This window comes from Aeromonas aquatica, from assembly GCF_000764655.1.
Lineage (GTDB): Bacteria > Pseudomonadota > Gammaproteobacteria > Enterobacterales > Aeromonadaceae > Aeromonas > Aeromonas aquatica.
In genome coordinates this window covers 1-54,722 of record NZ_JRGL01000014.1, presented here as the reverse complement: position 1 = coordinate 54,722, position 54,722 = coordinate 1, and the positions used below count along the sequence as shown (strand labels likewise).

Here is a 54,722-nt window from a genome sequence, read left to right as displayed (position 1 = left end):
TCCGTTGGCGCAGCGCCTGGGCCGACTCCCGGATCTGCCCCAGCCCCTCCCTGACCGCCTGATAGAGCCGGTCGCCCGCCTCGGTCAGGAAGACCCGGCGCTGGCGCCGCTCGAACAGCCTGACGCCCAGATCTTCCTCCAGCAGGCGCACCGCCCGGCTGATGGCGCCATGGGTGAGGTGCAGCTCGTCGGCGGCGCGACCGAAGTGCTCGGTGCGGGCCGCCACCTCGAAGCAGCGCAGGGCCGTGAGGGAGGGCAGCGACAGGCTTTTCTGTGAATTTTTCTCACCGTTCATGTCAGAAGTTATCGTTCTTCATTGGGATTAATGCGAAATAAAATAGCCGATATCCCATGTGATCAGGACTATTTTCATGACCGAATTGTTAGCCGTAGTCGCCATTACCTTCTTTGCCGTCATCAGCCCGGGCCCCGATTTTGCCATGGTGTCGCGCAACAGCCTGCTGCTCTCCCGTCGCACCGGCGTGCTGACGGCGCTCGGCATAGCGGCCGGGGTCTGCATCCACGTGAGCTACACCCTGCTGGGGGTGGGCCTCTTGATCCAGCAGTCCCTCTGGCTGTTCAACCTCATCAAGCTGGCGGGGGCGGCCTACCTCATCTTCCTCGGCATCAAGATGCTGCGGGCCCAGCCCGCGACCGGTGAGGCGATGGCCAGTCAGCCAGCCCTCTCCAGCCTGGGGGCACTGCGCACCGGGTTTCTGACCAATGTGCTCAACCCCAAGACCACCATCTTCATCGTCAGCCTCTTCATGCAGGTAGTGCAGCCGCAGACGCCGCTGGCGGTCCAGCTCGGCTATGGCGCCTTCATAGTGCTGGCCCATGCCCTCTGGTTCAGCGCGGTGGCGCTCTTCTTCTCCAGCGAGTCGGTGCGGGCTCGTCTGCTGGCGGTGCGCCACTGGATCGACCGGATCTTTGGCGGTCTGCTGGTGGGATTCGGCATGCTGCTGGCACTGACCCAGCAATCACGCTGAGGGGAAGGGGGCTGGTCCCCCTTATCTACCCTCGACTGTAGGGGCTTGTTTTTCATGCCTTGGCGCTCGCTTTTCGGTAGAATTGCCGCTCATTTTGAAGTCAGATGAGGCGCGGTATGACGGTCAGGTTCCAGGCATTTCACAGCATCAAGGCGATTGGCAATCGGGAGGTGCTGTTCAACTGGTCCAGGACCAACCCCCTCGGCGCCCTGGATCAGGTGTGGCGTCCGAAGAATCGCGACGAGCTGCAGGCGCTGCTGCGGGAGTACCCGGCGCGCAAGCTGCGGCTGATCGGCTCCGGCCTCTCCTTCGAACCCATTCACAGCGTCTATGCCGAGGGCAGTCAGGCGCTGCTGGTGGATTTGCACCATCTGCGCGGCCAGCTGGCGAAAACCGCCGATACCGTCACCTACCAGGCGGGCACGCCCCTCGATACCGTCTATGGGGATCTTATCGCCATGGATAGGATGCTGCCCGCGTCCCCCGGCGTCATCGGCATCCAGACCCTGGGGGGCGCGCTCAGCACCGGCACCCACGGTCAGGGGCTGCACCAGTCCTCCTTGTGCGATGCGGTGGAAGCCCTGACGGTGATGCTGGCCAATGGGGACATCATTGAAGTGGATCGCACCGATCCGCGCTTCGGCGCCTTCGTGATGGGCATGGGCATGCTCGGCGTGCTGCTCGACGTGCGCCTTCGCACTGTGCCAAACCGCATCATGCGCTGCACCAAGTTCACCACCGACTACCCCTTCCTGCTGGAACACAACGAGCGGCTCAACCGCGAACACGGCTTCGTGAAGAGCTGGTGGTTCGCCTGGACCAGCGAGAGCCACATCTGGCTGGTGGATCCCGCCTCCGAGGAGGAGGTGGTCCGCTACCGCGACGGGGGCAGCGAGCCACTGCTGCTGGAGGAGGACGTTGGCAGCGCCATGAACGCCGCTCTCAATGACACCATAGACGCCACCCTGCAGAAGATGGCGCGGGACACCAAGGACGAGGCGCGCCGCGGCGAGCACTTCGAGACGGTGCGCCGCTTCAAGGACGCCTCTGACCTGGTGGGCAACGTCTACCAGATCCTCTGCAAGGGGATACCGGCGCCCCAGATCAACTGCGAGGTGGCTGTGCCCCTCGAGCGGATGCAGGAGGCGCTCGAGATCCTGCAGCACTGGCAGGAGCGCAACCCGGGAGCGCTGCATTACCCCTTCATATTGCGCTGCACCGGCCCCTCCGAGGCCTGGCTTAGCGCCGCCTATGGCAAGTCGGTGTGCTGGATAGGGTTCCTGGTCTATCTGGCTGCGGACGGCACCTTCGTGGGCGGCTCCATGGAGCAGATGCGCGAGCTGCAGCAACTGCTGGTGCCGCTCGGCGGTACGCCGCATTTTGGCAAGCACCTGGCGATGGATCTCTACGACTTCCCGGCCCTGCTGCCGCGCTGGCACGACTTCCTGGCCTTGAAGCGCGAACTCGATCCCCATGGCCGCTTCGAAAACCGCTGGCTCGGCGAGCTGTTCGCCAACCGGTGAGGATGGCCCCTTGGAAAGGGGCGATATTTTTTGCTCCCTTCTCCCCTGGTGGGAGAAGGGTTGGGGAGGAGGGGAAGAGACAGCCTCTTCAAGCCCCATGACGACAGGCGCTAAGGATGTGACATGACAGACCCACAAGACACCAGAATCCCCGTGACCCTGCTGACCGGCTTCCTCGGCAGCGGCAAGACCACCTTGCTCAACCACTGGGTCAAGCAGCCAGAGCTCGGCGAGTGCGCCGTGCTGATCAACGAGTTCGGCTCTGTGGGGCTGGATCATCACCTGGTGCAACAGGTGGACGAGCAGGTGGTGCTGCTCGATTCCGGCTGCATCTGCTGCTCGGTGCAGGGCTCCCTGGTGGAGGCGCTGCAGGGGCTCTTTATGAAGGCCATCCAGCGGAAAATTAAGCCTTTTAAACGACTCATCATCGAGACCACAGGACTCGCAGATCCCGCCCCCGTGCTGTTCACCCTGAAGGAAGAGGGCTTCATCGCCCAGCGTTACCGCTTCGACGGCACAGTGACAGTGGTGGACGCCGGCCATATCGAGCAGCAGCTGGCGGCTCAGTATGAAGCGGTGAAACAGGTGGCGCTGGCGGATCTGTTGGTGGTGAGCAAGGGGGACCTGGTGGAGGAAGAGACCCTGATGCGGGTCGAAAGCCAGCTGGCAACCCTCAATCCGGCGGCCCCCATCGAGCGGGTCAGCAACGGCGTGCTCTCACCCTCCGTGCTGGAGAAGCTCGGCGCCTACAACGAGGCGGCGGGGCGCGACCTGCGCCAGCTGCTGGCCTGGCTGCGCACCGAGTCACCCCGGCAGGGGCTGGCATCTCCCATGCAGCCGAAGATGCAGCCGTTTGCCGCCAAGGTGGGCACGGCCGCACCGACTCATTTCGAGCATGGCAACATAGAGAGCTTCTCCCTGCGCATCGGCGAGCCGCTCAAGCCGTCCCGTCTGCTGGCCGCCATCGATGCGGTGCAGGGGCAGTATGGCGACGCCCTGCTGCGCCTCAAGGGGATCTTGCAGCTGGAGGGCGAGAGCCAGCCCGTGGTGATCCACGGGGTGCACGGCCAGCTCTATCCGTTGCAGGCCCTGGGGGAGTGGCCCGAGGGCAAGGCCCAGTCCCGGCTGGTGTTTATCGTCAAGTGCCAGGATAGAAGCGGGATAGAGTCCCTGTTCCTCGAGACCCTCAAGGCCCCCGAGCCCAGTCTGGAAGAACAGCTCAGGGCCATGCTCGGCCAGCCGGATGCCTGATATCCTGATATGACCCGCTCTGATGCGGGTCTCTTTTTAGGTCAAGAGGAGGTGGTTGCTTATGTCCGATAGTTCACCGATGGTTACCCCGGCCCAGCGCAAGTGGCTGCCCTTGCTGACCGCGGTCGGCTTCTTCATGCAGACCCTCGATGGCACCATACTCAACACCGCACTGCCCAGCATGGCGGCGGCGCTGGGAGAGAGCCCGCTGCAGATGCAGTCGGTGGTCATCGCCTACATGCTGACGGTGGCGCTGCTGATCCCGGCCTCCGGCTGGCTGGCGGACAGATTCGGCACCCGCCGCATCTATCTGGCCGCGATCCTGCTGTTCACTCTGGGGTCCCTGGCCTGCGCCGCCGCCAGCACCCTGCCCATGCTGGTGGTCGCCCGGGTGCTGCAAGGGGTGGGCGGTGCACTGCTGATGCCTGTCGGACGGCTCGCCGTGCTACGGGTCTACAGCAAGCACGACCTGCTGCGGGTGATGTCGTTTGTCACCATCCCGGGCCTGCTGGGGCCGCTGCTCGGTCCGGCACTCGGGGGCTGGCTGGTGGAGGTGGCGAGCTGGCACTGGGTATTTCTCATCAACCTGCCGGTGGGTTTGATCGGTTTCATCGCCAGCTGGAGTTTCATGCCGGACCTGCGACAACACACCGCCAAGTTCGACTGGCAGGGTTTCGTGCTATTCAGTGCCGGTATGGTGTTGGTGTCCGTCGGTTTGCAGGGGTTGGGAGAGCATAGTATATCGACTGGCTGGGCCTTGTTTGCCGTCTTGTTCGGTCTCGCCGCCATGGCGAGCTACTGGCTCTATGCCGCCAATGCCGAGCAACCCCTGTTCAGTCTGGCCCTGTTCAAGACCTCGACCTTCGCCATCGGCATCTGGGGCAACCTGTTTGCGCGCCTCGGCAGCGGCGCCATGCCCTTCCTGACTCCGCTATTCCTGCAGCTGGGGCTGGGCTTCTCCCCGAGCAAGGCGGGGATGACCATGATCCCGACCGTGATCGGCGCCATGCTGACCAAGACGCTGGTGAACAAGCTGATCCCGCGCATCGGCTATCGCCGCATCCTGATCGGCAATACCCTGGCGCTGGGGGTCATGATCGCCAGCTTCTACTTCATCGACAACCAGGTGCCCCACGGAGTGCTGCTGGTCTGGCTGGCGGTATTTGGCGCCATCAACTCCCTGCAATTCTCCGCCATGAATACCCTCACCTTGCAGGATCTGAGCTCGGAGCATGCCAGCAGCGGTAACGGCCTGCTGTCGGTGGTGATGCAGCTCTCCATGAGCCTGGGGGTGGCCATCGCCGCCAGCCTGCTCGGGCTCTTCTCCGCCGGTCAGCCGATGGAGGAGAGCGAGCGCTGGCTCGGCGGTTTCCACCTCACCTACCTGTGCATCGGACTGATGTCCATGCTGGCGGCGCTGATCTTCGCCCAGTTGGCCAAGCAGGATAAGAGGAACGCCTAGGCTCCTCGACTCGGGTCAGGCAGGACAAGGGCAGTCTGCCGATCAGGGCTGTGCGCCCGGCAGGTAGCTGACCTGGCAGGGCAGTTGCGCCAGCACCTCGGCCAGATGAGCGGTGCTCAGCAGGAAGGTCTGCTCCGGGTGGCCCGGCGTCCAGGTGAAGGCCGCATGCGCCAGCAGGGCAGGGTCCACCAGCAGCGGTATGTCGGCGCGGGGGAGGAAGGGGCAGACGGCGCCCGGCAGGCAGCCAATCTCGGCCTGCATCTCCTCGGGAGTGCAGATGGAGGGTTTGGCGCCGAGGCTGGCCTTGACCGCCTTGTTGTCCAGCCGCCCGTCCCTGTGGGTCAGCAGCAGGGCGAAGCGGCCATCCTTGAACCTGAGAAACAGGGTCTTGCTGAACTCGGCCTGCCAGCCGAGGCGGGCCTTGACCTTCTCGTCGGTGGCGTAATCCAGAATGGGTTCGTGTTGATAACGCTGGTGGGGCAGCTCGGCCAGCAGCCGGCAGTTGAAGTCGTGGATGGTATCGAGTGGCATTGTGCTCTCCTGTGTCAGGCCCATATTGCCAGCCGCGTTGACTCGGGCCCAATCACCATTTCTGATGGCGGATAAGCGGACGGCAGATAAACAACGAGGGCCCCTGTGGGCCCTCGTCGATCAATGATGCTGCAACTCGCAGGCTTTCCACTGGAAGGGTATGGGGCAAAGCTGCTGGGAGGCCTTGTCATAACACCGCCACAGCTCGCCCAGGGTGCGGCCATCGGTGGGATGGCGAAGCTCAGGCGCCAGCTCCGCCAGCGGCCAGAGCACGAAGGCGTTGCTGAGGATCTCGCCACGGGGCAGGGCGACCGGGCGCTCGCAGACCAGATCCCCGTAGAGCAGCAGATCCAGGTCCAGGGTGCGCGGGGCGAACTTCTTGGCATCCGGCTCACGGCCGTGGGCGAACTCCATGGCCCGCAGCCGTTGGCACAGGGTCGAGAGCGGCAGCGTCGTGTCGGCGCCCACCACCAGGTTGTAGAAGGGGCGGCCGGCAAAGCCCACCGCCTCGCTCTCGAACACCCGGGAGACCTCAAGCTCGCCGAATTCGGCCTGCAGGGCATCGAGCCCGGCCCGGATGTGGCGCTCCCGCTCGATATTGGATCCCAGGCTGATGTAGATGCGGATCATGCCATTACCTCCGAGACCCAGCCACCGTGGGTATGAATGCCCATCACTGGGCGCTCGCGACCGGCGTGCGATGACGCAGGATCTCGACGCCGACACCGGCGGCGTTGGGCACGGCGCCCGGCTTGGTCAGCACCACCCTGACCCATTGCACTCGCTCGTCGGCCAGCACCAGGGCCGCGACCTGTTCGGCCATGGTCTCGACCAGCTCGACTATGGTACTGGCTGCGTGATCACAGATCTTGCGTGAGAGAGTGGCGTAATCCAGCGCCAGATTGATATCGTCGGTTGCGGCGGCGGGGCGGTTGTCAAAGCCCATCTCGAGATCGAAACAGAGCTTCTGGCGAATGCCTTTCTCCCACTCATATACCCCTATGGTGGTCAAAACCTCGAGTCCGCGAATAAACACCTTGTCCATGACAGTACTTCTTCTTTACTCTTGATGGGCTGTTAACACAGCGCAGGGATGCAGGTCTGGCAAGCAGATTGCCGCTGGCAACCGGGTTGGGTGACACGTTTTCGGGCAATCCCAAGCCGGAGAATGTGGCCCGCATCATACCCCATTCATATCGTGGTAAAAACGACCAAGATGACGGCCCTGACGATTTTGATGATTATTCTGGCCTATCTGGGCGGCTCGCTGTCCAGTGCCGTGCTGGTTTCCCGCATCACGGGCCTGCCGGATCCCCGTGACCACGGCTCCCACAATCCGGGGGCGACCAATGTGCTGCGCCTCGGTGGCCGGATGGCGGCGCTGATCGTCCTGCTGCTTGACGTGCTCAAGGGCATGGCCCCCGTCTATCTCGCCTGGTTTTTGCAGATCAAACCCGTTTACCTCGGCTTCATCGGGGTGGCCGCCTGCCTCGGTCACATGTATCCCCTCTTCTTCCACTTCCGGGGCGGCAAGGGCGTCGCCACGGCGCTCGGCACCATGCTGCCCATCGGCTTCGCCATGGGGGGCGCGGTGATCGCGACCTGGTTGCTGGTGCTGCTGGTGAGCGGCTATTCGTCGCTGGCCTCCATCGTTACCGTGCTGCTGACGCCACTCTTCACCTATCTGCTCAAGCCGGAATACACCCTGCCGGTGTCGTTGCTCTCCTGCCTCATTCTGATCCGCCATCACGAGAACATTACCCGCTTGCTGAAGGGGGAAGAGTCCCGGGTCTGGGGCCGGCGGAGGGCGGCTTCTGCGACGGAAGTGCCCAAAATGAGTGATGCTGCGCAAAAAAGAGACGAACGAGACGAAAAGTAAAATTTCCCGTTGACCACCTGCCTTAAAATCCGTTTAATAGCGCCCACGCCCAGATAGCTCAGTCGGTAGAGCAGGGGATTGAAAATCCCCGTGTCGGCGGTTCGATTCCGTCTCTGGGCACCAAGTTTTGGTGCCATGAAATAAAAGTTTGTTCATGCACAGTAGGTTAAAGTGTGCCGGCTTAGCTCAGTAGGTAGAGCAACTGACTTGTAATCAGTAGGTCACCAGTTCGATTCCGGTAGCCGGCACCATTAGCCCAGATAGCTCAGTCGGTAGAGCAGGGGATTGAAAATCCCCGTGTCGGCGGTTCGATTCCGTCTCTGGGCACCAAATAAAGGATGATGAGATAGCGATATCTGGTCTCCGAAGTACAATTCCTCCTTAGTTCAGTCGGTAGAACGGCGGACTGTTAATCCGTATGTCACTGGTTCAAGTCCAGTAGGAGGAGCCAATATAAAAGCCCAGCTGCAAAGCTGGGCTTTTTCTTTGTCTGTTTTTCACTGTCATGTGATCCGGATACCAGTCTATCGGGCGTGATGGCGATATATCCTGCCCCATCCCCGGTGGCAGCTGTCGGCTGTCGAGGCGTTCAGTGGCATGTTTCTGACTGTGCTCTTACTCGCGGGATATATGTCAAAGACCAGGCAATATTCATTGCCGTCATTGCCGTTCAAGTGCTCGCCGAGCCCCGGAACAGGTCTCTTTTTGCTGAATACCAGCATCGAAAGCCGACGCCTCACCGGTCGGGCAAGATCTTCCGGCCATCCTCTGTTGTGCTTCTATCGGGTGCCGTCAGGTCGCCGGAGTGATGCCCTGTATCTTGAGCCAGAACCTCTCCTGACAGGGGTTGTGGAACAGCTTGCGTGGCGGTGTGATGGGCATCGGGCTGGTGATGACCCGATAGCTGATCCAGCATTCGGCACACAGTTGCCGGGAAGGGGCATCGTCCTGCTCGGTCTGGCGAGAGATGATGACCCCATTGGCAAACCAATAGGTCGTTTGCTGGTGCCGGATCAGGGTGCCGCTCTCATCGTTCTCGTTATATTGCTCACGCTGCTGGCGGGTGATGGTGATTGGCACCGGCTGTTGATGAATGGCCTTGATATAGGTAATGAGCTGGTTCATGGCTGCTGCTTCGAATGCGGGCCTGTGAATACGCGAGCTTAGCGCGCGCAGCCGGGGGCAGCAATCCCGAGAGGGGACGGGAAGATGGGTTGGGGATCGAATCGGGCAATGGACTCTGGAATAGCTACCGGGATGATGGTGTCCCGGGAATTCAGTATTAATGGTATGTCTCCTCCTTGGTTCAGTCGGCAGCACGGCGGGCCGTTAATCCGTATATCACGGGTTTCAATCCAGCAGGAGGTGTCATAAAAAGGACCCTGGCCGCAAGACAAGGGTCCTTTTTATTGGGGCGAATATCAGATGGCTATTCACGCAGTTGCCACCATCAATATGGCAGAGCATAAGAAGCCCACTATCGAGCAAAAACGTTTGCTTGTTCGAAGCAGAGAAATGCATGAAAAAACAACAGTAAAATGAATGGAAAATAGTTCTTTGCTTAAGCTCCCGTACATGATTTCGCCTATAGAATGACGGCCATTCATAACAAGGGCGAGATGCCCACAATGCTATCGACGAGGCTATAACGATGAACTTAAGACTGAAACCTGTTTGGATTGCACTGGCACTGGCAAGCACCGCGGCTCAGGCTGCCGACGACATCTATTTCGGTGCCGGTATCGGTGCGACTCACTTCAACGGCCTGAACAAGATCGAAGGCGTAGAGAGCGGTACCGAAGACGCGTTTGCCGGTAATCTGTTCATGGGTTACAACTTCAACGAAACTTTCGGTGCCGAACTGGGTTATCAGTACGCCGGTCGTGGCAACACCAATAGTGGTATCAACAACAACGCTTACGAGAGCCAGGGTGGCACCCTGTCCGGTATCGCTCGTCTGCCGCTGGGTGAAGATTTCTCCCTGTTCGGTGAAGCCGGCGCCTACTGGGGTCATACCCATGGTCTGGGCGTAAGCGATTCCCGCGTATCCCCGATGGCAGGTGTGGGTTTGACCTACAAGCTGAACGATGCTTGGGATCTGCAGGCGCGCTACCGCTACATGTGGGACGTGGCCGATCTGACCAGCGACACCGGTATGCAGTACGAAGGCGACCAGAGCGTTGCTACCCTGGAAGCGGTATACCACCCGTTCCGCACCTCCTACGTGGCCCCGGTTGCCGCTCCGGTTGTTGAAGAAGCCCCGGCTCCTGTGGTTGTTGAGAAGAACTTTGCCCTGAACTCCGACGTGCTGTTTGCCTTTGGCAAGGCGGATCTGAAGCCGGAAGGGGTTGAAGCCCTGAACGGAATGTATCAGCAAATCGTTGAATTCCAGCCCAAAGATGGCAGCGCTGTCGTCGTCGGTTACACCGATCGCATCGGTTCTGAGGCTTACAACCAGCAACTGTCCGAGGCGCGTGCTCGCACCGTCGCCGACTTCCTGGTGAGCAAGGGTCTGGCTGCCAGCAAGATCTCCATCGAAGGTCGTGGCGAAGCCAACCCGGTGACCGGTAGCCAGTGCGATGGCATCACTGCCAAGGATCAGCTGGTCTCCTGCCTGTCCCCGGATCGTCGTGTCGAAGTCCGCGTCTCTGGCGTACAGGAAGTGCAGCAATAATCTGACTCTGTTCAGATGATGCAAAGAGGGGATGCCATGGCATCCCCTCTTGCTTTTTCGCCTTTCCGATCCGGGTCTGGTACAGGGGCTGGAATGGTACTTGCCTGGGCTGGGTTACCCAAACGACCGGAGGTTTTGGCCCTGGTCATCTGGTGTTCATTCTCTGCCCTTTCGGCGCCAAACAGTCGCTGTTCTCCCTTTTATATATTCCCTGTCAGTGACTTAGCTTATGCTTCTCGCCTAGTATGGTGGCGTGACGGACGTCCACAGTACCGTTTCCCCTGCATCAGGCCAGCCAAACAGGCCAAGGCTTTCAGCACCATGACCCTCTCTTTGACCATGCCTGGCAGGACCTATTTGCTATCGAGGTAATGTATGAATGCAACCGAGCTTTGGCAGCTTTCCCCCGAGCAGTTCAATGCGTGGCGCCGGGAGAATGACTACCCGCATATCTGGGAGCTGCTGGTGACTTCGTTGCCCCATTTCGACGACTGGATGGCCGAGCAAAAAGTCGACAGGCAGGTGATCTTCCAGATAGGGATCGCTCGCTTCATCAGTTCACGTTGCGTGCTCAGCCTCTGCGTCTACATGAGCGATGACAAGACAAGGTTGTACGAGACCGCCTCAAGTGCGCTGGAGTCCCTGCGCAAGAGCGGCCTTATCCGCTCCGAATCGCGCTTCGAGCCTTACCTCATGTGGCTGACCGGCAAGTATGGGAAGGAAGCCGCCAAGCGGGTGCAGAGCCTGTTGTCAGTCTCCGAAAACAACAAGGGAGAGGCGCAGGTGCTCGGCAAGCACCGCCTGCTCAATATCGGTGGCATCGAGCTCAAGAGCCCCATCATCTCCGGCCGCCTGCTCGATTTCACCTGCCTCGACGAACTCTCCCTGGATGGCGCCATCAACAACTCCAAGGTCTATCTGTGGCACTGCTCGGCCAAGGGCGTGCGGATAAACGGCGGTGTGATTGGTCTGGATCTGTTCGATTCCCTGCTGTGGGATCACAGGGCCTGGGCCAAGAAGCGGGAGCTGGCGCTGGAAGACGGGGTGTTCCAGGACTTCACCATAGAGTGCGAGGAGATACGATTTCACTCCTCCCGGGCGGTGCTGCAGAACTTCAATGTGAGTGCCAAGAGCTTCGATGCCACCATGGAGCACACCAATCTGGACAAGGTACAGGTCGTCTATAACGAGAATGGCCGGATCGATCACAGTGAAGCCAGCAAGCTGTACCGCAACGCCAAGCGCATCTTCTCCAGCGTGGGGGATACCGTCGATGCCGGTGAGTGTTACTACAAAGAGAAGCTGCATGAGATGAAGTCGCTGGCGAGCCCGCGGGAGCTGTTCAAGGAGCGCTGGCTGCGGGGCGGCATCTTGCGAAAAGGCGTGCTCTCCCTGCTGTGCTATCTCAAGTGTGGCTCCAAGTTCATCAGCTTCATCACCTGGGGCTTTGGCGAGCGGCCGATCAGAAGCCTGCTGCTGTCGATGCTGGTGATCATGCTGGCGACCCTGACCTATTTTCTGACGCCGGAGTCGGTCACCCATGGCCATCTCGGTCGCTCCCTCTACTTCAGCATCGTGACCTTCGTGACGCTCGGCTATGGGGATATCTCCCAGACCTCGTCGCCACTTCAACTGTTGTCGGCCATCGAAGCGTTTTGCGGCATGTTCCTGACCGGTCTCTTCCTGGCGGGCTTTGCCTCAAAGACCAAGCAGTATTGATGAGCACGCCGACTCTGCTGGTGTCCGCAAGGCGCCGGCCCTGAGGCGGGTGGGGCATAGCCCTGAGCCGGCGAAGGTAGGAGAAGATAATGGACGTTTGGTTCCACCATGGGGGGAAGCCCGGCGTACGACAATAGTTCCAAAGCCCGGCCTGCCGGGCTTTGTTGTTTCTGCGCTTCCCACACCCTTCCTTGACGCATGGGGTCTGGTGCGACTTTATTTAAAGCTATCAGCCAGGGGCGATGGATGGCCTGCCGGGCGATGCAAGAGAACAGACAAAAGAGAACAGACAGAGGAGCGAGAGCGGTACAGGAAGATCCACAATTCAAGCTGAGAAGGAATAACGCTATGATATTAAATCACTTATGGGGATTGTATGCCCATCCTCACACCGAATGGCATACCATAGACGAGAGACACGACAGTTTTAGAAACAGTCTGACTCATATCCTGATCGTGGCCCTTATCCCATCCGTCTGTGCCTACTACTCCGCCGTGCATATCGGCTGGAGCATTGGCGTCGGCGAGCCCATCACCCTGACCGCCAACAGCGCCTTCGTGTTGTCGGTGGCCATGTATCTCGCCCTCATCGTCGGCGTGTTCGCCCTCTCTTATCTGGTGCACTGGATGGGTCATACCTTCGGCTCGGATCCCAGCTACACGACGGCGCTGGAGCTCGCGGCCTATACCTCGACCCCGCTGTTCATGGTCGGCTTCTCCGCTTTCTTCCCGCACCTCTGGTTCGTGATGATCATCGGCCTCATCGGGCTCAGCTATTCGGTCTATCTGCTCTATATAGGTGTGCCTATCCTGATGCACATCCCCAAGGAGCAGGGCTTCATCTATGCGAGCTCTGTGGTCACGGTCGGCCTGGTGCTGCTGGTCTGCGTGCTGGCGACCACGGCCGTCTTGTGGGGCTCGGGTTTTGGCCCGGTGTTTACCTAGGCCGCCGGGATCCCTGCTCCATTCGGACTGATTAGCAGAAACAACAAAGGCGCCTCGATGGCGCCTTCTTTTATTCCTGTATTTCACCATTTTATGGTTGATTAATCTATTGCGTGCCCGCCAGTTCCTCGGCGGTCATGGGTCGCAGGACCTTGCAGGGGTTGCCGACGGCGACCACGTTGGCCGGAATGTCCCTGGTCACCACAGAGCCTGCGCCGATCACGCTGTTATCCCCTATGGTGACGCCCGGGCAGATGACGGTGCTGCCGCCAATCCAGACGTTGTTGCCGATGCGCACCGGCTGGCCAAACTCGACCCCGGCCACGCGCGGGACCACCGCCACCGGGTGGGCGGCGGTGTAGATCTGCACCCCGGGCGCCAGCAGCACATTGTCGCCGATATGCACCTCGCACACGTCGAGGATGGTGCAGTTGACGTTGGCGTAGAAGTTTTCCCCCAGATGGATGTTGGCGCCGTAGTCGCAGAAGAAGGGCGGGTTGATGGCGCAGCAGGTGCCACGGCTGCCAAGCAATTCTCGCAGCAGGGCATCGCGCTCTGGCTTCTCCTGCCACTGGGTGTTGAAGCTGTGGTAGAGGGAGCGGCAGCGCTCCCGCGCCGCCCTGAGCTCGGGATCGGCCGCGTCATAGGGCTGGCCCGCCACCATCTTGTGCCACTCGACCCCGCGCTCTTTCTTCTGCGCCGTGGCGCTCTGCTGGCGGGTCGCTGCGTTTGTCGTTGCTTCAGTCATCTATTCCACCAACCAGATCAGGGATTCGTAGGGACGCAATATGCAAGAGCGCGGTTGGGCCGGGCCGTCCGGGTAGTTGCCAAGCAACAGGCGTCCCTTACCTGCCTGCATGCCGGCGGGCAGGGCAAAGTCCACTTTCTCGCCGTAGACGTTGCTCACTACCAGCAGGGTCTGACCGTCGGCACGGCGGGCATAGGCCCAGATCTGCTCATGCCCCGCCAGCAGCTCCTGATAATCCCCTTGCGTGAAAATGGGGTAATCCTTGCGCAGGCGAATCAAATCCCGATAGTGCCAGAACACCGAGTTCGGGTCGGCCAGCGCCGCCTCGGCATTGATCGCCGGGTAGTTGGCGGCAGGCTTGAGCCAGGGGGTGCCTGTCGTGAACCCGGCGTTGGGGGCCGCACTCCACTGCATGGGAGTGCGGGAGTTGTCCCGCGACTTGGCGGCCAGGATGGCGAGGATCTCGGCCTCGCTCATGCCCTCGCGCTGTTTGATGGCGAAGATGTTGCGGCTCTCCACATCCTGGTAGTCGTCGATGCTGCCATAGCCCGGGTTGGTCATGCCGATCTCTTCCCCCTGATAGATGTAGGGGGTGCCTTGCAGGCCGTGCAGCGTGCTGGCCAGCATCTTGGCGGCAACAACCCTGTGCTCGCCCTCGTCACCGAAGCGGGAGACGATGCGCGGCTGATCGTGGTTGCACCAGAACAGCGCGGACCAGGCCTTGCTGTGCATGCCGCTCTGCCAGTGGTCGAAGATGCGCTTGAGCTCGAGGAAATCAAACGGTGCCTTGGTCCACTTGTCGCCGTTCGGGTAGTCGACCTTGAGGTGATGAAAGTTGAACACCATGGAGAGCTCGGAGCCATCGAGAGCGCCATAGCGCTGGCAGTTTTCCAGCGAGGTGGAGGACATCTCCCCCACCGTCATGGCACCCACCGGGGCGAACACGTCGCGGCTGATGTCCTGCAGGAACTCGTGGATGCGGGGCCCGTCGGTATAGAAACGGCGGCCATCGCCCCTGTCATCGTTCGGGAAGCGCTGATCCTTGGAGATGAGGTTGATGACGTCGAGGCGGAAACCGTCGACGCCCTTCTTCGCCCAGAAGTGGACCACCTGCTTCACTTCTGCCCGCACCGCCGGGTTCTCCCAGTTCAGATCCGCCTGTTCGCGGGCGAACAGATGCAGATAGTACTGGCCGGTCGCGGTATCCAGTTCCCAGGCGCTGCCGCCGAATTTGGAGATCCAGTTGTTCGGCACACCGCCATCCACCGGATCCTTCCAGATGTAGTAGTCGCGGTAGGGGCTGTTTTTATCCCCGAGGGCGGACTGGAACCAGGCGTGCTCGGTGGAGGTGTGGTTGACGACTATGTCCATCACGATGCGGATGCCGCGCTCGTGGGCGGCCGCCAGCAGCGCCTCGAAATCGGCCATGGTGCCGTAGGCGGGATCGATGGCCAGGTAGTCGGCGATGTCGTAGCCGTTGTCCACCTGGGGGGACACATACACTGGGGTCAGCCAGAGGGCATCGACCCCCAGGGTCTTGAGATAGTCGAGGCGGGCCATGATCCCCTTGAGATCGCCGGTGCCACGGGCGCCGGAGTCCTGAAAGCTTTTGGGGTAGATCTGGTAAATCACGGCGCTCTGCCACCAGGGGGTCTGTTTCATGGTCGGGTCGCTCATCTTGTTGAAACAGGCCTTGGGTTGAACAAGGCCAATAAAAAGAGCGGAGCCTGGGCTCCGCCTAAGTACTTTTGGAACTGTCAGGCGGCGGTCAGCTCCAGCTTGCCAGCGGCCTGTTGACGCTTGTAGAGCACCAGGGTCAGCACCATGGGCACGACGATGGCCACCAGCATGGCGATGGAGTAGATGCCCCAGAATTCCGGCTTGATGGTGAGGATGCCCGGCAGGCCACCCACCCCGATACCGTTTGACATGACATGGGCGAAGCCACAGATGAGGGCCGCACAGCTCGAGCCGATCATGGCGCACAGCATGGGGAACTTGTACTTGAGGTTGACGCCGTACATGGCCGGCTCGGTCACGCCGAGATAGGCGGAGATGGCGGCCGGGATGGAGATCTCGCGCTCGTTCTCCTTGCGGCTGATCAGGATGATGCCGAGCACGGCAGACGCCTGGGCGATGTTGGACAGTGCGATCAGCGGCCAGATCGGGGTGCCACCGATGTCCTTCATCAACTGCAGATCCACGGCATTCGTCGTGTGGTGGATGCCGGTGATGACCAGGGGCGCGTAGAAGAAGCCGAAGATAGCGGAACCAATGGGGGCGAAATCGCCGGTCATGGCGGCTCTGGCTGCATAACCCACGCCTTCACCAATCCAGCGACCGAACGGGCCAATCAGGGTGTGAGCCAGGATGACGGTCACTATGAGGGCAACAAACGGCACTATGACCATGTAGAGATAGGCCGGGATGATGCGTCTGAGGTTGGTTTCGAGCCAGGCCAGCACCACACCCGCGAGGATGGAGGGAATGACCTGAGCCTGGTAACCCACCTTCTGGATGGTAAAGAGCCCGAAGTCCCAGACATCGGGTACGGCGCCGCCGATGCCATAAGCATTCATCAACTGCGGCGACACCAGGGTGATCCCCAGCACTATCCCCAGGATCTCGGAACCGCCCATCTTCTTCACGGTAGACCAGCAGACGCCGACCGGCAGGAAGTGGAAGATGGCCTCACCGATCAGCCAGAGGAAGGAGTGAACTCCCGCCCAGAATTGGCTGATCTCGACGAGGGTGTGGGTACCATCATCGAACATCTTGATGTCGCCGATGACGTTACGGAAACCCAGGAGCAGACCACCGGTGATGATGGCGGGCAGCAGCGGGACGAAGATCTCCGCCATGTGGGAGATGGCGCGCTCCAGCGGGTTCATGTTCTTGCGGGCGGCCTGCTTGGCGGCATCTTTGCTCGCACCGCTGACACCGATCTCCTCGGTGAGCGCCTTGTACCACTGATCGACCTCGTTGCCGATGACCACCTGGAACTGGCCGCCCTGGGTGAAGCTTCCCTTCACCGCCGGTATGGCCTCGATGGCCTTGGGGTCTGCCTTGGCCGGGTCATTGAGCACGAAGCGCAGCCGGGTCAGGCAGTGGCTGACGGTCGCGATGTTCTCCTTGCCACCGATCTTGTCGATAAGTTGGGCCAGATGTTGTGCGTTGATCTTGGACATGAGTCTTCCCTCTGTGACTCCAGTGAGTTTGGTATGCATCACCCTGCAGGGCCAATCTGCCGACCCGAGTGTTCTTGGTATAGTTCCTATTTAGCATGCTACCAATTCTTCCCGATCAAAATGGGAACGTTCCCATTTCGTGGTGAACATCACAAAACGGGTGAATTTTGCTCAATGCGCAGTGATGGGGCTCACAGCAGCTGACAGGGGGCTATGGTGGCCTGCGGCGATCGGTTTTGCTCGATCTGGCCGAGCAGCTGGCGGGCGGCCTGTTCACCCGCGCCCTTGTAGCCGAGATCCAGGCTGAGGGCGTTGGGGAAGAGGAAGGTCAACAGGGGGTTGTTGCCAAGGCCGGTCACCAACACCTCGCTGCGCCCTTGTTCTTGCAGGTATTTGGCCGCGCCCATGGCGAGGGTATCGCTGGCACAGACCAGCGCCTGGGTGCTTGGGGTGAGCAGCTCGGCCGCCAGCCGATAGCCGCTCTGCAGGCTGAGATCCCCCAGCGCCGTGCGCGCCCTCAGTCCCCGCTCTGCGCAATGGGCCAGATAGGCATCGAGCCGGCGCTGGCCGGTGGTGAGATCCGAGGTATCGACCCCCAAATAGGCGATATCGCTGGCGCCGCGCTTCTCCAACTGGGCCAGCATGGTATGCACGGCGCCGGCGTCATCGAAGCAGACCGAGGAGAAGCCCGGATGCTCCCGCGCCATCAGCACCAGCTTCTCCTTGCAGGGGGCCATGGTGGCGTAATCGAGATCGTTGAAGGCGAACAGTATGATGCCGTCCACCCCGCGCCGCTCCAGCACGGCCAGGTGTTCGCTCACCTTGGCGGGGGAAAACTTGCTCTCCATCAGCACGGCGTCGTAGCCATGGCGGTAGAGGGTCTCCAGCATGCCGCGCACCGCCTGGTTCTCCGAGCTGGAGTCGAGTCGGGAGACGATGATGCCCACCACCTGCTGGCTCTGGCTGCGCATGGCCCGTGCCGACTTGCTCGGCACGAAACCGTGCTCGGCAATGATCTGCTCCACCCGCTCCCGGGTCTGGGACTTGACCTTGGGATCCTGATTGAGCACCCGGGAGACGGTCGACTTGCCGACGCCCGAGAGGCGGGCGATGTCGAGGATGGTCAGTTTCTTTTCCATATCGGGTGCTCAGGCAGGGAATTGACCACATTGTTGTGATTAACCCCTGTGAATACAAGCCCATGACGCTAGAATGGCCTCTTCATTCCGGCTGGCGGCCTGCCGCTCGCTTCGCACAGGACGCGCATCATGGATCTGTTGGCAAGTCTGCACTTCTCCCTCTCCATCACGGGCCCCATCTGCATGGTGCTGCTGCTCGGGATCTGGCTCAAGCGCCTGGGCCTGTTGCCGGACAGCTTCGTCGAATCCGCCTCCCGCCTGGTGTTCCAGGTCACCCTGCCGGCCCTGCTGTTCCTCAGCATGGTGCGCACCGATTTCTCCACCATGCCGAGCCCCTGGCTCATCCTCTACGGCCTGCTGGGCACTTTGGCGGGTTTTTTGGTACTCGAGCTGCTGGCGGCCCGTTTCATCAGCGAGCAGAAACTGCGCGGCATCTTCGTGCAGGGCAGTTTTCGCGGCAACATGGGGATCATGGGGCTGGCCTATGTGCAAAACGCCTATGGACCCGAGGGGATCGGTGCCGCGGCCCTGCTGGTGGGGGCAGTGACAGTGCTCTACAACATTCTCGCCGTCATCACCCTCACCCGCAGCCTGGGGGGCGGGCGGGGGATCAGGCCCATCCTGAAGGGGATCGTCAAAAACCCCCTCATCATCGCCATCCTCTCGGCGCTGCCGTTCGGTCTGCTTGGCATAGAGCTGCCTAAGCTGGTCATCAACACCGGCAACTATTTCGCCAACATGACGCTGCCACTGGCCCTGCTCTGCACCGGGGCCAGCCTCAATCTCAAGGCCCTGCGAGGCGGTGCCACCCTGACCGGCTGGGCCACCGCGAACCGGCTGTTCTGCATCCCCGTGTTGCTGGTGACGGGAGCCTGGGCGCTCGGTTTCAGCACCCAGGCCCTCGGCATTCTGTTTCTCATCAGCTCCACCCCGACGGCGGCCGCCAGCTATGTGATGACCCGCGCCATGGGCGGCGACAGCGTGCTGGCTGCGAACATCATCGCCACTACCACCCTCGGCTCGCTGGTGAGCACCAGCCTGGGGGCCGCGCTGATGAACTATCTCGGGCTGATGGGATAGTTCTTCAGCCCAGCCGCTCGCGCTCCTGCTCCAGCACCATCTTCTCGTGGGCCAGGAAGAAGGGGCGGTAGAGCACATAGCCGTTGAGGATGCAGACCAGGCTCATCAGGCCGTTGTTCCAGCTGCCGTTCGCCGCCCAGGCGGCGCCGAGGGGAGAGGGCATGGACCAGGGCAGCAGGGCGATGAACCTGTCGAGGAAACCCCACTGGGTCAGCTGCCAGGCGATCACCGCATTGATCAGCGGCACGCCGATAAAGGGCAGGAAAAACAGCGGGTTCATTATGATGGGGAAGCCGAACAGCAGGGGCTCGTTGATGTTGAACATGGAGGGAATGAAGCCCAGTTTGCCCACCGACTGGATGGAGTGGCAGCGGCTGCGCATGGCCATAAACACCAGCGGCAGCGTGGTTCCAATGCCCCCGATCAGCAGGTAATAGTCCCAGAATCCCTGCAGGAAGATGTGGGGCAGGGGCTCCCCCGCCATCAGCGCCGCCTGGTTGGCACTCACCCCGGCCATCCAGAAGGGGGACAGCAGACCGGTCACTATCAGGGCGCCGTGGATCCCCATGAACCAGAGCAGGTGGGCGATCAGCAGGGTGATCAGCAGGGCGGGCAGGGTATCGGCCCCCACTATCAGGGGCCGGAACAGGGAGGCCATGAAATCCGGCAGACTGATCCCGAACTGCTGTTGCAGCCAGAGTCGCAGCAGGCTCAGCGAGAGCATGGTGAACAGCAGCGGCACTATCAGCTGAAAGCCCCGCCTCGTCATCACCGGCACCTCCTCCGGCATCTTGATATACCAGCCACGACGATAGAAGAAGCGGGTCACCTCCACCGAATAGAACGCCATCAGCAGGGCCGTGAAGATCCCGGCCCCCCCTAGATAGCCAAACACCCCGGGTTGCAGCGACCGGAAGTCGATCAGCATCAGAAACGCCATGCAGCCCCCCAGGCCGCACAGCCGCTCCGGCATCTCATAGGCCTTGGCGAGGCTGGAGGCCGAGCCAAAGGCGATGATCAGCGCCACCAGCCCCAGGGTGTGTGAATAGACCGGAAACAAAAAAGGGTGCAGCTCCCGCGCCAGCCAGTGCAGCCACTGCCCGAAGGCGTGCGGGGTATCGGGAGATATGGGGGGAAACAGTATGGGTACCAGCAGGCTGCCGACGATGACGAAGGGCATGGCCAACTGAAAACCATCCCGTAACGAGAGCACATGGCGACTGCGGGTCAGCCAATTGGCAAACGGTACCATGCGCTGCTCAATCATGCCGACCAGCATTGCCATCCATTGCAGGTTCATCACTCTATTTTCCGTCCTTTTTCGCTTTTCATCCCCTGTCATCCCGGGGCTTTGGCTCCATTCTGACGATTTTGCTGCTCCGTTTCCGTAATATCCGCGACCATTTTGCCATTTCATTACTTCGCTCACACTTCCAGCCGCTCTTGACCGGAAATTACCGATCCCGCTCACACATCAATGGATGAATTGTGGAAACCGGTTTCCAATTTAAATCCGTTCGATCAAGAATGCCCCGTCCGTTACGAACCCCTGGAGAATCGGGAAATGAAAAAGATCATGTTGTGCTGCTCCTCTGGCATGTCCACCAGTCTGCTGGTCAAGAAGATGAAAGAGGAAGCGGACAAGCGGGGATTGAGCGCAGAGATACAGGCCTTCGGGGCGGCTGAGTTCGATCTGCAGATGCCGCACTACCAGGTCGTGCTGCTGGGGCCCCAGGTCAAATACATGCAGGCCGAATTGCAGCAGCGGGCAGCAGCCCACGGCGTACCGGTCGACACCATCAACATGATGGATTACGGCATGCAACGGGGTGACAAGGTCCTCGACCACGCCCTCACCCTGATCGGCTGATGAGCAGACTCCAACCAGTGAAAGTCACAAGGAAACCTTCATGAACACCCTTTACGAACGCTTTGTCAGTACCATAGAAAACCGGGTCAGCCCGCTGGCCGGGCGGATTGGCCAGCAAAAATATGTGCAGGCAATCCGTGATGGCTTCATCGCCGCCTTGCCCTTCATGATCGTCGGCAGCTTCATGCTGGTGTTCATCTTTCCCCCCTTCTCACCCCAGACCCAGTGGGGCTTCGCCCGCGCCTGGCTCGACTTCTCGGCCACCTATCAACCCCAGCTGCTGTTGCCGTTCCAGCTGAGCATGGGGCTGATGACCCTGTTCATCTCGGTGGGGATCGGGGCCAGCCTGGCCCGCCAGAACGGGCTGGATCCGGTCACCACCGGTCTGCTCTGCCTGATGTCCTTCATGCTGGTGGCCGCGCCGGTCAAGGATGGTGCCATCTCCATGCAGTACTTCTCCGGCCAGGGGATCTTCACGGCCCTGATCACCGCCATCTATGCGGCCGAGGTCTACGCCTTCCTCAAGCGCAACAACATCACCATCAAGCTGCCGCCCCAGGTGCCGACCGGCGTCGCCCGCTCCTTCGAGGTGCTGATCCCGGTGCTGGTGATCATCCTGACCCTGCATCCCCTCAACCTGTTGCTGGAAAACACCACCGGCATGATCTTGCCGGAAGCCATCATGTCTCTGGTCAAGCCGCTGGTGGCTGCGTCCGATTCCCTGCCTGCCATGCTGCTGGCGGTACTGGTGTGCCAGGTGCTCTGGTTCGCCGGGATCCACGGTGCCCTGATCGTCACCGGCATCATGAATCCGTTCTGGATGGCCAACCTGGCCAACAACCAGGCCGCAATGGCGGCGGGTGAGGCACTGCCCCACATCTTCCTGCAGGGTTTCTGGGATCACTACCTGCTGATCGGTGGCGTCGGCTCCACCCTGCCGCTGGCCTTCCTGCTGCTGCGTAGCAAGGCGGCGCACCTGAGATCCATCGGCAAGATGGGCGTGGTGCCGGGCCTGTTCAACATCAACGAACCTATCCTGTTCGGTGCCCCCATCGTCATGAACCCGGTCTTCTTCCTGCCCTTCATCCTGGTGCCCATGATCAACGCCACTCTGGCCTGGTTTGCCCTGGACTTCGGCCTGGTGGAGCGGGTGGTGTCCCTCACCCCCTGGACCACGCCTGGGCCCATCGGTGCCTCCTGGGCCGCCAACTGGGCCATCAGCCCCATGGTGCTGAGCCTGCTGTGCATGTGCTCCGCCGCGGCCATGTACTACCCCTTCCTGAAAGCCTATGAGCGCACCCTGCTCAAACAGGAAGAGCAAGCCGACCGCGTGGAAGCGCGTCCGCTGGCGGCTGCCACCAGCCGTTGATTGTCTGCCGGGGCCGCCTGGCGGCCTCTCTTTTCAAGCCTGGAGTAACAACAGATGCAATACCGTTTTCCTGAACAGTTCTGGTGGGGCAGTGCCTCGTCCGCCGCCCAGGCGGAAGGCGCCAGCCAGCAAGGGGGCAAGGCGCCCACCATCTGGGATCACTGGTTCGAGCAGTCCCCCAATCGCTTCCACCAGCAGATTGGGCCGGCGCAGACGTCCGGTTTCTACCAGCATTTTCGCGACGACATCCGCCTGCTGCGCCAGCTCGGCCACAACAGTTTCCGCACCTCCATCGCCTGGTCGCGGCTGATCCCGGCGGGACGGGGAGAGCCGAACCCGGAGGCCGTCGCCTTCTATGACGCCATGATCGATGAGCTGGTGGCAGCAGGAGTAGAGCCCTTCATCTGCCTGTTCCACTTCGACATGCCCATGAGCATGCAGGAGCTGGGTGGCTGGGAGAGCCGGGAAGTGGTCGCCGCCTACGCCGCGTTCGCCGAGACCTGCTTCAAGTTGTTCGGTCACAAGGTCAAGCACTGGTTCACCTTCAACGAGCCGATCGTGCCGGTGGAGGGGGGCTACCTCTACGACTTCCACTATCCGAACGTGGTGGATTTTCGCCGCGCCGCCACCGTGGCCTACCACACCATGCTGGCGCACGCCACGGCGGTGCAGCGTTACCGCCTGCTCGGCCAGGATGGCCAGATCGGCATCATCCTGAACCTGACCCCCTCCTATCCGCGCTCGCAACATCCGGCGGATCTGAAGGCGGCCAACATCGCCGATCTGATGTTCAACCGCAGCTTCCTGGATCCGGCGGTCAAGGGGGAATACCCGGCCGAGCTGGTGGCGCTGCTCGAGGAGTATGACCAGTTGCCGGCCTGCGAGCCGGGGGACAAGGCCCTGCTGGCGGCCGGCAAGATCGACCTGCTGGGGGTCAACTACTACCAGCCGCGCCGGATCAAGGCGCGCAGCAACGCGGTCAACCCCGCCAGCCCCTTCATGCCGGAGTGGTTCTTCGATTACTACGAGATGCCGGGCCGCAAGATGAACCCGCACCGGGGCTGGGAGATCTACGAGCAGGGGGTCTACGACATCCTCACCAACCTGCGCGACCACTACGGCAACATCCCGAGCTACATCTCGGAGAACGGCATGGGGGTCGAGGGGGAGGCCAGGTTCAAGGGCGAGGATGGCCAGATCCAGGATGACTACCGTATCGGCTTCATCCGGGATCACCTCATCTGGCTGCACAAGGCGCTGGAAGAGGGCTGCCAGTGCCGGGGCTATCACCTCTGGACCTTCATCGACAACTGGTCCTGGAGCAATGCCTACAAGAATCGCTACGGCTTCGTCGAGCTGGAGCTGGAGAGCCAGACCCGGCGCATCAAGAAGAGCGGTCAGTGGTTCGCCACCGCAGCCCGCGAGAATGGCTTCGACTGATTATTCCGTCAGACCCGTATAGAGCGCGCGCCGGCCCAGGGCCGGCGCCATCACCAAGGAGTGTGTATGTTCGATCTGGAAGAGACAGTCATGGGTCTCATCATCAACGCCGGCATGAGCCGCAGCCTCTGCTTCGAGGCGCTGCGCCAGGCCAGAGTCGGCCAGTTTGCCGAGGCCGACGATCTGCTGCGCCAGGCCGCCGAGGCCGCCAATGCCGCCCATGCCGTGCAGACCCGGCTGATCGAGGCGGATGAGGGGGAGGGCAAGATCCCGGTCAAGCTGATCCTGGTACACGCCCAGGATCACCTGATGACCGCCATGCTCGCCCGGGAGCTGGTCACCGAGCTCATCGAGCTGCACCGCAAGCTGGCCGCCTGAGGGACACCATCATGTTGCGACTCGGACTCGACATCGGGGGCACCAAGATAGAGGCACAACTGCTCGATGATGAAGGCGTCAGCCTGCTGCGCAAGCGCATCCCGACCCCGACCACGGGTTACGCCGACTTCCTGGCCGCCATCACCCAGCTGGTGGAGGGCATACGCCAGGAGCTGGATCGACCCTTCAGCATCGGCATCGGATTGCCCGGGGCGGTCAGCCCGCAGACCGGTCGCATCAAGAATGCCAACTGCCTGTTTCTCAACGGTCAGGATCTCGAGGGCGATCTGATGCGGGCGCTGGGTCAGCCGGTTGCCATCGCCAATGACGCCGACTGCTTCACCCTGTCGGAGGCCGTCGACGGGGCCGGTGAGGCAGGGCGACTGGTGTTCGGCATCATACTCGGCACCGGCTGCGGCGGGGGGCTGGTGGTCAACCGCCAGCTCATGGTCGGCCCCAACGCCATCACCGGGGAGTGGGGTCACAACCCTTTGCCCGGCTACGATCCGGCCCTGGATGGCCCGGCTCAACCCTGTTACTGCGGCCGCCACAACTGCATAGAACGGTTCGTCTCCGGTACCGGTTTCAGCGCCCGCTTCAACCAGGCCCATGGGGTGAGCATGAGCACCCCGGAGATCATGGCGGCGGCGGCGCTGGGCAACCCCGAGGCCCACACCCACTACAGGCACTTCATCGGCGCCCTCGGCCGCAGCGTGGCCAGCCTGATCAACGTGCTGGATCCGGATGTCATCGTGTTTGGCGGCGGTCTCTCCAACCTCGATGCCCTCTATCGGGAGCTGCCAGCGGCGCTGGAGCCTTATCTGTTCTCGGATCGCTGCATCACCCGACTGCTGCCCGCCCGCTATGGGGACAGCAGCGGGGTGCGGGGCGCCGCCTGGTTGCCTAGCTGCAGCGAAGGAGTCGCGACATGGGCCCTCTGATCCCCGGCCGAAGGGAAAGGCGTCGATGCCCGCCCTGAGTTAGCACGCGGGCAGGGCCCCGCCCACCCGCACCCCCCATGTTCCTGGTCTCACATTGCCCTGCGATGGGGAAAAGGCATGCCCGAATTTGCCCTCTCTTCGGAGAGACAAATAAATAAACGCTTATATATCAAAATCATAAAACTCAAGGAATGATAATAATGAAACTGACGAACCTGTCCGCCCAGCTGATCGCCATCCTGGCCCTGAGCACTCCTTTCATGGCCAATGCCGTGGTGGAGACCAACACGGACTTTGGGCGCCTGAGCCTGGGGGGCGATGCGGAGATCAACCTCAATGCCTCCAACACCACCCGTGGCAACGTGCTGGGTCAGACCAGCGAGACCCGCAGCGACCGCTGGGACGAGGACGGTCGCCTGCTGCTGAACTTCCAGGGAGTGCGGGAGCTGGAGGATGGTCGCTACGGCCAGATCCAGATCCAGCCCACCATAGGCACCAACGGCGGCGCCGGTGCCGATGATGCTTATCTGGGCTTCGGTCAGCGCAGCAACTGGGGCATGAAGGTCGGTCGCTTCGAGGCCTACGACATGTTCCCGCTGGGTCAGGACATCTTCGTCGAGCATTCAGGGGACAGTGCCAACGATCTCTACTCCGACGGCAACGGTTACGTCTACATGCTGAAGGAAGGGCGCGGCCGGGCGGGCAAGGGGGGTCAGCTGCTGCTGAACAAGGAGACCGGCAACTGGTATCTGGAGCTCTCCAGCCTGATCGGGGATCGCACCAACCTGTTCGCCGGTCAGCAGTACCATGGCTATGCGCTGACCAAGGCCAAAGACTCCATCATGGTGCGTCCGGTCGTCGCCTGGAAGGGAGAGAACCTGAAGGTCGCGCTGGGGGCCGAGGGCAACGTGATCAACGACGCCATCGTGACCAGTGACGATGTCTCCGTGTCCGATCGCATGGGCTACGGCATCACCACCAGTTGGACCCAGGATGCCCTGGTCATCAACGCCAACGCGGCCCGCATGGATGCCGAAGATGAAACCGATACCACCCTCGGCGCCAACCTCATCTGGCACAATGCCGGTCTGGGCTACATCTACGCCATCAACGACATCACCAACGCCAACCTGAGCAACAACAACGCCGATTTCAGCAAGATGATCGGCAAACACAGCATCAACACCGTCTACGCCTCCTACAAGATCCCGAGCGTGCTGGATCTGGACAACTTCGACATCTATCTGGGGGCCTACTGGTCGCAGCTGAATGTTGACAGCAGCGAGGTGGACAATATCGACCGTTACGGTGGCCGCGTGCGCTTCAAGTACTTCTTCTGAGTTGCAAGCCTGCATGACAGAGGGGAGCCCGGGCTCCCCTTTTCCGTCGGCGCAACGAGGCAACCCTTACCGGCCGGCATCGGCTTGTGCTAGGATGGAAACCTGTTAACCGGTTACCGTTGATGAAGCCATGGCCAATATTACCGACGTATCGCGTCTCGCGAATGTATCCAAAGCCACCGTTTCCCGCGTCCTGAGCGGCTCGCGCGGAGTGCGTGAGGAGAGCCGGCTGGCCGTGCTGCAGGCGGCGGAGCAGCTGAATTTTCGTCCCAATGCGACCGCCCGCTCCCTCGCCACCCAGGCGACCGATTGCATCGGCGTCATCCTCTCTCCCCAGCTGGGGGGACACCTTGCCAGCATGCTGCCCCTGATCGACGGCTTCCTCACCGGGGCCGGCAAGAGCATGCTGGTGCGTTTCGCCGAAGGGCTGGCCCAACAGCAGCAAGCGGTCGACGAGTTGCTGGGAGGGCGCTGCGATGGGGTGCTGGTGATCGGCGCCAAGCAGGCGCTGCAGGCGGATGACAGGCTGATCCAGCTCGATGGCGTCAGCGACTCGGACAATCTCAATCTCTGCTATGACCTGACCTTCGCCACCGAGAGCGCCTGTCGTTTCCTGCTCGGCAAGGGGCACCGCCAGCTGGTGTTGATGCTCGACGACAAACACTCTCCGGCCGGGAAGCATGCCATTCAGGGTTATCAGCAGGCGCTGCAGCAGCAGTCGCTGCCCTACAACGGTCAGCTGGTGATCGATGGCACCGGCAACCAGCAGGCCCTGCTCGGCCTGCTCAACCGCTATCTGCCTTTCACCGCGCTGGTGGTTCAGCACGATACCCTGGCCGCCGAGGCCATGCGGCTGCTGCGGGAGTTCAATCTCAACATCCCTCAGGATGTCTCCGTCATCAGCCTGGAGGGATCCCCGCTGGCGGATCAGCTGACGCCGCCGCTCACCTGCATCGAATACCCGAGCGAGCGGTTGGCGCAGGAGTGCGTGCGTCTGCTGCAGGCGCAGCTGGCCCAGAGCCTGCTTCCTGCCGATGAGCAGCTGAAGTTTCACGGTCGCCTCATAGTGCGTGAATCCGTGGTGGCGCGTTGAGGCTTGACCTTGCCGCTGGCGGCAGCTTTAGGCTGAGATCACACCCACAGAGAGGAGAGCAATCATGACTATCGAACTCACCGTATCCGGCATGTCTTGTGGTGGCTGCGCCGCCAGCCTGCAGAAGGCGCTGCTGGCCCAGAGCGCCGTCACCCAGGCCAGTGTCGATTTCGATAGCCGCAAGGCCGTGGTCGAGAGCGAGCTGAGCAAGGCCGAGATCGTCGCCCTGATCGAGGCCAAGGGCTTCTCGGTAGAGTGAACTAACACCATAGAGGTAAAAAACAGACTAATATTCTGTTTACTTGTTTTTAATGGTGAGAGTGATCACTTAAATTCGGTTTAAAAAGAATAAAAATGCTGCAATCAACCATCCAGAAGGATTGCAGCATGACCCTCCCTATCCGCAAGACCCTGCTCGCCACCGTACTCGGCCTGACCCTCTCCCCCCTGGCGATGGCGCTGCCCAGCGTGCACATCCTGGCGACCGGCGGCACCATCGCCGGGGCGGGTCAGTCTGCGACCCAGTCCAACTACGAGGCCGGCAAGGTGGCCATCGAGACCCTGATTGCCGCCGTGCCTGAGATGAAGAACGTGGCCGAGGTGCAGGGGGAGCAGGTGGTCAAGATTGGCTCCCAGGATATGAACGACGAGGTGTGGCTCAAGCTGGCCAAACGGGTGAATGAGCTGCTGGCCAAGGATGACGTGGATGGCATCGTCATCACCCACGGCACCGACACCATGGAGGAGACCGCCTACTTCCTCAACCTCACCGTCAAGAGCGACAAGCCGGTGGTGCTGGTCGGCGCCATGCGCCCCTCCACCGCCATGAGCGCCGACGGCCCGCTCAATCTGTACAACGCCGTGGTCACCGCCTCCGATCCCGACTCCAAGGGCCGTGGCGTCATGGTGGCCATGAACGACACCGTGCTGGACGCCCGTGACGTCACCAAGACCAACACCACAGGAGTGCAGACCTTTGCCGCCCCCAACTTCGGCCCGCTCGGTTACATCCACAACGGCAAGATCGACTACCAGCGCAGCCCGGCCCGCCTGCACACCAGCAAGACCCCGTTCGACGTGAGCAAGCTCGACAAGCTGCCGCAGGTGGGCATCGTCTACAACTACGCCAACGCCACCGATCTGCCCGCCAAAGCCATGGTGGATGCCAAGTTTGACGGCATCGTCAGCGCCGGCGTGGGCAACGGCAACCTCTACCACACCCTGTTCGATACCCTGGCCAAGGCGAGCAAGGATGGCATCCGGGTGGTGCGTTCCGCCCGCGTGCCGACCGGCGCCACCACCCTGGATGCCGAGATCGATGACGCCAAGTACGGCTTCGTGGCCGCCGGCACCCTGAACCCGCAGAAGGCGCGCATCCTGCTGATGCTCTCCCTGACCCAGAGCAAGGATCCGGCCCAGATCCAGCGCTGGTTCCAGCAGTTCTGATCCCGGGGCTCAACCCGGCTGACATAACCCCATGAAAATAAACAAGGGCAGGATTTCATCCTGCCCTTTCTCGTGGGCAAGCCGTGCCCTCAGCTCACCCACAGCCAGCCACAGAAAGCGAGATAGATAAGCCCCACCCAGGCCAGCCTGGCCGCCGTCATCCTCCCCCGGCGAAAGCCCCACCACAGCAGCACCACCGCCAGCAGGGTCACCAGCGAGGAGACCAGCATGGTGCTGTCCAGCAACCAGGGGGTGAACAGCAGGCAGAATGCCTTGGGAATGGTGCCCTGGATCATCATGGCGCCGGAGATGTTGGCCAGCGCCAGCCGGTTCTTGCCCTGGCGCACCCAGATCAGCACGTTCATCAGCTCCGGCATCTCGGTCGCCACCGGACTCAGCAACAGGGCCGCCAAGGCGGGGGAGAGGCCGAGCAGTTCGCCCATGCTCTCCAGCTGATGAACAAAGAGTTGAGCCGCCAGCGTCACCACCAGCAGTGCCCCCAGGGTCTGCAGCCACACCTTGCCCCGCGCCGGGATCCTGGCCCCGGGATCCAGCTTGAGGGGGTCCGGCAACGAGACCTCATGGCTGTCGGTCTGCCTCAGCTCACGCCGCACATAGACCAGATAGATCAGCACGAACAGCGGCGCCAGCCAGGCCTTGCCGGTGAGGGTCACCATGCCGAGCGCCACCGCCACCAGGAAGATGCCGGCAAACCAGCGTTGATCCCGGCCTATGGCGCGTTGTACCTCGTTATCTATGACCCTCTGGTCAGGGTTCAGGCAGAGCAGCAGGGTCAGGCCGACGGCGGCATAACCCAGGGTGGAGAGCACCAGCGGACCGCCGAGGGCGGCGCCTATCCCGATCTGTTGCTGAGCAGAGGTATCCCCCATCAGCAGGGCGCTCAGGGTGACGATGCACTCCGGCAACGCCGTGCCGAGGGCGGCAAGCAGGGAGCCGGTGGCGCTCTGGGATAATTTGAGGTGATGACCGGTCCACTCGATGCCGTTGACGAAATATTCGCAGGCGAGATAGATGGTGACGGCGGAGAGCAGGAACAACAGCAGGGTGATCGGCATGATGGGCAACCGCCAGGCGAGCAGAACAACCGATGGACCCGATACGGCTCGCCTGGCTGGCTAGCATATCGAGGCCAAAGGTCTTGCAGAGCGATAGATGCTATCGCCGCTCATGCCATGGATCGGCAGATCCAAGAATGTTGACATGAGCCCTGCCCGGATCACGGGCGGGTTGCTACTCCCCAATGACAGTGCAGGTTTTTTACCAACCCGGTGGCCGTCTCACAAGGGAAATTAATAATAATGGGATCAACAAGTTGTAAGGGGATGTAACGCCCGGTCTGTTTCCTTGCCCACCTTAGCTGCGCATTGGCACAGCGATTGCTATCAGCTGAGTACTGTCCACAATGCTCTGGGAAGGATGAACGATGAAACGGTGGATCCAACATTTCTATCAGCTGAACCGCCTCAACTGGCTCATGGTCTGGTTGCTGCTCTGCTGCAGCATCATCTTGCTGTTTCCGGCCGGCCTGATGAAGGGGGCCGTCAGCCAGTGGGCCACGGTACATGCCGCCTGGCTCGGGGTTGGCATGCTGATCGCCATCTCCTACTTCTGCAGCCAGGGTTTCCTGATCGCCTGGGAGTGGGCCTGTGACGAGTGGCAGTCCCGCCGTCAGCAGGGGCTGCTGGCCCAGATGATCGGCTTCCTCGATTTCAACGAGAAGGCGGTGCTGCGCGAGTTCGTGCTGCAGCGTAAAAGCGTCATAAACTTGCCGATCACCGAGCCCGCCGTCAAAAACCTGATGGATGCCGGGGTGCTGACCTATGCCTACGGCAAGCCGGTGCGTGAGAAAGAGGACGAGAACCAGATCCGCGCCCTGATGATCGCCCTGCCGGCGCGGCCGCTGCTCACCTACAAGGTGTTGGGGCTCTCCCGTGGCAAGATGAGCGACGAGCAGGTGGAGCAGATCATGAACGCCAGGCCCAAGTTCGCCCAGAAGAGCCTGCAGCGCTAAGCCTGTCGTCATCCTGAAATAAACAGAGCCGGACTATGTGTCCGGCTCTTTGCTGTCTGGCGCTGGTTACTCGGTGCGTGCCTTGAGGTAACCGGCGTAGTCCGGCACCTGTATGCTGAAGGCGCGCTGCATGTGCGGGCTGTCCATGATGAAGTCTGCGGTCGCCTCGTTGGTGGCGACCGGGATGTTCCACACCGCCGCCAGACGCAACAGCGCCTTCACATCCGGATCGTGGGCCGCGGCATTGAGGGGATCCCAGAAGAAGATCATCACGTCGATCTTGCCCTCGGCGATCAGGGCGCCGAGCTGCTGGTCGCCGCCCATGGGGCCGGAGAACAGGCAGGTGATGGGCAACTGTGCCTGTTTGCCGAGCAGGGTGCCCGTGGTGCCGGTCGCATAGAGGTGGTGGAGCTTGAGCTCCTCCTTGCGGCGCAGCACCCAGTTCAGCAAGGGGGTTTTCATGTTGTCGTGAGCCACCAGGGCAACCCGCTTGTGGGGGGCCATCTCACGTGCAATCAGTTCCATGGAAGTCTTCCGTAGCAATGTGAAGGAAATTGAGTCGTATCCTAATCGAAAGCGGCGCCCGCTGCCTTGCCGGGCGCCGTATCTGTGATCACTTCGACTCTTCTATCCACTGCCGGTTCTTCTGCTCCAGCACCGAGATGGGCAGCATGCCGTATTCCAGCACCTGGTGGTGGAAGGCCTTGAGATCGAAACTGCCGCTCAGGGCCTGCTCGGCGGATTCCCGCATCCGGATCAGGGCCAGCTGACCCGCCTTGTAGGAGGTGGCTTGGCCGGTGTAGGCCATGTAGCGCGGCACCTCCGAGCTGATGTCTCCCGCCCCCAGCGCCGAGTTCTCCTGCATGTAGCCGACGGCCCTGTCGTGGCTCCAGCCATACCAGTGAATGCCGGTATCCACCACCAGCCGCATGGCCCTGAGCATCTCCTCGTTGAGGCGCCCGAAGTACTGCAACTGGTTGTTGAACGCAGGCGAGCCCTCCACCTTGGCATCTCCCACTGCGGGGTCGTAGAGGCCACGGCCCTGATAGAGCCCCATGTCGTGATCCGCCAGGTATTCGGTGTAGAGCGCCCAGCCTTCCGCATAGGCGGTGTAGGAGGCGTTCGCCACGTACTGCGGGAAGTCGGGATCCTTGGCCGCCAGCTCCTGGGCTATGGTGATCTGGAAGTGGTGGCCCGGCGCGCCCTCGTGGGCCAGCAGGGTGCTGATGTTCCAGCTCTGCAGGCCATAGGGGTAGAAGGTGTTGAGGAAGAACTGCCCCTTGCGCCCGGTCTGGGGATTGCCGTCCTGATACCAGGCGACCCCGCCGTAGGGCGCATCCCCGTAGGCGACGGGCACCACCTCGTAGTCCAGCTTGGGAATGGTGCGCTCGGCATCGAAGAAGTCCGGCAGCACCAGCGCCGCCTTGCTCTTGAAGGCGTTGTACTCCCGCAGCGCCCGCTCATGCTCGGCCAGCGCCTGTTGCTGAGGTTCGCTCAGTGCAGCCCCGGCCGCGTTGCCCGGATTGAGGCTGGCAGACCAGGCCGACAGCGGATTCTGGTAGAAGAAGCCCGGCTCGTTCAGATAGCGGAAGAAGGCGTAGATCTGGCCGCTCTGCTTGCTCTTGGCCACCTCCTCGCTGTCGCACTGGCCGACGGTGTGGCACACCTTGACCATGGCGCCGAAGATCCGATCCACCTCGCTCAGCCCCAGCTCATGCACCTCCTCCGGCGTCATGTTGGTGGTGCTGTGTTTCTTCAGCAGCCAGCGGTACCAGTCGCGACCGTCCGTCATGCCGCAGAAGCCGTCATCGCACTCGCCGCTGCCGAGACGCACCGCATAGGCACCGCCATGCCGATAATCCAGATAGTCTCGCAGCGCCAGATAGCGGTCGTTGATGCTGTCCAGCACGGCCTTGTAGTCGGTGCGCAGCGCCTCGTCAGCCTCGCCGGGCAACTGTTGCCAGCCGAGGTAGGCGCCGGCGATCGCCTCGCCATCCAGCTTGCTGTTCAGCTGGGCCAGCAGTCGGTCCACCAGCTCATCCGGCAAGGTATTGCCCTGGGCGCTGCCCAGTTCGAACTGGTACTTCACCTCGGCCAGATAGGCGTCATAGGCCTTGAGCCAGGTCAGATGCTCCTGATACCAGACGAGGGGTGCCGTCGACGCCCGTGCCTGAATGGCCGGCGCAGGTGCCGTGGCCGTGCGGTCGAGATCCCGCCGTCAGGCTGCATCGCCCGGTGCCACCCTATCTGCCGAGCTCTGCTCGAAATAGTCGAAGCCGCTGCTGACGGTGCGGGCGGCCCTGCCGTTGGCGGGGGCTGCGCCGACCTCATCGGCCAGATCCACCACCCGGTTGCGGAAGTGATGGATGGGGATCTGGGATTGGGGCAGCTCGTAGCCGGCCAGGTTGATCTGCAGATCCCAGCGGATCATGTCGTAGAACAGCCGATCCCGCTCGCTCAGTACGTTCGAGTCCATGGCATCCAGCCGCTTGAGCAGCGACCCGTCGAGCGCCTTGCGTTTGGCGAGGGTCTGCTCGTCGATGGCAAAGCCATAGGGATCCAGCGCCAGGCTCTCGCGCAGGGCATCGTCCATGGTTTGCATCAGGGCCGCCTTGGTGGCGGCGGGATCCGCCGGGGCATTGGAGCTGTTGTCGTTGCAGGCGGTGAGGGAGAAGGCGATGGCGCAACCCAGCGCCACCTTGTCGAGTGAGAAGTGCATGGTTTAGTCCTTTAATGCCTTGTTATTATGAGTCCCATTAAGGGGCTCCAATAGTGCACCGTCAGACCGCCGCCTTTTGCGACTCACTTAACAAAAATAGCGTTGAATTTCATATGGATAAGCCTGATGAAAAGCTATGCGTTCAAAGATGAAAAAACCCGCCGGAGCGGGTTGGGAAGCGAGTGTCTCACGGCATAACTATTCAGGATGATGCCGAGTGCAGCTGGGATTGCTGATAGTTTTCCAGACCGATGCGTTCGATGAGATCGAGCTGGGTTTCCAGCCAGTCCACGTGTTCTTCCTCGTCTTCCAGGATCTCCTGGAACAGGTCACGGCTGACGTAATCATGGACGGATTCGGCATAGGTGATGGCCACTTTCAGGTCGGGAATGGCATCCATTTCCAACGAAAGATCGCAACGCAGCATCTCCTCTACCGTCTCACCGATGCGCAACTTGCCCAGATCCTGCAAGTTGGGCAGTCCTTCCAGAAACAGCACCCGCTTGACCAGTTCGTCGGCATGTTTCATCTCATCGATGGACTCATGGTATTCCTTGTGCCCGAGCCTCTTGAGGCCCCAGTCATCGTAGATACGGGCATGCAGGAAGTATTGGTTGATGGCAACCAGCTCATTGGCCAGCACCTTGTTGAGGTGGGCAATGATCTTGGGATCTCCTTTCATCGACATTACTCCTTATGTTCGTGCCTGCGGCTATGTGAGCCTGAGGCATCGATCACTAGAGCTTAGTCCAGAAAGATGACCATAAGAGGGCCGACGATTTCGCTCGCCTGAGGGTGCGGGGATCCCGTGAGGGATCTGCGTAGAAAATCAAATCGCGGTATCAGGCCACTTCGTAATAGAGCGGCGCCTGATCCGATTCCACCTTGTCGAGTTCGGCGGCGATGACCTCCATGGTCATTCGTACACACTTGCCGCACTGGGCACCCACTTGCAGCGACTGTTTCAGTTGACGGAACTCGGTCTTGCCTGCCTGTACCGCCTTGCGGATCTGGGTATCTGTGATGCCGCGGCACAAACACACGTACATAATTCTGACCTCATGCTGGATTGAGATGAAATCTAAATGAGAACCGTTCGCAATGCAAATAACGATTAGGAATAAGCTCACCCGCTTGCCAGCCACTCACCCCTTGGGGACAATGCTCCCATCAGAGAGGAGACTATTATGCTCAAGAAACTGTTCAGCACCCTGTTCAAAGGCCAGCCGACACCTGTTATCGAGGTGACCCCGACCGAATACGCCGGTTATCTCATCTACCCCGAACCCATGGCGGAAGGGGGGCAATACCGGCTGGCGGGCCGCATCACCAAGGAAGTGGATGGCGCCCTGCAGACCCACCGCTTCATCCGCTCCGATCTGTTCGCGAGCCCGGCCGATGCCGAGCGTTTCATGGTGCAGAAGGCGCATACCTTCATCGATCAGATGGGGGTGCGCATGTTCGAGCCCCGCGTCAAATCCGGCGACCACGGCGCCTCATGACCCCCGCCGAGTCGAGCACCCTGCGCCTGGCGCTCGCCCATGGTGGCGAGCGGCGTCTGATCTGGCTGGAAGGGGTGGAGGCGGATTGCATCGCCCGGGCTGAGCCCCTGCTCGGGGAGGCTGTCTTCTGGCTGGGGGAGGGGCCTGAGCAGTACGCCCCCTTGCCGGCCGCCAAGGCGTTGCAGCGGCTGGGCCAGGAGTGTGACACGCTCGTGCTAAACGCATTCAGCGGCTTTCATCCCGATGCCTTCGGCGCCTTGGCCGGCACGCTGCGCGCCGGTGGTCTGCTGTTGCTGCTGACACCGCCCCGGGCGCAGTGGCCCACTTATCCTGATCCGGACCGGCTGCGGCTGGTGGCCCAGCCGGAGGACGTTGATCGGGCGGGCCACGGCTTTATCGCCCGGCTGGTGCGGTTGCTGGCGGGGGATCCTGCGCTCTCCCTGAGCCCGCTGACCGGGGTGGAACCCTGGCAACCCCTGGGACCCGGCCGGCCACTCAGTGCCGATCAGGCTCATGCCCTGCCCGCGATCCACAAGGTGTTGCATGGTCATCGTGGCCGCCCGCTGGTGCTCAGCGCCGACCGTGGCCGCGGCAAGAGCGCCCTGCTTGGTCTCGCCGCCGCCGACTTGCTGCGTCAGGATCCCGCCCTGCAGATAGTGGTGACGGCCCCGTCCCAGGCCACAGTGGCGACCCTGTTTGCCCATGCCGCCGAGGCGCTGGCGAGCACGCCGGAGCGGCTGGCTGGGCTGAGCTATGTATCACCGGACCGGCTGGAGCAGGGGGATCTTCAGCCGGCGCTGCTGCTGGTGGACGAGGCGGCAGCCATCCCGACCCCTCTGCTTGAGGCCATGCTGGCTCGCCACAGCCGCATCGTCTTCGCGACCACGGAGCACGGCTATGAGGGTACCGGGCGCGGCTTTCATCTGCGTTTCAAACGGGTACTGGATCGGCAGACCCCGGACTGGCACGAACTGCACCTGGCCGAACCCATTCGTTGGAGCCAGCACGATCCGCTGGAGCCACTGGTATTTCGCCTGCTCGGCCTCAATGCCGAGGTCCTGCCCCCACCACCACCGACGGCGCCAGGTTGGCGGCAGATCGGGCAAGACAAGCTGGCGGAGGATGAGGCGCTGCTCGATCAGGTGTTCGGCCTGTTGGTGCTGGCCCACTACCAGACCAGCCCGAGCGATCTCAGATCCCTGCTGGAGAGCCCGGATCTCGACATCCACCTGCTGGAGCAAGAGCAGAGCCTGCTCGGGGTCGCGCTGGTGGCACGGGAAGGCAACATAGCGCCGGCGCTGGCCAGCGATATCTGGGCCGGGCGGCGACGACCCCGGGGTCATTTGTTGCCCCAGTCCCTGCTCGCCCACGCCGGGTTCACCACGGCGGGCGAGTGCAGCTATGCCAGGGTGATGCGCATCGCCATCCATCCGCTGCTGCATCGCCACGGGCTGGGCTCCTTGCTGCTGGGCAAGCTGGAGGCCCACTACCGCGCACTGGGGCTCGATTATCTGGGCTCCGCCTTTTCCGCCAGCCCCGACTTGTTGCCCTTCTGGCGCAAGGCGGGGCTGAGGGTGTTGCGCATCGGCCTGCAACGGGACGCGGCCAGCGGCAGCCATGCGGCCCTGCTGCTCAAGCCGCTGAAAACGGCGCTGGAACCGGAGCTGGCAGAATGGCGACGGCGCTTTGTGCGCCAGCTGCCGACCCTGCTGGCGGGAGAGCTCAGGGGGCTGGATACCGAGCTGATCTGGCAATGTCTGAGCGGGGATATGGTCACCGATGTGGCCGATCCGGATGAGTTTGAGTACCAGGAGCTGATGTGCTTTGCCCATCATCACAAGCCGTTCGAGCTGTGCCAGTCCAGCCTGCAACGCTGGCTGGCTGCCCGGGTGGCCGCACTGGATGAGCTGGAGCCCGGCGAGCGCCGGCTGCTGATCGCCAGCATCTGGCAATATGCCCCCTGGGCCGAGCTGGCCAGGGCGCTGAAACTGGCGGGCAAGCCTGCCCTGATCAAGTCCCTGAGGACCTTGCTGGCCCGGTTGCTGGACGGGGGCGAGGACAGGGGCTGAGGCAGAAGGGGACGGCCTGGGTCGGCAAACCGTCATGGTGAGTCAGCATAGATAAACAAGGGGCGCCATGCGCCCCTTGTTTATCTGCCACTCTTCTGGAGATCGGCTCACCGTAAGATTCGATGAAAGCCGCTCTGATAAGTCCATCTTAATCGGCCTTATTTTGGCTTTTTCGGAATATGGACTAATACTTGATTGTGAAAGTGATTTTAATAAATGCATTATTTTCAGATGGTTAGTTATGTCAGCGGTGAATGCTCACCATCTTTTCTAGCGTGCACAGGGAGTGCCATGTGGGAAAAAATGCAATTAACCATGGTGCATGGCTGATATGTCTCGCTGGCGGCAATGTTTCCGCCAGCGAAATAACATTCAACATGACGCGCGGGGCTACCGCTATCAGTCAGCGGGTCTATGACCTGCACATGACCATCTTCTATATCTGCTGTCTGATCGGGCTGCTCGTGTTCGGGGCCATGCTCTGGTCCATTATCCATCATCGGAAATCCCGTGGCGCCAAGGCCGCCCAATTCCATGAGAGTACCCGCATCGAATTGCTATGGACCGCCATCCCCGTGCTGATATTGGTGGCGATGGCCGCCCCGGCCACCTCGACCCTGTTGACGATGGAAGATACCTCCAAGGCCGACTTGACCGTGCTCATCACAGGATCTCAATGGAAGTGGCATTACAAATATCTCGAGCACCCGGTGGAGTTTTATTCCCTGTTGGCAACCAGCAAGAAACAGATCTCGGGTGAACAGCCCAAGAGCGCCACCTATTTGCTGGAGGTCGATCGCCCTCTGGTATTGCCCGTCGGCAAGAAAATCAGATTCCTGATGACCTCGGATGATGTCATTCATTCCTGGTGGGTGCCTGCCTTCGCGGTGAAGAAGGATGCCAACCCGGGCTACATCAATGAGTCCTGGACCAGGATAGATAGACCCGGTACCTATCGGGGGCAGTGTGCTGAGCTATGCGGCAAGGATCATGGCTTCATGCCCATAGTGGTGGTGGCAAAATCGGCCGAAGAGTTTGATGGCTGGATTGCCAAGACTGCAGATGATCAGGCTGCCGCCAAGGCCCAGCAGCAAGACCTGGCCAGTCAAACCATGACCCTGCCACAGGCCATGGAGCTGGGGGAGAAGGTATTCCTGGGTCACTGCGCCGCCTGCCATCAGCCCGCGGGTACCGGCTTGCCTGGCATCTTCCCCGCGCTGAAGGGCAGCAAGATCACCACCTTGGCTGATAACCGGGCCCAGCACCTGAACCTGGTCCTGCATGGCAAGAGCGGGACGGCGATGCAACCCTTCGGCAAGCAGCTCACGGTCCAGGAGCTTGCCGCCGTGGTGACCTATGAACGCAATGCCTGGGGCAACAATACCGGTGACCTCATTCAGGCTGCCGATGTGCAGTCCCTTCTGAAAAATGACAAGTGAGGAGCCGGCATGAGTGATGGAATCACGGATACCCTGCACGCAGACCACTCCCACCGGCCGGCATCGGGGCTGAGGCGCTGGCTCTATACCACGAACCACAAAGATATCGGCACCCTCTACCTGCTCTTCGCCCTGGCCATGTTCTTCACCGGCGGCACCATGGCCATGGTGATCCGGGCCGAGCTGTTCCAGCCTGGGCTGCAACTGGTCGAGCCGCTGTTCTTCAATCAGATGACCACGGTACACGGCCTCATCATGGTCTTTGGTGCCGTGATGCCGGCCTTCACCGGCCTGGCCAACTGGTTGATCCCCATGATGATCGGGGCGCCGGACATGGCGCTGCCCCGGATGAACAACTGGAGTTTCTGGATCCTGCCGTTTGCCTTCCTGATCCTGCTGTCGAGCCTGTTCATGGAGGGCGGCGGCCCCAGTTCGGGCTGGACCTTCTATGCCCCCTTGTCGACCAAATACAGCGGCAACAGCACGGCGCTGTTCGTCTTCGCCATCCATATCATGGGGATCTCATCCATCATGGGGGCCATCAACGTCATCGTCACCATCTTCAATCTGCGGGCGCCGGGCATGGGCTGGATGAAGATGCCGTTGTTTGTCTGGACCTGGCTGATCACGGCCTTCCTGCTCATTGCGGTCATGCCGGTACTGGCGGCGGCGGTGACCATGGTGCTGACGGACAAGTATTTTGGTACCAGCTTCTTCGATGCGGCCGGAGGAGGGGATCCGGTGATGTTCCAGCACATATTCTGGTTCTTTGGCCATCCGGAGGTGTACATCATGATACTGCCGGCCTTTGGCATAGTATCCAGCATCATTCCCACCTTCTCCCGCAAGAAACTGTTTGGCTATCGCTCCATGGTCTATGCCACCAGCAGCATAGCGTTGCTGTCCTTCATGGTCTGGGCTCACCACATGTTTACGACTGGGCTGCCGGTGGTCGCCGAACTGTTCTTCATGTACGCCACCATGCTGATCGCGGTGCCGACCGGGGTGAAGGTATTTAACTGGGTTGCCACCATGTGGCGGGGTTCCCTGACGTTCGAGACCCCCATGCTGTTTGCCATCGCCTTCATTACCCTGTTCACCATAGGGGGCTTCTCGGGGTTGATGCTGGCCATGATCCCGGCCGATTTCCAATATCACGACACCTATTTTGTCGTGGCCCATTTCCATTATGTGCTGGTCACCGGCGCCGTCTTTTCGATCCTGGCCGCGGCTTATTACTGGTTGCCGAAGTGGACGGGGCACATGTATGACGAGCGGCTGGGGCAGTGGCACTTCTGGTGCTCGCTGATCTCGGTCAACATGCTGTTCTTCCCCATGCACTTCGTCGGGCTGGCGGGCATGCCCCGCCGGATCCCCGACTATGCGTTGCAATTCGCTGATTTCAATATGTTTATCAGCATAGGTGGTTTTGCCTTCGGGCTGTCGCAGCTGCTCTTCGTCTGGGGGGTGATCAGATGTATCAGGGGGGGCAAGCCGGCCACAGCCCAGGTGTGGGAGGGGGCGGAAGGGCTAGAGTGGACCTTGCCCTCTCCCCCGCCTTACCACAGTTTCAAGACCCCACCAGAAGTGCAGTAGGGAGGCCATATGACACAAGTGAATCACGGTCCCCTGCTCAGGAAACTGGCGCTGGTGATCATCGTTATGTTCGGTTTTGCCTTTGCCTTGGTGCCGCTCTACGACGTCTTTTGCCGGATCACCGGCCTCAATGGCAAGACAGCCGCCCAGCCAGCCTCGGCCGAGCGTGCGGTGATCGACACCAAACGCACCGTTCAGGTCGAGTTTCTGGCCCATGCAGACACCCAGATGCCCTGGCAATTCAGCGAGGAGACGAAGCGGCTATCGGTGCGACCGGGCGAGATGATGCAGGTCAACTATCGGGTGTTCAATCCGACCGACCGCACCATGATCGGTCAGGCGGTGCCCTCGGTCTCCCCCGGTCCCGCCGCGGCCTATTTGAAGAAGGTGGAATGTTTCTGCTTTAACCGTCAGGAGTTGCAGGCGGGGGAGAGCAAGTCGATGCCGCTCAAGTTCTATATAGATCCGGCCCTGCCCGAAGATATCAACACCATCACGCTCTCCTATTCGCTCTATGACATCACTCAGTCCAAGCCGGCCCCGGCGCTCGCACAGAGGAAATAATCATGGCCAAGGTGAACCAGCATTATTATGTTCCTGAGCAGAGTCGCTGGCCGATCATAGGTGCCATGGCGCTGTTCCTCCTGGCCTTCGGGGCGGGCCATCTGGTCAATGAAATCGCGAGCAAGCAAGCCGGCGTGGGCCCCTATCTGATGACGGCGGGTGTTGCCCTGCTGGTATACATGCTGTTTGGCTGGTTTCGCCACATCATCCACGAGTCCATGACAGGGTTGTACAGCGCCCAGATGGATCGCTCCTTCCGACAGGGCATGGTCTGGTTCATCTTCTCCGAGGTGATGTTCTTCCTGGCATTTTTCGGGGTGCTGTTTTATGCCCGCCAGCTCGCCATGCCCTGGCTGGATGGGGCAGGCAACAAGGCGATGACGGCCCAGCTGCTGTGGCCGGATTTCTCGGCGCACTGGCCCATGCTCAAGACGCCGGGAGGCACCACGACCCAGGCCATGCCCTGGCATGGGATCCCCCTCGTCAACACCCTGATCCTGCTCAGCTCCTCCGTCACCCTGCTGTTCGCACATATGGGATTGGAGAATGGCAAACGCAGTCGACTCAAGTGGATGTTGCTCGGTACCGTATTGCTCGGGCTGAGCTTCCTGTGGCTGCAAGGTTATGAATACATTCATGCATACCGGGAGCTGGGCCTGAAGTTTGACTCCGGCATCTACGGCAATACCTTCTTCATACTGACCGGGTTCCACGGCCTGCATGTCACCCTGGGGACTGTGTTCCTGCTGATCATCTGGCTGCGGATAGTGCTGAAGGATCACTTCACCGCCGAGCGTCACTTCGCCTTCCAGGCCGCCGCCTGGTACTGGCACTTCGTTGACGTGGTCTGGCTCTGCCTCTTCGTATTTGTCTACCTGCTATGAGGCTTAATAGGGGCGAGGATTGGGCTCCAGCCAGCCCATCGCCAGCGAGAGCAGCAGGATGACGACCACCAGCAGGGAGAGCAGCACGCGGCGACCCAGTGGGGCCGACATTTTCTGCCCGGCCTGGCCGGTACTCAGCATCAGCCAGAGGGCGTGAAACAGCTGCCCGATGATGAGCAGCAACATGAGCACCAGCACTATCTTGATCAACATGTTAGGGCCCTCCACAAGATGCGCGACATGGCGACATGGCATAAGCAGCGACCGTTCCATCACAGGCGCTGGTTTGTTCTGATATTCACTCTGGTTGTGTCGGCCTGTTTGTGCAAGCTGGCCCTCTGGCAATGGCAGCGGGCGGCCGAGAAGGAGGCCTGGCTAGGGCACGTGGCCACAATGCAGTTTGCCGCTCCCCTGACGCTGGCGGAACTCGACTGGCGTTATCCTGAGCGCCTCGATGGGATGCCACTGCGGGGGAGGGTGGCGTGGGTCGCTCCCTATGTGTGGCTGCTGGACAACCAGCTGGTTGAGCAGCAAGTCGGCTATGACGTGATCATCCCGGTGCGTGCCGATGCCCACTCTCCCCTGCTGTTGGTCAATCTGGGCTGGCTGCCGGCCCCTGCCGAGCGGCAACGGCTGCCACAGCCGGCGATTCCCCCCACCCTCGAACTCGAGGGCCTGCTGCGTATCCGGCCCGGTGGCATCTTGCTGGGTCAGAACATCGAGGCTGGCCCCTATCCGAACCGGCTGCAATCCATCAGGGTGGACGCCCTGAGCCAGATCCTGGGCTCGCAGCTCGTCGATGCCGTGTTTTATCAGAAGGGTTCCCCGTTCCTCTATCACTACCAACAGAATGTCATGCCGCCGGAGAAGCACAGGGCGTATGCGCTGCAGTGGCTCGGACTGGCGCTGGTGATGCTGGTGGGCGGGCTGGTGCTGACAAGGAGGTTGTCCCCATGAACAGATGGTCAAGATGGAAGGTGCCTGCCCTCTTTGCGCTGGTGATCCTGCTGCCGGTGTTGTTGGCGGCGCTGATCCTGCGCCAGGGCTGGTATGAGCCCGGTACCCGCAGCAAGGGGCAGTGGCTGAGCCGGGACATCTATCTGTTGCAACCGCTTCCCTCGAGTCAGGTCAAATGGCGACTGGTGTACCTGGAGGCCGTGCGCTGTGAGGCCGAATGCCGGCAGGTGCCGGTCTTGATGCAGCGGATCCGGAGCGCCCTTGGCCGCAACCTGGACAAGCTGGCGCTGGTGCAACTGACCGCCGAGCCCAGACTCGAGACCCGCGCCGAGATACAAGCGGGGAATTTGATGCTGGTCGACCCGCAGGGGTTGGCCATACTGCGCTATGAGGTGCCGGCCAGCACGACCGAGTGGCCGCTGTTTGGCAAGGGCGTGCTGTCGGATCTGCAGCAACTGCTCAAGTATCAGAGAGGCATCGAATGAACATAAAACAGAGGCTGGCATCCTCCACCATCGTTCTGTCAGCTCTGCTACAGCGGCTCAAGTATCAGCGAGGTGTGCAATGAGAGTGCAGAAGATGCTGGTGTCGGCCGCCATTCTCCTGGCGATGCTGGTCATACTGCTCGGCGCCTATACCCGGCTCACCGATGCGGGGCTGGCCTGCCCGGACTGGCCCGGTTGCTACGGCTCCCTGGCCATCCCGCGGTCGGCCCATGCCGAGCAGGCCGCCATGCTCTACCCGGACAGTCCGCTGGAACCCCACAAGGCGCGCAGCGAGATGGTGCACCGCTATTTTGCCGGGGCTCTGGGTTGCCTCATCACGGCCCTGTTCGTGTTGAGCTGGCGCAGCCGGCCGCGCCTGCGCCATATCGCCGGCGGCTTGCTCCTGCTGGTGATCGGGCAGGCGGCGCTGGGCATGTGGACGGTGACGTTGTCGCTCCATCCTCTGGTGGTGATGAGCCACCTGCTGGGGGGATTCGCGCTGCTGACCCTGCTGTGGCTCTATCGGATGGAGTTGACGAGCGAGAGCCGCCCCGTCCTCTACGGGCAGGGCCTGCCCTGGCTGGGCAATCTGGCCTGCGGCGTGCTGCTGGTGCAGATAGCGCTGGGGGGCTGGACCTCGGCCAACTATGCCGCCATGGCCTGTGTCGATCTGCCGGTCTGCCAGGCGGGCTGGCAGCAGCAGCTGGATTGGCAGGCCGCCTTCCACCTGCCGCTGGGTCATGCCAGCTATGAGTTCGGGGTGCTGAGCAAGGAGGCGCGCCAGACCATCCATATCGCCCATCGTCTGGGGGCCCTTGCCACCGCCATGCTGGTGGGGGGCTTTGCCCTCGCCCTGATCCGTCAGGGGGCCCCGTTGCGCTTCCTGGGGGGGCTCTTGCTGGCCCTGCTGCTGGTGCAAATTGCCTTGGGGCTGGCGAACGTCCACCTGGCCCTGCCGCTGGCCAACGCCCTCGCGCACAACCTGGTGGCGGCGCACCTGCTGGTGTGTTGTGTGCTGGCCCGTGGGCGGATCTCCCGCCCCCTGCTTTCCCCTTCGCTGTCGCCTGAGGCGATCAGGAGCCAGACATGAACAGCAAGCCCTTGGCACGCGTCATCGACCCCCGGCTGCTGCGGGATTATTACCAGCTGACCAAGCCCAGGGTGGTGGCCTTGCTGCTGCTGACGGCCTGGGTCGGCATGCTGCTGGCCGAGCCGACGGTCGCCTCGCTGGATCGCATGATGCTGGGCCTGGTGGGAATCGGGTTATTGGCGGCTGCGGCGGCGGCCATGAACCATACCCTGGATCGCGGCATCGACGCCCAGATGCGCAGGACGCGCTGGCGCCCGGTCGCCAGAGGGCGGATCGGGTCGCGGCAGGCGATGACCTTTGCACTCTGGCTGGCCCTGCTGGGCTTTGTCCTGCTCTATTGGGGAGTGAACCCGCTGACCGCCTGGCTGACCCTGGCCAGCCTGTTTGGTTACGCGGTGGTTTACACCCTGTTGCTGAAGCGGGCCACGCCGCAGAACATCGTCATCGGCGGGCTGGCGGGGGCCATGCCGCCTCTGCTGGGCTGGACCAGCATCACAGGGCAGCTCTCGGCCGAGCCCTGGCTGCTGGTGATGATCGTCTTCGCCTGGACGCCGCCCCACTTCTGGTCGCTGGCGATCCACAGGCGCGATGAGTATGCCGGTGCCAACATTCCCATGTTGCCGGTCACCCACGGCATAGAGTTCACCAAGACGGCGATCCTGTTCTACCTGTTGATCCTGAGCCTGATCTGCCTGCTGCCCTACCTGATCGGCATGTCGGGCCTGCTCTACCTGATCGGCAGCCTGGCGCTGAACCTGTTGTTCTGCTGGCATGGTTGGTTGCTGAAGTACTCGGAGCGGCCCGGTCAGGCGATGCGTACCTTCCGCTTCTCCATCTACCACCTGATGCTGCTGTTCGGACTGCTGATCCTGGATCATCACTGGTTATGGCGACTGTCATAAGGAACGGAGGTTGTGTCTGGGGGATGTCGTGCCGAGGGTAGGATGGGAATGCGGATCCATGCAACAAGGCTGGCCCCGGGGCCAGCCTTGTCGTTTGTCAGAGCTTGACCATGATGTGGCGCGGCACAGTGTAATCCTCCAGCGCGTAGAGGGAGAGATCCTTGCCGTAGCCGGACATCTTCATGCCGCCGTGGGGCATCTCTGAGCAGAGCATGAAGTGGGTGTTGATCCAGGTGCAGCCATATTGCAGGTGGCTGGCCACCTTGCTGGCGAGGCCGAGATCCCGGGTCCAGACCGAGGAGGCGAGGCCATAGTCCGAGTCGTTGGCCCACTGTACCACCTGCTCGGCGTCGTTGAAGCGGGTCACCGAGACCACGGGGCCGAACACCTCGCGCCGCACTATCTCATCCTCCTGGCGGGCACCGACGATCAGGGTCGGCTCGAAGAAGAAGCCATTGCCGGGGCGGATCTTGCCGCCGGCCGTGACCTCAACATGGCCGCTACTCACCGCCCGCTCCACGAAGCTGGCGACTCTGTTGCGCTGCCTGTCCGAGATGAGTGGCCCCATCTCCACCCCTTCCTCGCGCTGGCTGCCCACCTTGATGGAGGCCACGGCCTCGGTCATGGCGGCGACGAACTTGTCGTAGATCTTGCCCTGGGCGTAGATGCGGCAGGCGGCGGTGCAGTCCTGACCGGCGTTGTAGAAACCAAAGGTGCGAATGCCCGCCACCACGGCCTCCAGGTCCGCGTCGTCGAAGATGATGACAGGCGCCTTACCCCCCAGCTCCAGGTGGGTTCGCTTCATGGTGCGGGCGGCACTCTGCAGGATCTTCTGGCCGGTGGCGATATCGCCGGTGAGCGACACCATGCGCACCAGCGGGTGCTCCACCAGCGGCGCCCCCACGCTCTCGCCCCGGCCACAGATGACGTTGATGACGCCGCGCGGGAAGATCTCGCTGGCGAGCTCGGCCAGGCGCAGGGCGGTGAGCGGGGTCTGCTCCGAGGGTTTGAGCACCACGGTATTGCCGGCGGCGAGTACCGGCGCCATCTTCCAGGCGGCCATCATCAACGGGTAGTTCCAGGGCGCTATGCTGCCCACCACGCCGATGGGATCCCGGCGGATCATGCTGGTGTGCCCCTCGATGTATTCCCCGGCCAGCGGCCCTTGCAGGCAGCGAGCCGCCCCGGCGAAGAAGCGGAAGCAGTCCACCACCGCCGGTAGCTCGTCATTGAGCACCGCCAGATAGGGCTTGCCGCAGTTGAGGGATTCGAGCGCCGCGAACTCCTCGGCGTGACGCTCTATGGCGTCGGCGAGGCGCAGCAGCAGGTTGCTGCGTTGGGCCGGGGTGGTGCGGCTCCACTGGGCGAAGGCGCGTTGGGCACCGTTCACCGCCCGGCTGACCTGCTCGAACGAGGCTTCGGGCACCGAGGCGAGCAGCTCACCGGTGGCCGGGTTGAGGATGGGCTCGGCCTGGCCGTCACCGGTGACAAACTGGCCGTCGATCAAGAGTTGGGTAGAGAGCTTCATGTTGCATCCTTGCACAGGCGTTGAGTCATTATTTGCCACTGCCGGCGACGTCCTGGCCGTCGCGGGTGAGGTAGTAGGCAAGCAGAATGGGGATAGTGGTGAAGGCCACTATGATGAGGGCCACCACGTTGGTGACCGGCCGATCGCGGGGGCGGATCAGCTCCTGATACATCCAGATGGGCAGCGTGGTCTGCTGGCCCGCGGTGAAGGTGGTGACTATCACCTCGTCAAAGCTCAGCGCGAACGCCAGCATGCCCCCCGCTAGCAGGGCGGTGGCGAGATTGGGCAGGATCACATAACGCAGGGTCTGGAAGCCGTCGGCGCCGAGGTCCATCGAGGCCTCGATCAGCGACTGGTTGGTGCGGCGAAAACGCGCCAGCGCATTGTTGTAGACCACCACCACGCAGAAGGTGGCGTGGCCGATGACGATGGTCCAGAAGCTGAACGGGATCTCCAGCAGGCCGTAGGCGGAGCGCAGCGCTATGCCGGTGACTATGCCGGGCAGGGCGATGGGCAGCACCAGCAGCAGCGATACCGCCTCCTGGCCGAAGAAACGGCTGCGGGCTATGGCCCCCGCCGCCAGGGTGCCGAGCACCATGGCCGCCAGGGTCGCGAGCCCCGCCACCTCCAGCGACAGCTGGATGGCGCGCCACACATCGGGTCTGTTCAGCGTCACCTCGAACCATTTCAGGGTCAGCCCGGGTGGCGGAAACTGGTAGCTCTTGCTCTCGCTGGTAAAGGCGTAGAGGAAGATGAACAGGATGGGGATATGCAGGAACAGCAGCCCGCCGATGGCGGCGTACTTGAGCAGGCCGGAGGGGCGCTGACCCTGATCCTGATTCATAGAGGGATTAGAGCGCATCGAAGGCTCCCAGCCGTTTTACGGTCGTCAGGCGGATAGTGATGATCAGGCTGGGCACCCGCGTGCAAGCAGCGAGCGAGAGGTCAGTATCAGAGTGCATCGAAGGCTCCCAAGCGCTTGGCGATGGTGAGGTAGATGGCGATGATCAGGATAGGCACCAGCGAGAAGGCGGCGGCGAACGGCAGGTTGCCCGCCGTGCCCTGCTGCATGTAGACCACCTGCCCTATGTACATGGTTGAGTTGCCTATGATGCCGGGGATGATGTAGTCCCCGAGCGTCAGGGAGAAGGTGAAGATGGAACCCGCCACCACGCCCGGCAATGCCAGTGGCAGGATCAGGGTGCGAAAGGTCTGCGCCGGGGTGGCGCCGAGATCGCTGCTCGCCTCCAGCAGGGAGCGCGGGATCCGCTCCACCGCCGCCTGGATCGGCAGGATCATGAAGGGCAGCCAGACGTAGACGAACACGATGAAGGTGCCGAGCCGCGAGAACGACAGGGAGGGGCCGCCGATCATGGGCAGGGAGAGGATGCCGTCCAGCAGCCAGTCCAGCCCCAGGCTGTCCGCCAGCCAGCTGATGACCCCCTCCTTGGCCAGGATCAGCTTCCAGGCATAGACCCGCACCAGGTAGCTGGACCAGAGCGGCAGCATGATGCCGAGATAGAACAGGGCACGGGTCTTGCCGCTGGTGTAGCGCGCCATGTAGTAGGCGATGGGAAAGCCGAGCAGGGCGCAGGCCAGGGTTACGGCAAGCGACATGCCGGCGGTGCGGGCGATGACGTCCAGGTTTTCTGCCCGCAGCAGGGCGACGAAGTTTTGCAGCCCCAGCTCGTGGCGCACCTGGCCGCTGAACTCGTCCAGCCCGAAGAAGGCGTTGGAGAGCAGCATCAGCAGGGAGCCCACATAGATGATGCCGAGCCAGAGCAGGGGTGGGCCGAGCAGTATCCCCAGCAGCAGGCCGGGGCGGCCGTACAGCAGGGTGGAGAGGCGCCGCAACGGGCGGAGTCTGGTGTGGGTGGTGGCGTGGCTCATGGTCAGGCTCGCACTGTGGGGGAGGCTCATGATTGAGCCCCCGTTTCGGCGGTGCTCAGGCGATGGATCGCCTGCTCCGGCCAGCTGAGGCTGACTTGGGCGCCACGGGCCAGGCGGGCCTGCCCCTCGTTGGGGTGATTGACGATGATCTCGAGCTGCTCCCCCAGGTCGACTCTATAGCGCACGAAGGCACCCAGGTATTCCACCTCACGGATCTCGCCGGACCAGCCGGGGCTGCCGGCCTCGCTCAGCCGGATCCGCTCCGGGCGCACCATCATCTGCTGACTGTCGCCGCACAGCCGCCTGGCCTGCTCCCCCTCGAACAGGTTGACGGTGCCGACGAAGCGGGCGACGAAGGGGGTGGCGGGGGCGTCGTAGACCTGATCCGGGGCGGCGATCTGCTCGATCCTGCCCTGGCTGAAGATGCAGATGCGGTCGCTCATGGAGAGCGCCTCCTGCTGATCGTGGGTGACGAAGATGAAGGTGATGCCGAGCTGGCGCTGCAGCGCCTTGAGCTCGAGCTGCATCTGCTCGCGCAGCTTGAGATCCAGCGCCCCCAGCGGCTCGTCCAGCAGCAGGATGCGCGGCTGATTGATGAGGGCACGGGCGATGGCGATGCGCTGGCGCTGACCGCCTGAGAGCTGGCCCGGCCTGCGGTTGCCGACGCCGGGCAGGCGCACCAGCTCCAGCATCTCGTCCACCTTGCGATGGCGCTCCGCCTTGGGCACGCCCCTGATCATCAGGCCGTAACCGATGTTGTCGCGCACATCCATGTTGGGGAAGAGGGCGTAATCCTGGAAGACGGTGTTGAGGTTGCGATCGTAGGGCGGCACCCGGGAGCAGGGCTCGCCGAACAGGCGGATCTCCCCCGTGCTCGGGTATTCGAAGCCGGCGATCATCCGCAGGCAGGTGGTCTTGCCGGAACCGCTTGGGCCCAGCAGGGTAAAGAATTCACCGGAGGGGATCTGGAAGGAGATGTCGTCGACCGCCTTCACCTCGCCGTAGTGGCGGCTGACCCGGTCAAATTGTACGGCTGTCATGGTACATCCTTGTCATCGAACAGGGCCGGGTCTCCACCCGGCCCACAACGGCGTTGTCTCGGCGGGACTCAGCGACCGCCCAGGATGGCGATATAGTCAGACACCCAGCGATAGCGCAGAGGACACGCAGGTGTCCCGCTGCTGGCACAGGGGTACCGATGGATGCCGCCTCGCTCAATCTGCATCAGCGACCACCGAGGATGGCGATATAGTCAGACACCCAGCGGTAGTAGGGGACGCAGGTACCCTGGCTCTTGCACTGGGATACCGGGGTACGCCAGAAGTGCACCCGATCGAAGTTGTCTATACCGTTGGTCTTGCAGCCCCCGGCCCCCAGCAGGGCGTTGCCCTCGCAGGCGGCGGGTACCACGGGCACAGAGCCGAACCAGGAGGCGAGATCTCCCTGCAGCTTGTTGTTGAGGGAGTGTTCCAGCCACTGGTAGGCACAGGTCAGGTTCTTGGCCTCGCTGTGCACCATGCTGGTGTCGGCCCAGCCGGTGACCCCTTCCTTGGGTACAGTGGTGGCGATGGGCTGCTTGTCGGCGATCAGGGTGTTGGCCTGGAACGGCCAGGAGTCCGAGGCGACCACCCCCTCGTTCTTGAAGTCATCGATCTGGACGAAGGCGTCGTGCCAGTAGCGGCCGACCAGCTGACGCTGCTTGCGCAGCAGCTCGAGGGAGGCCTTGTACTGATCCTCGTTCAGCTCGTAGGGGTCCTTGATCCCCAACGCCGGCTGGTGGGTCATCAGATAGAGGGCGGCATCGGCGATGTGGATGGGGCCGTCGAACGCCTGCACCCGACCCTTGTTGGACTTGCCGTCCGGCAGGGTCTGCTCCTCGAACACCAGGCTCCAGGAGTCTGGCGCCTTGGGGAACACCTTGGTGTTGTACATCAGGATGTTGCCGCCCCACTGGTAGGGCACGCCGTAGTGCTTGCCTTCCACCGTGTGCCAGGGGGCGCTCTGCAGGCGGGGATCTATCTTGCCATAGCTCGGGATGAGCGCCAGGTTGAGCGCTTGCACCTTGCCGCCGGCGATGAGGCGCAGGCTGGCGTCGCCGGAGGCGGTCACCAGATCGAAGCCCCCCTCGTTCATCAGGGCCACCATCTCGTCCGAGGTGGCGGCCGTCTTGACGCTGACCTTGCAGCCGGTCTCCTTCTCGAAGCCGGTGACCCAGTCGTAGTTCTTGTCGGTCTCGCCGCGCTCGACATAGCCGGCCCAGGCCACGATGTTGAGCTGGCCTTCACCCTTGCCGAGTTCGGTCGGGGCGGCCTGGGTCTGGCCTGCCAGCAGCGCCGGGATCAGGGCCAGGGTCAGGGGGGTCAGTTTCATCTTGCTCTCCTTGCATCAACTTGAACCATGGCGATGCCACGATGGCATTAACATCCTGTTAACCAGTCATGAGCGTAGGAGAAGCGAGCAGTAATGAGAATTTCAATTTTTAATCGCCCAGGTATCTACTAAATCGATATCGAGTGCAGATGAATCTGAATTTTCGTGGCGTTCGGGGGGATGCTCCTAGCGGGAGGCCGTCTGGCGGGCCCGCAGCCGGCTCTGATCCCGCACTATGTCGATGAATTCACGGGCGGTCCAACTCAGGTGTGAGCCGCGCCGCCACACCAGGCCGATGTCTATGGCGGGGATGGGCTCCTTGATGGCGCGGGCCTCGACCCGCTCCTGTTCCAGCGACCAGGGGCGGTAGGCGAAGTCCGGCAGCAGAGCGGCGCCTAACTGGCTGGCCACCAGGCTGCGCACCGCCTCCACCGAGGCGGTGCGCAGCACTATGCGGGGCTGGATGCCGTAGCGGCGCAGGCCAGAGCCGATGATCTGATCCAGCTGATCGGCGGTGAGGGAGATCATGGGCTCCTCGCTCAGCGCCTTGAGGGAGAGGGTTGATTCGGCGCAGAGGGGGTGGTTGGCGGCGAGCCAGAGCCGCAGCGGCGAGCGGGTCAGCAGCTCGGTATCGAACGCCTCCTGACGGATGGTGCGGTTGGTCATCAGGATCCCCACATCCACCTCGCCGTTGACGATCTGATGCTCGAGAAACGGCTGCTCGTCCTCCTTCACCTCGATGCGCACCGCCGGGAAGGCGCGCCGGAAGCGGCCGAGCGCCTCCGACAGGTAGTAACCGGCCACCAGCGTGGTCACCCCTATGGTGAGTTGGCCCTGATCCTGCTGTGCCACCGCCTTGAGGGACTGGCCCGCCTCCGTCATGGCGCCCAGGATGCGTCTGGCATGGAGCAGGAACTGGTGACCCTGGGCGGTGAGGCTGACGCCACGGGGGTTGCGCTCGAACAGGGCGGCGCCGAGCTCGGTCTCCAGCTCGCGGATGGCGCTGGTGACTGCCGACTGGGAGATGTGCAGCTCGGCGGCGGCGCGGCTCACCGAGAAGCTGTCGGCCACGGCCACGAAATAGCGGATCTGGCGAAAGGTAAAGTTCATCTGGGCATCCTGCCACGAGCGACGAGGTTGGCTGCCAGCTTAACCTCGAATCCCGTCCAAACAAAAGGCGCCCGCAGGCGCCTTTGTCATTGTTTTTGAATGCTTAGCGAGAGCTGGCCGCCTCGATCACCGGGATCCGGTTCACCGCCTTGCCCAGGTAGGCGAGGGTGATGGTCACCAGGATGCAGGTGAAGCTGAGCCACATGTAGGGCAGGTAATCCAGGGTTGCCACCCCCAGCACCCCGGCCATGAAGATGCCGTTGTCGCTCCAGGGCACCATGCCGCAGGTGAGGGTGCCACCGAACTCGGCGTTGCGGGAGAGGTTCTTGCGCTCCAGCCCCAGCCGGTCGTAGTTCTTGGCCATGATCTTGGGGGTCAGGATCAGCGACACATACATGGCCGAGCCGAACACGTTGGCCAGGAAGGCGGTGGCTATGGTGTGGCTGGTCAGGCTGCCGACGCTGTTGATGCGCTTCTCGAAGGCACTGGCGATCACCGCCAGGATGCCGACCTTCTCCAGCAGGCCACCGAAGCCCAGCCCGAAGATGATGACCGCCACCGAGCCCAGCATGGACTCCATGCCGCCGCGGCCCAGGATGTTGTCGATGAAGTCGACCCCCGAGGTGATGGCGAACGGGCTGTAGGCGGAGTGCATGGCCTTGACCGGATCCATGTCCTGGAAGGCGATGGCCCAGACGAGGCCGAGCAGGGCGCCGAAGCTGATCACCGGGAAGGCGGGCTTGCGGTTGGCCAGCAGACCCAGCACCAGTATCACGGGCACTATGGCCAGCGGGGTGATGTTGAACTGCTTGTCGAGCGCTTCCATCACCAGGTTGACCTGCTCCAGGCTGACGTTGCCCGAGTACTGCATGCCGACCAGGGTGAACAGGGCCGCCGTGATGACATAGGAGAACAGGCTGATGGGCAGCATGCCCTTGATGTGCTCCACCACGTCGACGTTGGACATGGTGGAGGCCAGTACCACGGAGTCGGAGAGCGGGGAGAGCTTGTCACCGAAGTAGACACCGGAGAGCACGGCGCCCGCCACCAGTGGCGCAGGCACGCCCAGGCTGTGGCCTATGCCCATCATGGCGATGCCGGCGGTGGCCGCCGAGCCCCAGGAGGTGCCGGTGGCAAGGGAGGTGAGGGAGCAGATGATCAGGGTCGCCAGCAGAAAGATGGACGGGTGTATCACCTTGAGCCCGAAGTAGATGATGCTGGGGACTATGCCGCCTGCGATCCAGGTGCCGACCAGGGCTCCGACGGAGACCAGTATCAGGATGGCGCCCATGCCCTTGGCGACACCGTCGACGGCGGCCTGCTCCAGGGATTTGTAATCATGGCCGAGCCGGATGCCGAGTCCCATGATGACGAACCAGGCGATGAACAGTGCCAACTGGATTGGCAAGTCGAGCACGCTGGTGAAGGAGAAGGCCAGGGCCAGGAAAATGGCCAGGCAGGCAAACACCTGTGGCATGTTAGGCAGTCGAATGTGGTTATGTTGGTTTTGCATAGATACTTCCTAAACTCTTGCTCGCCAAGGTCGCTCCCTCTCGTCCTGTGGATACATGTATCCCGAGGGGGCAACCCAAAAAGAGGCCGCAATCTACCACAAACTCAGGGTCTAAAATCCCAACACATTTAGCAAAAATGCAGTTTTGATTGATAAAATTACAAATTAGTTGATCTCATGACCCATTTTTGAGTGCCCTGTTTGCCCCGATGAGACATTCGACTCCGATAGAAAAGTCCGATAGCACTATGCTAAAATACAAATGATAATCGTTATCGAATGATGCGAAAGGGATGTTCACCATGATCTGGATAGTGAGGTGCCTGCTGTTGGCGGGCTTGCTGGCGGTGCTGGGCTGGGGTCAGGACAAGGCGTACGGGGTGTGGAGCCTGGGTTTTCTGCTGGCGGCCTGGGTCATGCTGGAACCCCGGCTGAGACCGGCGCTGATCCTGCTGCCCGTCGCCGGCATGACGGGGGTGGTGGCCCTGCTCTGGCAGCAGAGCTGGCTGTAGTGAGCGGGCTGTCGTCAGCGAGAGGGGACTGCTTGAATCTTGTCGTGGGCCAGGCGCAGTGATTCGATCACCTTCTGTTCCATCTCGGTGCGCTGGGCGTCGCTGGTGAAATAGATCATGTCGACGTTGTGGCGGATGTAGTGGGAGGGGAGCTGGTTCAGGGTCAGGCAGCAGAGATCGGCCAGCTGATGGGACGTCAGCGTCTGCCCCAATCCCTGTTTTTCTATCTCCTTGAGCACCAGTTGTTCATAGAAGTTGTGAATGTCGGTATCCAGGATCATGGGGTCGTCCCTGTGGTGGCGTAGCGTTATCAAGAGCATAGCCATGACGCAGGCAAAAACAAAAGGCCCATAACTCGCGTTATGGGCCTTTTGCATAATAGATGGTGCGAAGAGAGGGACTCGAACCCTCACATCCGTGGGACACTAACACCTGAAGCTAGCGCGTCTACCAATTCCGCCACCTTCGCACACTGTTTTTCCCATCTGGTTTTTAAATGCGGTTGGGCGCATTGCTCTGTTTTAACATGTCAGAATCATGGTGCGAAGAGAGGGA

At 61.8% G+C, this 54,722-nt stretch carries 53 protein-coding genes, 5 tRNA genes, 1 pseudogene and 1 riboswitch (1 of these 60 running past the window's edge); of the genes and pseudogenes, 34 read left to right on the top strand and 25 right to left on the bottom strand.

Going from position 1 to position 54,722, the window contains the following annotated elements:
• Positions 1 to 295 carry the start of a LysR family transcriptional regulator gene (locus LG30_RS0104400; protein WP_033129501.1) on the bottom strand. The gene continues 614 nt to the left of window position 1, outside the view, so the window shows 295 of its 909 coding nt (coding positions 1-295); the start codon lies at positions 293 to 295; its stop codon lies beyond the left edge, outside the window.
• A 76-nt stretch (positions 296 to 371) separates the two neighbouring features.
• On the opposite strand from LG30_RS0104400, the gene LG30_RS0104395 reads away from it, so the two are divergent.
• The 4 genes from LG30_RS0104395 to mdtD all read left to right on the top strand — a co-directional run bounded on the left by LG30_RS0104395 (position 372) and on the right by mdtD (position 5,225).
• Positions 372 to 989: a LysE family transporter gene (locus LG30_RS0104395; protein ID WP_033129500.1), complete on the top strand. Its 618-nt coding sequence runs from the start codon at positions 372 to 374 to the stop codon at positions 987 to 989.
• Positions 990 to 1,105: 116 nt separating this feature from the next.
• Positions 1,106 to 2,512 (top strand): D-arabinono-1,4-lactone oxidase, encoded by a 1,407-nt coding sequence (locus tag LG30_RS0104390; protein ID WP_033129499.1) that lies wholly within the window; start codon positions 1,106 to 1,108, stop codon positions 2,510 to 2,512.
• Positions 2,513 to 2,635: 123 nt separating this feature from the next.
• Positions 2,636 to 3,763, top strand: coding sequence for a CobW family GTP-binding protein (locus LG30_RS0104385; protein WP_033129498.1), 1,128 nt, complete (start codon positions 2,636 to 2,638; stop codon positions 3,761 to 3,763).
• A gap of 61 nt (positions 3,764 to 3,824) precedes the next feature.
• The gene (gene mdtD / locus LG30_RS0104380; RefSeq protein WP_033129497.1) at positions 3,825 to 5,225 is read left to right on the top strand and encodes a multidrug transporter subunit MdtD; all 1,401 of its coding nucleotides are present in this window, start codon (positions 3,825 to 3,827) and stop codon (positions 5,223 to 5,225) included.
• A gap of 42 nt (positions 5,226 to 5,267) precedes the next feature.
• On the opposite strand, the gene LG30_RS0104375 is transcribed toward mdtD, so the two are convergent.
• The 3 genes from LG30_RS0104375 to folB all read right to left on the bottom strand — a co-directional run bounded on the left by LG30_RS0104375 (position 5,268) and on the right by folB (position 6,801).
• The gene (locus LG30_RS0104375; protein WP_033129496.1) at positions 5,268 to 5,756 is read right to left on the bottom strand and encodes a YbaK/EbsC family protein; all 489 of its coding nucleotides are present in this window, start codon (positions 5,754 to 5,756) and stop codon (positions 5,268 to 5,270) included.
• 120 nt (positions 5,757 to 5,876) lie between these two features.
• Positions 5,877 to 6,386 (bottom strand): 2-amino-4-hydroxy-6-hydroxymethyldihydropteridine diphosphokinase, encoded by a 510-nt coding sequence (folK, locus tag LG30_RS0104370; protein ID WP_033129495.1) that lies wholly within the window; start codon positions 6,384 to 6,386, stop codon positions 5,877 to 5,879.
• Between the two features lie 43 nt (positions 6,387 to 6,429).
• Positions 6,430 to 6,801, bottom strand: a complete 372-nt coding sequence (gene folB / locus LG30_RS0104365) for a dihydroneopterin aldolase (protein WP_033129494.1) — start codon at positions 6,799 to 6,801, stop codon at positions 6,430 to 6,432.
• Positions 6,802 to 6,972: 171 nt separating this feature from the next.
• On the opposite strand from folB, the gene plsY reads away from it, so the two are divergent.
• The 5 genes from plsY to LG30_RS0104340 all read left to right on the top strand — a co-directional run bounded on the left by plsY (position 6,973) and on the right by LG30_RS0104340 (position 8,086).
• A complete protein-coding gene (plsY, locus tag LG30_RS0104360; protein ID WP_033129493.1) occupies positions 6,973 to 7,635 on the top strand; it encodes a glycerol-3-phosphate 1-O-acyltransferase PlsY in 663 nt (220 codons plus the stop codon).
• A 47-nt stretch (positions 7,636 to 7,682) separates the two neighbouring features.
• Positions 7,683 to 7,758: transfer RNA gene (locus LG30_RS0104355), tRNA-Phe, on the top strand.
• Between the two features lie 52 nt (positions 7,759 to 7,810).
• Positions 7,811 to 7,886: transfer RNA gene (locus LG30_RS0104350), tRNA-Thr, on the top strand.
• Between the two features lie 3 nt (positions 7,887 to 7,889).
• A tRNA-Phe gene (locus LG30_RS0104345) sits at positions 7,890 to 7,965 on the top strand.
• 45 nt (positions 7,966 to 8,010) lie between these two features.
• Positions 8,011 to 8,086, top strand: a tRNA-Asn gene (locus LG30_RS0104340).
• A gap of 341 nt (positions 8,087 to 8,427) precedes the next feature.
• Here the strand turns inward: LG30_RS0104340 and LG30_RS0104335 are convergent.
• On the bottom strand, positions 8,428 to 8,760 hold the full coding sequence (locus LG30_RS0104335; protein WP_033129492.1) for a hypothetical protein: 333 nt from the start codon (positions 8,758 to 8,760) through the stop codon (positions 8,428 to 8,430).
• Between the two features lie 526 nt (positions 8,761 to 9,286).
• Here LG30_RS0104335 and ompA point away from each other — a divergent pair.
• The 3 genes from ompA to LG30_RS0104320 all read left to right on the top strand — a co-directional run bounded on the left by ompA (position 9,287) and on the right by LG30_RS0104320 (position 12,973).
• Positions 9,287 to 10,309, top strand: coding sequence for a porin OmpA (gene ompA, locus LG30_RS0104330; protein ID WP_033129491.1), 1,023 nt, complete (start codon positions 9,287 to 9,289; stop codon positions 10,307 to 10,309).
• Positions 10,310 to 10,684: 375 nt separating this feature from the next.
• Positions 10,685 to 12,028 carry a potassium channel family protein gene (locus LG30_RS0104325; protein WP_033129490.1) on the top strand — a complete coding sequence of 448 codons (1,344 nt, stop codon included), beginning with the start codon at positions 10,685 to 10,687 and terminating at the stop codon, positions 12,026 to 12,028.
• Between the two features lie 348 nt (positions 12,029 to 12,376).
• Positions 12,377 to 12,973 (top strand): Yip1 family protein, encoded by a 597-nt coding sequence (locus LG30_RS0104320; RefSeq protein ID WP_033129489.1) that lies wholly within the window; start codon positions 12,377 to 12,379, stop codon positions 12,971 to 12,973.
• Between the two features lie 106 nt (positions 12,974 to 13,079).
• On the opposite strand, the gene LG30_RS0104315 is transcribed toward LG30_RS0104320, so the two are convergent.
• The 4 genes from LG30_RS0104315 to treR all read right to left on the bottom strand — a co-directional run bounded on the left by LG30_RS0104315 (position 13,080) and on the right by treR (position 18,048).
• Complete coding sequence (locus LG30_RS0104315) at positions 13,080 to 13,637, bottom strand: sugar O-acetyltransferase (protein ID WP_052100844.1); 558 nt, start codon at positions 13,635 to 13,637, stop codon at positions 13,080 to 13,082.
• Between the two features lie 84 nt (positions 13,638 to 13,721).
• Positions 13,722 to 15,383 (bottom strand): alpha,alpha-phosphotrehalase, encoded by a 1,662-nt coding sequence (treC, locus tag LG30_RS0104310; RefSeq protein WP_033129487.1) that lies wholly within the window; start codon positions 15,381 to 15,383, stop codon positions 13,722 to 13,724.
• Between the two features lie 95 nt (positions 15,384 to 15,478).
• Positions 15,479 to 16,909 carry a PTS trehalose transporter subunit IIBC gene (gene treB, locus LG30_RS0104305; protein WP_033129486.1) on the bottom strand — a complete coding sequence of 477 codons (1,431 nt, stop codon included), beginning with the start codon at positions 16,907 to 16,909 and terminating at the stop codon, positions 15,479 to 15,481.
• 191 nt (positions 16,910 to 17,100) lie between these two features.
• Entirely contained in the window at positions 17,101 to 18,048 is a 948-nt protein-coding gene (gene treR / locus LG30_RS0104300) for a trehalose operon repressor TreR (RefSeq protein ID WP_033129485.1), read from the bottom strand.
• Between the two features lie 129 nt (positions 18,049 to 18,177).
• Here treR and LG30_RS0104295 point away from each other — a divergent pair, with 129 nt between their 5' ends.
• A complete protein-coding gene (locus LG30_RS0104295; protein ID WP_033129484.1) occupies positions 18,178 to 19,128 on the top strand; it encodes an AEC family transporter in 951 nt (316 codons plus the stop codon).
• A 4-nt stretch (positions 19,129 to 19,132) separates the two neighbouring features.
• Here LG30_RS0104295 and LG30_RS0104290 read toward each other — a convergent pair whose 3' ends face one another.
• Entirely contained in the window at positions 19,133 to 20,428 is a 1,296-nt protein-coding gene (locus tag LG30_RS0104290; RefSeq protein WP_033129483.1) for a PTS sugar transporter subunit IIC, read from the bottom strand.
• A 264-nt stretch (positions 20,429 to 20,692) separates the two neighbouring features.
• Between LG30_RS0104290 and LG30_RS0104285 the strand changes: the two genes are divergently transcribed.
• The 9 genes from LG30_RS0104285 (at position 20,693) to ansB (ending at position 29,005) form a co-directional block, all read left to right on the top strand.
• Complete coding sequence (locus LG30_RS0104285; protein ID WP_033129482.1) at positions 20,693 to 20,998, top strand: PTS sugar transporter subunit IIB; 306 nt, start codon at positions 20,693 to 20,695, stop codon at positions 20,996 to 20,998.
• Between the two features lie 40 nt (positions 20,999 to 21,038).
• Complete coding sequence (locus LG30_RS0104280) at positions 21,039 to 22,367, top strand: PTS sugar transporter subunit IIC (RefSeq protein WP_033129481.1); 1,329 nt, start codon at positions 21,039 to 21,041, stop codon at positions 22,365 to 22,367.
• 54 nt (positions 22,368 to 22,421) lie between these two features.
• Positions 22,422 to 23,807 carry a glycoside hydrolase family 1 protein gene (locus tag LG30_RS0104275; RefSeq protein ID WP_033129480.1) on the top strand — a complete coding sequence of 462 codons (1,386 nt, stop codon included), beginning with the start codon at positions 22,422 to 22,424 and terminating at the stop codon, positions 23,805 to 23,807.
• A 66-nt stretch (positions 23,808 to 23,873) separates the two neighbouring features.
• Complete coding sequence (chbA, locus tag LG30_RS0104270) at positions 23,874 to 24,185, top strand: PTS N,N'-diacetylchitobiose transporter subunit IIA (protein WP_033129479.1); 312 nt, start codon at positions 23,874 to 23,876, stop codon at positions 24,183 to 24,185.
• Positions 24,186 to 24,196: 11 nt separating this feature from the next.
• Positions 24,197 to 25,126 carry an ROK family protein gene (locus tag LG30_RS0104265; RefSeq protein WP_033129478.1) on the top strand — a complete coding sequence of 310 codons (930 nt, stop codon included), beginning with the start codon at positions 24,197 to 24,199 and terminating at the stop codon, positions 25,124 to 25,126.
• 200 nt (positions 25,127 to 25,326) lie between these two features.
• Entirely contained in the window at positions 25,327 to 26,466 is a 1,140-nt protein-coding gene (locus tag LG30_RS0104260; protein WP_033129477.1) for a carbohydrate porin, read from the top strand.
• A gap of 130 nt (positions 26,467 to 26,596) precedes the next feature.
• Complete coding sequence (locus LG30_RS0104255) at positions 26,597 to 27,559, top strand: LacI family DNA-binding transcriptional regulator (protein ID WP_033129476.1); 963 nt, start codon at positions 26,597 to 26,599, stop codon at positions 27,557 to 27,559.
• Between the two features lie 64 nt (positions 27,560 to 27,623).
• A complete protein-coding gene (locus tag LG30_RS0104250; RefSeq protein ID WP_033129475.1) occupies positions 27,624 to 27,818 on the top strand; it encodes a heavy-metal-associated domain-containing protein in 195 nt (64 codons plus the stop codon).
• 128 nt (positions 27,819 to 27,946) lie between these two features.
• Complete coding sequence (ansB, locus tag LG30_RS0104245; RefSeq protein WP_033129509.1) at positions 27,947 to 29,005, top strand: L-asparaginase 2; 1,059 nt, start codon at positions 27,947 to 27,949, stop codon at positions 29,003 to 29,005.
• Positions 29,006 to 29,094: 89 nt separating this feature from the next.
• On the opposite strand, the gene LG30_RS0104240 is transcribed toward ansB, so the two are convergent.
• Positions 29,095 to 30,081 (bottom strand): sodium:calcium antiporter, encoded by a 987-nt coding sequence (locus tag LG30_RS0104240; RefSeq protein WP_033129474.1) that lies wholly within the window; start codon positions 30,079 to 30,081, stop codon positions 29,095 to 29,097.
• 88 nt (positions 30,082 to 30,169) lie between these two features.
• A riboswitch (yybP-ykoY riboswitch) is annotated at positions 30,170 to 30,279 on the bottom strand.
• A gap of 170 nt (positions 30,280 to 30,449) precedes the next feature.
• Here LG30_RS0104240 and LG30_RS0104235 point away from each other — a divergent pair.
• Positions 30,450 to 31,037 carry a superinfection exclusion B family protein gene (locus LG30_RS0104235; protein WP_033129473.1) on the top strand — a complete coding sequence of 196 codons (588 nt, stop codon included), beginning with the start codon at positions 30,450 to 30,452 and terminating at the stop codon, positions 31,035 to 31,037.
• Positions 31,038 to 31,103: 66 nt separating this feature from the next.
• On the opposite strand, the gene LG30_RS0104230 is transcribed toward LG30_RS0104235, so the two are convergent.
• The 4 genes and pseudogenes from LG30_RS0104230 to LG30_RS0104215 form a co-directional block, all read right to left on the bottom strand.
• Positions 31,104 to 31,562: a methylglyoxal synthase gene (locus LG30_RS0104230; protein ID WP_033129472.1), complete on the bottom strand. Its 459-nt coding sequence runs from the start codon at positions 31,560 to 31,562 to the stop codon at positions 31,104 to 31,106.
• Positions 31,563 to 31,650: 88 nt separating this feature from the next.
• Positions 31,651 to 33,756 (bottom strand): annotated as a pseudogene (locus LG30_RS20925) (DUF885 domain-containing protein).
• A gap of 202 nt (positions 33,757 to 33,958) precedes the next feature.
• Complete coding sequence (bfr, locus tag LG30_RS0104220; RefSeq protein ID WP_033129471.1) at positions 33,959 to 34,438, bottom strand: bacterioferritin; 480 nt, start codon at positions 34,436 to 34,438, stop codon at positions 33,959 to 33,961.
• Positions 34,439 to 34,598: 160 nt separating this feature from the next.
• Complete coding sequence (locus LG30_RS0104215; protein WP_033129470.1) at positions 34,599 to 34,805, bottom strand: bacterioferritin-associated ferredoxin; 207 nt, start codon at positions 34,803 to 34,805, stop codon at positions 34,599 to 34,601.
• Positions 34,806 to 34,943: 138 nt separating this feature from the next.
• Between LG30_RS0104215 and LG30_RS0104210 the strand changes: the two genes are divergently transcribed.
• The 6 genes from LG30_RS0104210 to LG30_RS0104185 all read left to right on the top strand — a co-directional run bounded on the left by LG30_RS0104210 (position 34,944) and on the right by LG30_RS0104185 (position 41,810).
• Positions 34,944 to 35,258: an HlyU family transcriptional regulator gene (locus LG30_RS0104210; protein ID WP_033129469.1), complete on the top strand. Its 315-nt coding sequence runs from the start codon at positions 34,944 to 34,946 to the stop codon at positions 35,256 to 35,258.
• Positions 35,255 to 37,327, top strand: a complete 2,073-nt coding sequence (locus tag LG30_RS0104205) for a tRNA(Met) cytidine acetyltransferase TmcA (protein WP_033129468.1) — start codon at positions 35,255 to 35,257, stop codon at positions 37,325 to 37,327. Before LG30_RS0104210 ends, LG30_RS0104205 begins: the two co-directional genes overlap by 4 nt.
• A 254-nt stretch (positions 37,328 to 37,581) precedes the next feature.
• Positions 37,582 to 38,766: a cytochrome c oxidase subunit II gene (gene coxB / locus LG30_RS0104200; protein WP_238566379.1), complete on the top strand. Its 1,185-nt coding sequence runs from the start codon at positions 37,582 to 37,584 to the stop codon at positions 38,764 to 38,766.
• Between the two features lie 9 nt (positions 38,767 to 38,775).
• On the top strand, positions 38,776 to 40,362 hold the full coding sequence (gene ctaD, locus LG30_RS0104195) for a cytochrome c oxidase subunit I (protein WP_033129467.1): 1,587 nt from the start codon (positions 38,776 to 38,778) through the stop codon (positions 40,360 to 40,362).
• A gap of 9 nt (positions 40,363 to 40,371) precedes the next feature.
• A complete protein-coding gene (locus LG30_RS0104190; RefSeq protein WP_033129466.1) occupies positions 40,372 to 40,926 on the top strand; it encodes a cytochrome c oxidase assembly protein in 555 nt (184 codons plus the stop codon).
• A gap of 2 nt (positions 40,927 to 40,928) precedes the next feature.
• Positions 40,929 to 41,810: a cytochrome c oxidase subunit 3 gene (locus LG30_RS0104185; RefSeq protein ID WP_033129465.1), complete on the top strand. Its 882-nt coding sequence runs from the start codon at positions 40,929 to 40,931 to the stop codon at positions 41,808 to 41,810.
• 3 nt (positions 41,811 to 41,813) lie between these two features.
• On the opposite strand, the gene LG30_RS0104180 is transcribed toward LG30_RS0104185, so the two are convergent.
• A complete protein-coding gene (locus LG30_RS0104180; RefSeq protein WP_033129464.1) occupies positions 41,814 to 42,023 on the bottom strand; it encodes a DUF2909 family protein in 210 nt (69 codons plus the stop codon).
• Between the two features lie 27 nt (positions 42,024 to 42,050).
• Here LG30_RS0104180 and LG30_RS0104175 point away from each other — a divergent pair, with 27 nt between their 5' ends.
• The 4 genes from LG30_RS0104175 to cyoE all read left to right on the top strand — a co-directional run bounded on the left by LG30_RS0104175 (position 42,051) and on the right by cyoE (position 45,244).
• Positions 42,051 to 42,767 carry an SURF1 family protein gene (locus tag LG30_RS0104175; RefSeq protein WP_033129463.1) on the top strand — a complete coding sequence of 239 codons (717 nt, stop codon included), beginning with the start codon at positions 42,051 to 42,053 and terminating at the stop codon, positions 42,765 to 42,767.
• A complete protein-coding gene (locus LG30_RS0104170) occupies positions 42,764 to 43,252 on the top strand; it encodes a hypothetical protein (protein WP_033129462.1) in 489 nt (162 codons plus the stop codon). Before LG30_RS0104175 ends, LG30_RS0104170 begins: the two co-directional genes overlap by 4 nt.
• Before the next feature lie 79 nt (positions 43,253 to 43,331).
• Positions 43,332 to 44,342, top strand: coding sequence for a COX15/CtaA family protein (locus tag LG30_RS0104165; protein WP_033129461.1), 1,011 nt, complete (start codon positions 43,332 to 43,334; stop codon positions 44,340 to 44,342).
• The gene (gene cyoE / locus LG30_RS0104160; protein WP_052100837.1) at positions 44,339 to 45,244 is read left to right on the top strand and encodes a heme o synthase; all 906 of its coding nucleotides are present in this window, start codon (positions 44,339 to 44,341) and stop codon (positions 45,242 to 45,244) included. Before LG30_RS0104165 ends, cyoE begins: the two co-directional genes overlap by 4 nt.
• A 97-nt stretch (positions 45,245 to 45,341) precedes the next feature.
• Here cyoE and LG30_RS0104155 read toward each other — a convergent pair whose 3' ends face one another.
• The 7 genes from LG30_RS0104155 to nhaC form a co-directional block, all read right to left on the bottom strand.
• Positions 45,342 to 46,772 (bottom strand): gamma-aminobutyraldehyde dehydrogenase, encoded by a 1,431-nt coding sequence (locus LG30_RS0104155; RefSeq protein WP_033129460.1) that lies wholly within the window; start codon positions 46,770 to 46,772, stop codon positions 45,342 to 45,344.
• Positions 46,773 to 46,800: 28 nt separating this feature from the next.
• On the bottom strand, positions 46,801 to 47,634 hold the full coding sequence (locus tag LG30_RS0104150; RefSeq protein ID WP_197720908.1) for an ABC transporter permease: 834 nt from the start codon (positions 47,632 to 47,634) through the stop codon (positions 46,801 to 46,803).
• An 89-nt stretch (positions 47,635 to 47,723) separates the two neighbouring features.
• Positions 47,724 to 48,692 carry an ABC transporter permease gene (locus tag LG30_RS0104145; protein WP_033129458.1) on the bottom strand — a complete coding sequence of 323 codons (969 nt, stop codon included), beginning with the start codon at positions 48,690 to 48,692 and terminating at the stop codon, positions 47,724 to 47,726.
• The gene (locus tag LG30_RS0104140; RefSeq protein ID WP_033129457.1) at positions 48,689 to 49,702 is read right to left on the bottom strand and encodes an ABC transporter ATP-binding protein; all 1,014 of its coding nucleotides are present in this window, start codon (positions 49,700 to 49,702) and stop codon (positions 48,689 to 48,691) included. Before LG30_RS0104140 ends, LG30_RS0104145 begins: the two co-directional genes overlap by 4 nt.
• A gap of 184 nt (positions 49,703 to 49,886) precedes the next feature.
• A complete protein-coding gene (locus tag LG30_RS0104135) occupies positions 49,887 to 51,032 on the bottom strand; it encodes an ABC transporter substrate-binding protein (protein ID WP_033129456.1) in 1,146 nt (381 codons plus the stop codon).
• 186 nt (positions 51,033 to 51,218) lie between these two features.
• A complete protein-coding gene (locus LG30_RS0104130) occupies positions 51,219 to 52,142 on the bottom strand; it encodes a LysR family transcriptional regulator (RefSeq protein WP_033129455.1) in 924 nt (307 codons plus the stop codon).
• A gap of 103 nt (positions 52,143 to 52,245) precedes the next feature.
• Positions 52,246 to 53,655 carry a Na+/H+ antiporter NhaC gene (gene nhaC / locus LG30_RS0104125; RefSeq protein ID WP_033129454.1) on the bottom strand — a complete coding sequence of 470 codons (1,410 nt, stop codon included), beginning with the start codon at positions 53,653 to 53,655 and terminating at the stop codon, positions 52,246 to 52,248.
• A 302-nt stretch (positions 53,656 to 53,957) separates the two neighbouring features.
• Between nhaC and LG30_RS0104120 the strand changes: the two genes are divergently transcribed.
• Positions 53,958 to 54,167, top strand: a complete 210-nt coding sequence (locus LG30_RS0104120) for a hypothetical protein (protein ID WP_033129506.1) — start codon at positions 53,958 to 53,960, stop codon at positions 54,165 to 54,167.
• A gap of 14 nt (positions 54,168 to 54,181) precedes the next feature.
• Here LG30_RS0104120 and LG30_RS0104115 read toward each other — a convergent pair whose 3' ends face one another.
• On the bottom strand, positions 54,182 to 54,448 hold the full coding sequence (locus LG30_RS0104115) for a late competence development ComFB family protein (protein WP_033129453.1): 267 nt from the start codon (positions 54,446 to 54,448) through the stop codon (positions 54,182 to 54,184).
• 102 nt (positions 54,449 to 54,550) lie between these two features.
• Positions 54,551 to 54,636 (bottom strand) — tRNA-Leu (locus tag LG30_RS0104110).
• Positions 54,637 to 54,722 lie beyond the last annotated feature (86 nt).

What these genes read in the sequence shown, in the direction of transcription:
- LG30_RS0104170 (WP_033129462.1), top strand. Translation starts at nt 42,764, where the DNA reads ATGAACAGATGGTCAAGATGGAAGGTGCCTGCCCTCTTTGCGCTGGTG.
- LG30_RS0104385 (WP_033129498.1), top strand. Translation starts at nt 2,636, where the DNA reads ATGACAGACCCACAAGACACCAGAATCCCCGTGACCCTGCTGACCGGC.
- LG30_RS0104210 (WP_033129469.1), top strand. Translation starts at nt 34,944, where the DNA reads ATGCTCAAGAAACTGTTCAGCACCCTGTTCAAAGGCCAGCCGACACCT.
- LG30_RS0104205 (WP_033129468.1), top strand. Translation starts at nt 35,255, where the DNA reads ATGACCCCCGCCGAGTCGAGCACCCTGCGCCTGGCGCTCGCCCATGGT.
- ctaD (WP_033129467.1), top strand. Translation starts at nt 38,776, where the DNA reads ATGAGTGATGGAATCACGGATACCCTGCACGCAGACCACTCCCACCGG.
- LG30_RS0104190 (WP_033129466.1), top strand. Translation starts at nt 40,372, where the DNA reads ATGACACAAGTGAATCACGGTCCCCTGCTCAGGAAACTGGCGCTGGTG.
- LG30_RS0104290 (WP_033129483.1), bottom strand. Translation starts at nt 20,428, where the DNA reads ATGAACCTGCAATGGATGGCAATGCTGGTCGGCATGATTGAGCAGCGC.
- LG30_RS0104390 (WP_033129499.1), top strand. Translation starts at nt 1,106, where the DNA reads ATGACGGTCAGGTTCCAGGCATTTCACAGCATCAAGGCGATTGGCAAT.
- LG30_RS0104320 (WP_033129489.1), top strand. Translation starts at nt 12,377, where the DNA reads ATGATATTAAATCACTTATGGGGATTGTATGCCCATCCTCACACCGAA.
- nhaC (WP_033129454.1), bottom strand. Translation starts at nt 53,655, where the DNA reads ATGCAAAACCAACATAACCACATTCGACTGCCTAACATGCCACAGGTG.
- LG30_RS0104185 (WP_033129465.1), top strand. Translation starts at nt 40,929, where the DNA reads ATGGCCAAGGTGAACCAGCATTATTATGTTCCTGAGCAGAGTCGCTGG.
- mdtD (WP_033129497.1), top strand. Translation starts at nt 3,825, where the DNA reads ATGTCCGATAGTTCACCGATGGTTACCCCGGCCCAGCGCAAGTGGCTG.
- LG30_RS0104315 (WP_052100844.1), bottom strand. Translation starts at nt 13,637, where the DNA reads ATGGTGGCGGGCCAGCCCTATGACGCGGCCGATCCCGAGCTCAGGGCG.
- LG30_RS0104150 (WP_197720908.1), bottom strand. Translation starts at nt 47,634, where the DNA reads ATGCGCTCTAATCCCTCTATGAATCAGGATCAGGGTCAGCGCCCCTCC.
- LG30_RS0104175 (WP_033129463.1), top strand. Translation starts at nt 42,051, where the DNA reads ATGGCGACATGGCATAAGCAGCGACCGTTCCATCACAGGCGCTGGTTT.
- folB (WP_033129494.1), bottom strand. Translation starts at nt 6,801, where the DNA reads ATGGACAAGGTGTTTATTCGCGGACTCGAGGTTTTGACCACCATAGGG.
- chbA (WP_033129479.1), top strand. Translation starts at nt 23,874, where the DNA reads ATGTTCGATCTGGAAGAGACAGTCATGGGTCTCATCATCAACGCCGGC.
- LG30_RS0104145 (WP_033129458.1), bottom strand. Translation starts at nt 48,692, where the DNA reads ATGAGCCTCCCCCACAGTGCGAGCCTGACCATGAGCCACGCCACCACC.
- LG30_RS0104120 (WP_033129506.1), top strand. Translation starts at nt 53,958, where the DNA reads ATGATCTGGATAGTGAGGTGCCTGCTGTTGGCGGGCTTGCTGGCGGTG.
- LG30_RS0104155 (WP_033129460.1), bottom strand. Translation starts at nt 46,772, where the DNA reads ATGAAGCTCTCTACCCAACTCTTGATCGACGGCCAGTTTGTCACCGGT.
- LG30_RS0104255 (WP_033129476.1), top strand. Translation starts at nt 26,597, where the DNA reads ATGGCCAATATTACCGACGTATCGCGTCTCGCGAATGTATCCAAAGCC.
- LG30_RS0104260 (WP_033129477.1), top strand. Translation starts at nt 25,327, where the DNA reads ATGAAACTGACGAACCTGTCCGCCCAGCTGATCGCCATCCTGGCCCTG.
- LG30_RS0104395 (WP_033129500.1), top strand. Translation starts at nt 372, where the DNA reads ATGACCGAATTGTTAGCCGTAGTCGCCATTACCTTCTTTGCCGTCATC.
- treR (WP_033129485.1), bottom strand. Translation starts at nt 18,048, where the DNA reads ATGGAAAAGAAACTGACCATCCTCGACATCGCCCGCCTCTCGGGCGTC.
- LG30_RS0104230 (WP_033129472.1), bottom strand. Translation starts at nt 31,562, where the DNA reads ATGGAACTGATTGCACGTGAGATGGCCCCCCACAAGCGGGTTGCCCTG.
- coxB (WP_238566379.1), top strand. Translation starts at nt 37,582, where the DNA reads ATGCTCACCATCTTTTCTAGCGTGCACAGGGAGTGCCATGTGGGAAAA.
- LG30_RS0104325 (WP_033129490.1), top strand. Translation starts at nt 10,685, where the DNA reads ATGAATGCAACCGAGCTTTGGCAGCTTTCCCCCGAGCAGTTCAATGCG.
- cyoE (WP_052100837.1), top strand. Translation starts at nt 44,339, where the DNA reads ATGAACAGCAAGCCCTTGGCACGCGTCATCGACCCCCGGCTGCTGCGG.
- bfr (WP_033129471.1), bottom strand. Translation starts at nt 34,438, where the DNA reads ATGAAAGGAGATCCCAAGATCATTGCCCACCTCAACAAGGTGCTGGCC.
- LG30_RS0104115 (WP_033129453.1), bottom strand. Translation starts at nt 54,448, where the DNA reads ATGATCCTGGATACCGACATTCACAACTTCTATGAACAACTGGTGCTC.
- LG30_RS0104335 (WP_033129492.1), bottom strand. Translation starts at nt 8,760, where the DNA reads ATGAACCAGCTCATTACCTATATCAAGGCCATTCATCAACAGCCGGTG.
- LG30_RS0104275 (WP_033129480.1), top strand. Translation starts at nt 22,422, where the DNA reads ATGCAATACCGTTTTCCTGAACAGTTCTGGTGGGGCAGTGCCTCGTCC.
- LG30_RS0104165 (WP_033129461.1), top strand. Translation starts at nt 43,332, where the DNA reads ATGAGAGTGCAGAAGATGCTGGTGTCGGCCGCCATTCTCCTGGCGATG.
- ompA (WP_033129491.1), top strand. Translation starts at nt 9,287, where the DNA reads ATGAACTTAAGACTGAAACCTGTTTGGATTGCACTGGCACTGGCAAGC.
- plsY (WP_033129493.1), top strand. Translation starts at nt 6,973, where the DNA reads ATGACGGCCCTGACGATTTTGATGATTATTCTGGCCTATCTGGGCGGC.
- folK (WP_033129495.1), bottom strand. Translation starts at nt 6,386, where the DNA reads ATGATCCGCATCTACATCAGCCTGGGATCCAATATCGAGCGGGAGCGC.
- treC (WP_033129487.1), bottom strand. Translation starts at nt 15,383, where the DNA reads ATGAAACAGACCCCCTGGTGGCAGAGCGCCGTGATTTACCAGATCTAC.
- LG30_RS0104215 (WP_033129470.1), bottom strand. Translation starts at nt 34,805, where the DNA reads ATGTACGTGTGTTTGTGCCGCGGCATCACAGATACCCAGATCCGCAAG.
- treB (WP_033129486.1), bottom strand. Translation starts at nt 16,909, where the DNA reads ATGTCCAAGATCAACGCACAACATCTGGCCCAACTTATCGACAAGATC.
- LG30_RS0104280 (WP_033129481.1), top strand. Translation starts at nt 21,039, where the DNA reads ATGAACACCCTTTACGAACGCTTTGTCAGTACCATAGAAAACCGGGTC.
- LG30_RS0104130 (WP_033129455.1), bottom strand. Translation starts at nt 52,142, where the DNA reads ATGAACTTTACCTTTCGCCAGATCCGCTATTTCGTGGCCGTGGCCGAC.
- ansB (WP_033129509.1), top strand. Translation starts at nt 27,947, where the DNA reads ATGACCCTCCCTATCCGCAAGACCCTGCTCGCCACCGTACTCGGCCTG.
- LG30_RS0104285 (WP_033129482.1), top strand. Translation starts at nt 20,693, where the DNA reads ATGAAAAAGATCATGTTGTGCTGCTCCTCTGGCATGTCCACCAGTCTG.
- LG30_RS0104135 (WP_033129456.1), bottom strand. Translation starts at nt 51,032, where the DNA reads ATGAAACTGACCCCCCTGACCCTGGCCCTGATCCCGGCGCTGCTGGCA.
- LG30_RS0104180 (WP_033129464.1), bottom strand. Translation starts at nt 42,023, where the DNA reads ATGTTGATCAAGATAGTGCTGGTGCTCATGTTGCTGCTCATCATCGGG.
- LG30_RS0104140 (WP_033129457.1), bottom strand. Translation starts at nt 49,702, where the DNA reads ATGACAGCCGTACAATTTGACCGGGTCAGCCGCCACTACGGCGAGGTG.
- LG30_RS0104235 (WP_033129473.1), top strand. Translation starts at nt 30,450, where the DNA reads ATGAAACGGTGGATCCAACATTTCTATCAGCTGAACCGCCTCAACTGG.
- LG30_RS0104240 (WP_033129474.1), bottom strand. Translation starts at nt 30,081, where the DNA reads ATGCCGATCACCCTGCTGTTGTTCCTGCTCTCCGCCGTCACCATCTAT.
- LG30_RS0104375 (WP_033129496.1), bottom strand. Translation starts at nt 5,756, where the DNA reads ATGCCACTCGATACCATCCACGACTTCAACTGCCGGCTGCTGGCCGAG.
- LG30_RS0104295 (WP_033129484.1), top strand. Translation starts at nt 18,178, where the DNA reads ATGGATCTGTTGGCAAGTCTGCACTTCTCCCTCTCCATCACGGGCCCC.
- LG30_RS0104250 (WP_033129475.1), top strand. Translation starts at nt 27,624, where the DNA reads ATGACTATCGAACTCACCGTATCCGGCATGTCTTGTGGTGGCTGCGCC.
- LG30_RS0104265 (WP_033129478.1), top strand. Translation starts at nt 24,197, where the DNA reads ATGTTGCGACTCGGACTCGACATCGGGGGCACCAAGATAGAGGCACAA.